The sequence below is a fragment of the Mesomycoplasma ovipneumoniae SC01 genome, assembly GCF_000218525.1.
GTDB classification, from domain to species: domain Bacteria; phylum Bacillota_I; class Bacilli_A; order Mycoplasmatales; family Metamycoplasmataceae; genus Mesomycoplasma; species Mesomycoplasma ovipneumoniae_A.
The window spans coordinates 1-56,438 of sequence record NZ_AFHO01000002.1; the positions used below are offsets into that span (position 1 = coordinate 1).

Sequence of the window (56,438 nt, forward strand, 5' to 3'; positions counted from 1 at the left end):
TGGCCAAAGATAAAGTACCAAAACTTAAAAAGATTTTGAATGCTTTTGAAAAATCAGGTTTGGAGATATTTTTTTTCAATATTTTACCCCACTTCTTTTTGTTATTCCAGATTTTTTTAATACAAATCGATATTAGATTGGTCCAATTAGATTAGGAGCAAACTAGAAAAATTAAATTAAATTATACACTAAATTAATGTAAAAACGCAGATAATTATCATTTTTCTATATTTTATTTTGAATTTCACTGTTATTTTTTCATAATATGTTAATTTTTTTCAGAAAGATCCTTAATTGTGTATTTTTTGTTTGTACGGAGATTTATTTTCCCGCAGTGCTTGTCAAACTTTTTATCCATTTTATAAGGTTTTTTTGTGAATTTCTTATTAAATTATTATCATATACGTCTTAAATTCATCTAAATTCCTTGCAAAATGCAAAATTGGGATTTTAAGCCTTAAATTCAGCAATTTTGATCTATTTAGTTTTTTTAACTGTCAATTTCTATTATTTGATTTTAACACAGCTTTTTGATTGTGTCTGAAATTAATATATTAATTTATCAAATATTTTAATTATTATTTTATATGAAAAAACTCCGCGGTTAACGGAGTTTTTTCATATGGTGGAGGTGCGGGGATTCGAACCCCGATCCAATTAAAATAATTTATTGGAGTCGACAGTTTAAATTTCATTATAAAAAGGTATTTATAAAGGTATAAAAATATAATAATTTATAAAAAAGAATAAGAATATGTTAATAAAAAAGAATAAGAATAATAAGAATTAAGAATAAAGAATAAGTTAAGAATAAGAATTAAGAATTAATAAATCAAAGGAGTTAAATAGTCCTGTATTTTAAAAATGTATTTGAAAACCAAAAACATATATTTACTAACTATTTTAGTACTTACAGGGAAAACTTAATATATTGAATTAAGGAAGATATATTATCGAAATAAAAAACTTATAGGTTTTATTATGAATTAAAGTGTTGCAAAATTTAATTGGGTATTCATTAATGAGTGATTAAATGTTGCATCATCATTAGCTTTAATTGAATCTTTTGCGTTTAGATTTACATTAGTATTATGGTCTACCAAACCACTGCATCCAAAAAATTTTTTTAATTGTCAAAACCAGAGTCACCCCCATTTATGTTATAGCTATTTCAAAGTATTTATAGAAATAGCTATGACACATTATAACATATTTTTTAATTGGTATTAAAAAAAAAAAAAAAAAATATTTTAACTACATGGATTCGAAATTAATATCAATAATCGGTTTTTAAATTATAAATTGGGATTATTTTTATTAATTTTGTCAATTTTTTCAGTTATTTTAGTAATTTTAAATGCATCAATTTTTTGTGTTAAATTATTTAAATAGCCTTCGACAATTTTATTAAGGTTCTCTTGAATTTCGCCAGCATCCTTGATAATTCTTTCTGCTAATGATCTACTTTTTTCTGCTTTAGTGTTAATTTTGTTTATTGATGCTTTTAGTGTTTTTTCTTTTCAGTCATCAAACTTTTGAATGATTTTACTTGCATCTTCAAGACTTTGACTTTGAATCTCTAATTTATTTTCTTTTAGAATTATTGATTTTAAAAGCATTAAAAGCGCTAAATAAAAATGTGGACGGCAAATGAAAATTTTTTCATAATTAGGGGCGACATCAATTGTAAAGTATTTTTCAGGTTCAAGTTCTGTTACTAAAATAGCATAGCTAGCATTTTTCTTTTTACGGTCTTCCTCAATTTTTTTGAAGAAATCTTTGTTTTTTTGTTTTCCAGATTTTTCTTTTGATTCAGATTTTGCTTCTAAAATGATTTTTGTTTCAACATTTCGACTTTGATCATTAATTGTAAAAATAAAGTCGGATTTTGTTGCTTTTTCTCCTGGTTCACCCTTAATATTTACGGTATCTTTTTTTAGTTCAACAACAACTGAATCATTGTCATCTTTACCAAAAGGAAAAACATCTCTATACCTTTCTAAAATTCAGTTTTCTAGATTTTCTCCTATTTGTTTTGAACTAATATTTTTATATTTATATTTATTTAATTCCTCTTCTAGGTCATTTATTTTGGTATCTTTTTCGTTAAGAGAATGTTCAAATCCTGCTTTTACATCAGCGGTTGTTTTTTCACGCACTTCAGCTATTTGTTCCAGCCATTTTTTCTCGGTATCTTGCTTAAATTGCTCGTATTCTTTAGATTGAACAGATAAAAATTTCGCTTCCTTTTCTTTAATAGCGCTATTAATTGTGCTATCTTGGTATTTTTCCATACCATTAATTTTTTCTTGCAGTTCTTTAATTGTTCCTTGCATTTCAGCGATTGTAATATCTTTTTGACCAATTTCTTCCGAATGTTTTAAACTTAAGTCTGATTTTACCTTATCATTTTGGCCTTTTAATTTTCCAATTTCCTCTCTAAGATTTTTATTTTCCTCTTTTATTTTTTTAATTTCAACATCATTTGCATAAATATCGTTGCGAATTTGGATAGTATATTCACTTAATTTATTTTTTGTTTGATCGTCTATATAATTTTGTACTTCACTTACAAGGGAAAATCAATCACCTTTCTTGGCATCCTCTAGAAGTTGGTATGTTAGTGTTTCTTTATTAATTAATTTGACTTTTATTTCATTGTTTTTCTTTATTTCCATAGCATAATTAATTTTAACACATATTTAAAAATAGGCAAATTTTTCAAATTAGATAAAAAAATTAAAAATGTGGTATAATTAAATCTTAGTTAATTTAAGAACGACCTTAAATTAAAACAGTCAAGCTAATTATCTTAAAATGAAAAATAAAAAGAAATCAAAAGAAATTCACTTTGGTGAATGAGATCAAATATTAAATTTAACTCAGAGTCAAAAAAATAATATTTTTTCAAATTTTGATTTTGATGATAAAATAAGTTTTGACTTTCATGGTTTAGACACTCAAAAAACAGTAGCAATTGTTGAAAATTTAATGTTTGAATTTAGAAAATCCAATAAAAAATGTATAAATCTAATTTCTGGTGTTGGTTTAGGACATGTTCGTGAGCAAATTTTGGATAGTTTATCATTTTATTCTAACGAATTTGTAATTGGGTTTGAAAATCAAGGTCTAATTCGTGTTTGCAAAAAGTAAATTTTCGAAAAAACTAAAATTTTGTTAAAATTTGTTTTTATTTAAATTCAAATGAAAGCAATCTAATTTTTAGTCTAGCAGTTGTCACTAAAAATTATTGTTAGTTTGAAAATCATTTTTATAATAAATAATTCATTTTTATAAATTTAGAATTTATTATCTTTTAAAAAATATAATATTTGATAATTATGACAGGAAAAATATGCCACTAACTACTAACCCAACCCGTTTTTTTGGTCTTGGCGGAATGCAAGAAATTGGGAAATCAACGCTTATAATTGAAGATAATTATGATATTGTAATTATTGATGCTGGTATTAAGTTTGCTAACCTTTTTTCGACAGGAATCAAAGGAATGGTTCCAAATTACCAATATCTTTTAAAAAATCAAGCAAAAATTCGCGGTATTTTTATCACCCATGGTCATGAAGATCATATTGGCGGAATTGTTTATCTTGTTCAAGAAGTTCAAATTAAAAAAATTTTTGCCCCAAAAATTGCAATTGAATATTTAAAAGCCAAATTTGTTGACCATAAAATTAAAAAGGAAATTGAGTTTGTTGAAATAAAAAAGGACGATGTCTATTATTTTGAAAGTTTTAAAGTCGACTTTTGAACCGCTCAGCACTCAATTCCTGATGCCTTTGGTGTTCGAGTAACTTCAAAACATGGCTCAATTATGTGTACTGGTGATTTCCGTTTTGACTATACACCAATTGGAAATTACACTGATTTTGATAAGTTAAAACAAATCGGGAAAAACAATCTCACAGTACTTTTTTCAGATTCAACAAATGCAATGCGGCCAAACCACTCACCCTCTGAGCGTGACATTCTTGCTGATATTGAAATGCATATGCGTGCGGCAACAAGAAAAATTATCATTACCGCATTTGCCTCAAATTTAACAAGAATTAAGGCACTAATTGAAATTGGAATTAAATTAGATAAGAAAATTCTTGTCTTTGGGAGATCAATGGTAAATGGGATTAATATTGGTCGGCGTTCTGGCTATATTAATGCTCCTGATGAGGCTTTTCTTGGTAAAAATTTATCAGGTGTTGAAGAAAATCAAATGCTAATTTTAACAACCGGTTCTCAAGGTGAACAACTAGCTGCTCTTGATCGAATGTCAAACAAAAAACACCCTAAAATCAGTATTGAACCTCGTGATATGGTTATTTTTTCTTCATCGCCAATTCCAGGAAACAAAATTAAAATTGAGCATTTAATTAACCGACTTTATAAATTAGGCGCAATTATTAAAGAAAACGGGCCTGATGGTTATCTTCATACTTCAGGGCATGCTTATAAATCTGAACATGAAAAAATTTTCCAACTAACAAAACCAAAATATTTTTTCCCTTATCATGGCGAATACCGAATGGCTCTTGCTCACTCTCAGACGGCAATTGAATCTGGGGTTAATCCAAAAAATGTAATAATCCCGGATAATGGTGAAGTTTTTGAAATTGTTAATCAAGAAGTTCGTAAAACCAAGAGAAAAATTCCGTGCGAGCCTATTTACATTGATGGAGATACAATTTCACGTGATAATTCGCGGATTATAAATGAACGTCAATACATGCGTGAAAACGGTGTTGTTTTTATTTTTGTCCCTTTTGATAAAAAAAATAATGAAATTAAAGGTAGAATCTCGATTATTACAAAAGGTGTCTTTTCAATTCGAACAGGAAGTCCAATTATTGCCGACATTAGGCGAATTAGCTATTCATCAATTCGCTTTTTTGTGCAAAAAGATCCAAACTGATCAATGCCACAATTAAAGCAACTCTTAAAAAATCGATTGGGTTCATATTTCCATCGGTCAAAACGTTGAAATCCAGTTGTTTTGTCAAAATTTATTTTTGTTGATGAAAAATTTGATTTTTTAGCCAACTATGAACAAAAAGAAGCAGAAAAATTTGTTGATTATAAATCAGTGCAGACAAAATTAGCAAACCCAGTTAATAAAAAAGTTAACAAACCAAGTTTAAATAATAAGTCTTCTAACACAAATCAGCAAAAAAATGGCAATTCAAGCGAAAATGTAGCTGTTAAGCCGAACAATTTAGACAAAAAAAATCTAAATTATTATAATAAGCAAGAAAGTACAAATGAAAAATTAGCCAAATCAAGTAAAAAAAATATTCCAAATAAAATAGCAAAAAAATCACTAAATTCGCAAAATATTCTAAAAAATGAGGCTCAAGCTAACTCAAACCACGAAAAAACTTTTGCTAATAGTGAGTCTTCTCTAAATAAAAGAACACGGATTCAATCAAAAAAACCTGATTATTTGACAACAAATTCAGCCAGTTCTGGGGATAATTTAAATAGTAAAAATATTCATCCAAAATCTAGAAAAAATCAAAATACAGCAAATTTTAAACAACTTTTTCCAAAAAATATAAAGCAAAATCCTGTTGCTTTTTCAAAAAATGCTGATAATGATAATTTTGAAAACTTAAATTATCGTAATAAAAAATATAATAAAAACAGTAAAAATTTAAATCCAAATTTTGTTAAAAAGCAAGCGTCTCACCTTAAAAACACTAAAATATGCCCGGTTTTTTACCCTAAAAGCCCTGATTCTACGCATGTAACTTTTCATAAAAAGCCAATAACAAGCAAAAAAAATTATAAAAGCCAAAATTTGAATGATAAAATTGGCAAATCTGAAAATTCAAAACCTAAACAAACAACAGAAAGCAATTAAGAAATGTTAAAAAATAAAGACACGCATAATTTTATTTACATCAAAGGTGCAAGTGAGAACAATTTAAAGAATTTTGACCTTGTAATTCCTAAAAATAAATTAGTTGTCTTTACTGGGGTTTCAGGATCAGGAAAGTCATCTTTAGCATTTAATACGATTTATGAAGAAGGAAAACGACGTTATATAGACTCTTTAAGTTCATATGCGCGACAATTTTTAGGCGGGACTAAAAAACCAAAAGTTGAAGCTATTTACGGACTTTTGCCAACAATTTCTGTTGAGCAAAAAACAAGTCATAACAATCCCCGCTCAACTGTTGGAACAATTACCGAAATTTATGACTATTTTCGGCTTTTATTTGCCAAAATTGGTAAACCTTTTTGTCCTAATCATAAAGCTGAAATTGTTCCTCAAAAAATTGTTAACATTTTGAATTCAATTTTGTCACGGCCAAAAGGTACTAGAATTGTGATTATGGCTCCTGTTGTTCAATCTGAGCGCGGATCTCACCGAAATTTAATTGAAAATCTTAAAAATCAAGGTTTTTTACGGCTTAAAATTAATGATGTTACATATTATCTCGCAGATGAAATTAACCTTGATCCAAAGCAAAGACACACAATTTCTGTTATTATTGATAGATTTATTCTTGATGATGATGAAGAAACTAGACTTCAATCTTCACTTGAATTAGCATTTCAAATGGGAAAAGGAATTGCTCTTTGTGAGTTTGACAATTCTGAAGTAGTTAGATTTTCAAAATTACAGGCTTGTCCTTTTGGAGATTTTGAAATGCCAAGTCTAGAAAATCGACTTTTTTCATTTAATTCACCTTATGGAATGTGCAAAACTTGTAAAGGATTAGGGACAAATTTAGAGGCTGATTTTGATCTTGTTGTTCCTGATAAAAATTTATCTATTAATCAAGGTGCCATTAAATATTTTGGAAAATCAATAAATACAAAATCATTAGAATGGCAAGAGCTGCAAATTTTGCTTGAGTATTTTGAAATTTCGCCTGATAAAAAAATCAACGAGCTTACTAAAAAAGAGCTTGAAATTATCAATTATGGCTCAAAAGAATCAATAAATTACTCGTTAGTTTCCGAAAGTGGAAAAAGATATGATTATTTTCGGCCAATTGAAGGTATTTTAAGTCGAATCCAGCGTAAATTTTGGGACACAACTAGCGAAGATCTTCGTCTCTGATTTAAAAAAATGATGTCCGAATTTTTGTGTAGCACATGTCAAGGCGCTAGATTAAATAATTATGCTCTTGCAGTAAAAATTGAAAATTATAATATTTTTGAATTATCGCAGCTGTCTATTAAAAATCTTATTGAGTTTTTTAAGAATTTAAATTTATCTGACTTTGATCAACAAGTTTCTAAATTGATTCTTTCAGAAATTCGCGATCGACTTTCTTTTTTAGACAATGTTGGACTTTCATATTTGAATTTAAGCAGATCAGCAGCAACACTTTCTGGAGGAGAATCGCAAAGAATTCGGCTTGCAAGTCAAGTAGGATCGCAATTAACTGGGGTACTTTATGTTCTTGATGAACCTTCAATTGGATTACATCAAAAGGATAATGACAGATTAATTGCAACTTTGAAAAAAATGGTTGAAATTGGTAACAGTTTAATAGTTGTAGAGCATGATCTTGAGACTATTTTAGCTGCTGATTATTTAGTTGATATAGGCGCTAATGCTGGTGAAAACGGTGGGTATTTAGTTGCTGCCGGAAAAATTGAGGACATTGAAAACGAACCAAAATCGATTACAGGGCAATTTTTAACTAATAAATTAGCAATTCCAGTCCCTAAAAAACGTCGCAGTGGTAATGGTAAATTTATAATTATCGAAAAAGCAAGAGAAAATAATTTAAAAAAAATCAGTATAAACATTCCTTTAGGTAAATTTGTCGTTATAACAGGGGTATCAGGTTCGGGTAAATCAACATTGGTAAATCAAATTTTGGTTAATGGGATTGCAAAACACCTGGGCGGAACAAATATTCGTGTTGGGAAATGTGATGAAATTAGGGGACTTTTTAATATTGACAAATTAGTTGCGGTCAATCAAAGCCCAATTGGAAGGACGCCTCGCTCAAATCCAGCGACATATACATCTGTTTTTGACGATATTCGCGAGATTTTTGCAAACACCGAGCAAGCAAGATCGCTTGGATTTTCTAAGTCAAAATTCTCATTTAACTTGCAATCTGGAAGGTGTGATAAATGTCAAGGCGATGGGCAAATAAAAATTGAAATGCATTTTATGCCCGATATATATGTTTTATGTGATAACTGTCAAGGGAAAAGGTATAAGCCTGATGTTCTGCAAATTCGTTTTCACGGTAAAACTATCGCAGATATTCTCGAATTAACAGTCTCAGCGGCACTTGAGTTTTTTCATAACTGGCCAAAAATTGTTACAAAATTGCAAACTTTGGTTGACGTTGGTCTTGGATATATAAAATTAGGTCAATCAGCAACAACACTTTCAGGTGGTGAAGCTCAAAGAATTAAATTAGCGACATTTTTACAAAAAAAACCAACAGGAAAGTCACTTTTTGTTCTCGATGAGCCAACAACAGGGCTGCATAATTATGACGTTGCAAATTTAATTAAAGTGCTTGATAGAATAGTGGATAATGGCGATAGTGTCGTGATTATAGAGCACAACTTGGATGTAATTAAAGTTGCAGATTATATTATTGACCTAGGACCTGAAGGCGGACAAGAGGGAGGAAATATTGTTGCAAAAGGAACTCCGGAGGCTGTTGCAAAGGTAGAAAAATCCTACACTGGCGCTTATTTGAAAAAGATTTTAAACGTTAAATAAGCTCCTTAATAGAAAAACCACCAAAAAAAGTTTTGGTGGTACAGTTTTTTGCTTTAACTACAACTGCAAAGTCAGAGAAGTTCATTTGAGCGGTTTGAACATAACCAAAGCATAACATACCTAAAAGGTAGCTCAAAGGTAATTATACATTATTTCTTAAATTTCAAAAATAATTTTTTTTTTTTTTTTTACAGCAATTTTGCGGGTTAATGAATAAAGGCTTCTAAAACAAATAAAAACCCGCAAATTTGTGGGTTTTTGAATAAAAAATAATCAAATTGAATTGCTAATTGCTGAAAAATAACGGTCATGATTTGGCAAAAATTCAAATTTTTGCAACAACAACATTTTTACAAACCCAAATTAGTAAAATCCAGTCAAAATTCCTTAAGTAACCTTTATTAATTAGCGGCTGTTCTTTTTTAATTGTAACTAAAAAAAATTATGATCAAATTGATAAGGCAACTATCAAATTTTTATCGTGGATTTAGATAGAGAAGATTCTTGCAGGTGATAAAAAAATCTCTACTTGAGAGTATATAATATTAAAAAGTGATTATTTTTTACTTTTTGGTTAACAAAATGAAATTTTAATAGAAAAATATAGTAATACTTGCATAATTATTTTGCTATAATTTTATTTGCTTACTACTTACTCTAATAAAAAATAGGAGAATATTTGAAAGTAAAATTAAAAATTTTCATAGGCTCTAGCATGAGACTAGCTCCTATGTCTTTTTTGGTTGACTGTGGATTTCAAAGTAATGATGATGAAATCCTTTTTAGAACTTCTCAAGGTTTGCCAGGACCACTTATGCAAGCTTTGACGGGAGAAAATCAATTGGTAACATATTATAATAAAATCTTGAAAAATAATCAAGATTTTGTTCGACTTAAATCTCAAGTTAACCAAGAAAATCTTAACAAACTAAAACAATTAGAGCAAAAATACTTGCAAGAAATTAATCATCAAGAAAACAAAAAAGGAATCAGTGTAAAACAAACAGACAGTAGTAAGATTCACTGAGATCCTTATTTAAAAGCGCTGAATTTAGCAAATTCAGTAATTATTTGGCTGAAATCAATGTTGAATTTTCTTAAATCACAAAATACTAGGCTTGTTTGGAAAACTAAAAACAAAAGTATAGCACAAATTTCTAAAAAAATTAAAGATGTATTAGTTCAAAATACTGCTCTTAAAAATCCAATGATTACTGAAGCCAATAAAATTCTAGAACAATTGACGGTAGCATAAAATCTACTAATTAGTCAAAAAAGTCTATAAAAATAGACACTTTTTATAAAAATGATTAACTTATAAGGTTAGCTAATGACAAAATTTGAAATCCTTTCTGTCTTTTGAGATACTAGAGTTGCCTTTATTGAGTTTTTAGGATCAGTGCTTTTAATATTTTTCTTTTTGACATCAAAACATATTGTACATCAACTAAAGTCAAATATTTTTGTTTCAAGTTTTCTCTATACTCTTTCATTTTTTTCAGCACTTTTTATTGCTCAGGCAGCTTCTGGATTTTTATCAAATTCAGATATCAAACCGTTTTTAATACCACAAATTGTCATATTTGAATCAATTATCAAAGGTCTGACAAATTCATTTACAGGAACATTACTTTATCAAGGTTATTTTTACATTTTTGGCAGTCAAATTTTAGGTGTTATTTTTGGTTATTTGACCTTCTTCTTGTATACAAAAATGGTAAAAAATATCACAAAATATAAAGAAGATTTTCACAAAATAGTTATGGTTAAAAAGGCCCCTAAAATTAGCACTTATTTGCAAAAAGAAATCTTTTTTGGTTCATTATTTGTCTTTATTTTAATGAGTATTCCAAGAATTCCTTTTAGTGCAAATTTAACTTTATTTGATCATCAGATTGTTTTATTTATTTTGTTGGTCTTTTTCTTTATTATTAACACTAATACCGGTTTTATCAATTTTAATTTATGGTCAACTTTAGTGATCATACCTTATTTAGCAATAAGAAAAATTAATAATTTTAGTATTAGACTTTATTTGTGGCAAATCATTATTAACATACTCACAACTATTTTAATACCCGCGATTTTAAGTCTAATCTTTTTAGGTATTGCCAGTTCTTCAAACTTAAGTTTTAATTTATAAAATCTAACAAAGGAAAGAAAATGTTTAGAAAAAAATACAAAAAACTATTTTTAGGTGTACTGACTTCTGCTTTGTCCGTCTCTGTGGTGGTTTCTTGCGGAATAACTAACAGCGCTAATTTATTTACAAGTTCTACTAATTTAGAATTAAATAAAAGCCACCCTTACTATTCAATTTATGAACCACAATTTAATATTGATTTATTTAAAACTAATAATTTAGAACAATTTTTAACAGCAGAGTTTGCTAAAGTACCTTATCAAGTCCAAAATTCTAACTCCAAATTAATTAACATTAATCAAGACTTTCAAGTATCACATATTGCAGACTTACAACAAATTAATTCTAACAATCAAATAGTTCAACCAACAGTTGAAAATAATACTTTAACTTTAGATCAACCTAAAGTTGAAATCAAAAATTTCAAGCAAAATAAATTGGCAAATCGCTTCATCAAATTAAATTTAGATGCACAAGGCTTAGAATCCAAAGCTAAACAAATCAACTTGAACCTAAATAATTTCTATTATGAAATAAACTATAATCAAATTCAGGAAAATAATGATGACACAAGAATTTTAGATGTTCCAATTACTATTAGATATTATAATGCTGATGACAAACAAAACCCTTACAAGCGAGAAAATTTTATTACAATTTATAAACAAATTAGCGGTTTTGCCCCAAATAAAGCAAAGCAAGATAATATTAACAAAACCAAAATGATTAGCAAAATTGACTATAAAAATAAGACTAATGTTTCTATTTATGGTGCTCTAGAAAATTTAAATTCTAAAGAAGAAATCAATGGTGAGACTGATACTTTAATTAGAACTAAATATCTTGATAAACAACTAAAAGATATTGATTTGTTTACAGTAGAAATTCCTCAAGATAGCAAAAGTCAATATTATTTAAAAGATGCTAGGCTAGGCGGTGATCTAAAATCTATTTTAGTGACTGTTGTCACAACCACAGGTAGTGGACAAAATGCTTACAGTACAGAAAAAGTCTATAAAATTGAAGGCTTTAAGCAACTAGAACAACAGGAAGTCCAGCAACTATTTAAAAAATATTTAAAAGTTCAAGTTAAAGGTGGAATTAGTTTTTTTAACTATGATTTTGCCAATGTCAATAAAGATGATTTTGTAACTAACTTTGATCAAAATAGCTTTTTTGATATTAAAATTAATATTTCAGAAAAAACTAACGATACTAGTTTAGCTCCATACACAACTAAGGCTAAAATTAGCTTTAAATCAAAAAGTTCTATTTTCAAAGATTTTGAAATTGAGGATTTTGAAATTGGAGTACCAAAATTTGTTTCTTTATTTGATTCTTCAACCTCATTATTAAATAAAAACCAAATTTTTTCACCTTATAATGCTTCAGTTTATATACCAGAATTAGAAAGAAGAAATATTGGCGAAATTAGCAATAGTGTTAATGAAGAGAGCAAATCTTTTGTGACTTCTGGTGGTTACAAAGAATTTCGTACTTTCTACACTGATAATAAATTAACTCAGGCCGTTCACTATGGTGAAGATGTCTTAGTGCCAAGCGGTCTACCACTAAAAACTTTTTCTAAATCAAAATTACTAGGGGCTTACTACTTACCAAATCAAGGGGCCGCTGAAGGAATTGGAACTACCGTTGCATTACAAGTTGATATTAAGGACTTAGAAATTAGCCAAGAAACTAAAGACAAATATTTGCGTAATGTAGATGCTGTTGTTTTCTTTTTTATCCACTTAGACAATAATACACTTTCACTTTTAGGCCAAACAGCGCAAGTTGAACAAGGTAATAAAAATAGCTCAAGAATAGCAACCTATCTAAAAGATGCTAGTCCGATTAATCCAAAAGAATTAGAAAAAAATACTACTTTTGGTACAATTGGACAGATGACTAACAATGGTGGTTGATCACCACACGTTCACATCGAAGCTTATCCAATTCGATATGAAATCAAAAATGGTAAAAAAGTATTTGCGGAAAAATTTTTAAATCAGAAATATTTGCTTGAACAACAAAGAAATATTAGAATAGCACCAAACCGTATTAATAAATATATCAATGTAGACGAACAAAATAAGCAAATTATAAACTTAACCAGTCTTAAAGCTGCGGGTGTACAAATTGATCAAAGCAAAGACATTAACTTAGTTGATAATAGCGGGAAAGATACTAAAAAGCTTGACACACAATTTAAGGGTTATAAAAACAGAGATTACACAAAATCAGTCGAGGATTTATTTATTAGAAATCAGGCATTAGATCCAAATATATTTTTCCAATTTCGTGATGATAAATCCTCGCGAGTAAGACTGGATAACTTATTTACAAAAGCTAAACAAAATAGTTAAAAACCAAAAGATAAAAAAACACAAAGTTCGCTGTTGAATTTTTATCCCGAGTTTCCAAGTTTAATGATAAAATCTTAAAAAGTGTCCGGTTTAAACTTTTTTTGGCAAACTCGGAAAAAATAACTATTAAAGCAAAAACTAATTATTAATCAAATAAAGAAAACTAAAAAAGCTAAAATTTTAGCTTAAAAAGCAAAATTATAAAATATCTAAACTACCTTTTTTAGTTAAAACACTGACAAAGATCATAAAAATATACAACTACTATTTAAACTCAATGTAAAAAGAAAACTCGTTTTTATTTAAATTGAGCCTAAAAAAATATATGAAGTTTTGAAAGAACAGTAATTAAAAGCCTTAAATTTATAGATTTCTAAACGGTTAAATTTAAGGCATTCCATTATATTTAAAGCCATAATGGAAAAAATGGCATTATCTGAGTTTATTGCACCAAAAACATAATCAAGTCCTCCTTAATTCTAATATCAAAAAAATTTATTCTTTTATTCTTAGCGTGAGTTTTATTATAACTCAAAATTTTTTTAAACCAAGCATTTTTTTTTTTTTTTTTTCAAAAGGTTAATTTTAAAATAATAAAAAACCCCTCTGGCTAAAACTCAAAGGGGTTTTTTACCTAAAAACCAACAAATTTATCAGTTTTTAGGTTCAAATTTTAAAGAAAAAGTTATGAATTAAGGTATTTTGAAAAATCAACTTTTTCCAAAACGGCGATTATTTCTTCTTTTGATGTAGCTTTAATAATTTTGTCAATATTTTCAGAATTTTCAAAAGCGGCAACTATTTGGGGCAAGGCAACTGCGGTGTGAATATCTGCACTTGTTGCACCAAGAGTTATTAAAATTTGAACTGGACGGCTATCTTGGTCAAAATAAAAAGGTTTATCAAAGACAACAAGTGAAAAACAGTCTTTAAATACGTCTTTTCCAGCTTCAGCATGAGGCATTGCAAGAAAAGGTCCAAGTATATAATAAGGTCCGTGTTCAATTGTTGAGTTGATTATCGAGTCAATGTAATTTGGGCTTATTAATTTTTTTTCAACAAGCGGTTTACATGAGACTTCAATTGCTTCTTGCCAGGTTTGGGCTCTTTGATTAATTAAAATTGAGTCATTTTCAATTAAATTTGTGAGTAAATTAACTGACATAAGATTTTCTCCTAAATCAAAAAAAGATAAATCTAAACAAGTTGCTCAAGAACTGGACTTAATGCGGTTTTAATTTCATTTTCGTCCATTAAATTAGTTACGCCAACAATTTTAGCTTTTTGGTTTTGATTAAACTCGCTAACAAGGTGTTTTGAGGCGATAATTATATCTACTGAATTTGTAAGTCCTTTTGACTGACCCATTGAAAGGGCTTCTACAGAAGCATCAACCCCTAATTCTTTTACTATTTTTTGAACTTTCAACTTAATTATCATTGAAGTTCCCATTCCATTTCCACATGCAGCGACAATTTTTAATGACATAATTACTCCTTTATTTAATGCAGCAAACAAAAATAATTTTTACTATAATTTTAAAATTATATAACAATTTTGCAAAAAACAAATAAAAAAATCCTGGTTTTTGCAAGAACCAAGATTTTTTATACTAAAAATATAAAAATTTGAAAAACTTAATAAATTAGGCTTCTTTTTGCACTAAATCAACATTAACTTTGAGTAATTTTTGTAGTCATGTTTTTTTAGTTTGTTTTGTTGAATCAACTCCTTGACCTAAAAGAATTAGACCAATCATTCCAACAAAAACAGTAATTCAACCTAAAATATAGTGGAATTGACCAATAATTAGACTAAGTCCGAAGAAGAGGTTTCAGTCACCCATTCCTAAAAATCCGGTTGTAACTGGATTTTGACCAACTGGAATTCCAACATCAGCAATATTTTGGATTAATTTTAGACCAAATGAAATTACAATAATTTCAAAGAATCCAATTATTGCTGGAACAATAAATGCAGCTTTTCAACCTCCTGAGGCATTAGCATAAACTCCCATTGCTCCTGAGTTGAAAAAGAGTGTAATAAAGAGTGGAATTGCGACCAAAGAATAATTGTTTCCAGGGATTGCAGCAAGTCCAACTGCGATAAAGACAGCCAAAAATTGCCCGAAAACTCCACCAAGGAATCCGTAAGTAACGGCATTAATTGAAAATCCATAAGTTGCGGCAATGTCAACAGCAACAACAGCACCAGGAATTACTTTTTCAGAAATTCCGTGGAATGACTGTTGTAATTCAGTAACAAACATTCTAACACCAGTCATAATTGCAATTAAGGAAGCAATTATGTTGAGTGTTCCTCCTAAAATTAGGAAGACAAAGTTTGCCCCACCAAATGTTCCATTTCAGGTAGCACCGATTTTTTCGGCTTCCCCAGTAAATCCACTGTATGTATCATTAACAGTTTTTTCTAATCCATGGTAACCAATAATTATCGCAAATAAAACTACAAAGAGAATGAGAATAATTATTGTTTGGGTAAAAATGTTGTCTTCAAAAATTTTGAGTGATTGAGGTAATTTACGATTTTCAGCACTATGTTCTTTATTTCCAAAAAAGCGACCCATTTTGTAGCTAGTAAATAAAGTAAGCATTTGTTGGTGCCCAACGGCAAAACCAGCATTTTGGGTAACTAGGTTAGTTATTTTCAAGGTTGCAACCGATGAAGTTGCTCAGTAAATTCCTAAAAATAGACCCGAAATTATCACAAGTCCGGCTTGAGATCCAGCAGAAATTGCCCCATCATCAAGCAATGGAATTGAACGGAATAAAATTACATATAAAAGTGCAGTTACAACTGTTGATTGCTGAAGCATAATATGTCCAGTAATAACAATTGAATTTGTGTTAGTGAACCTTTTTGCTAAAACCATTAAAATATTAACAATAAAGGCAGCAATAAAGGTGAATGATGCTAAGGAAAGAAAGTCATTTGCCTTTCCAAAGCTTGTTTGAAGAAAATTGCTTGCAGAAGTCCACCCTAAATAAGGATCAAGCGGAACAACACCACCGGATTTAATACCACTAATTGCGCCAAAAACTGGAGCAGCTAGTCGAATTAGAGCACTAGCTCCAATTGATAAAAGGAAAATTCCGATAGCTGTTTTTAGCGCCCCAAGAATTGCATCTCTGGCACCCCGACCTAAAACAAGATAACCAACAAGCACTAATGAGCCAAGCAAAAGTGCATTTTGTCTTAAATAGTTATCAAGATAAACTCTTCGAACAAGAAAAACAAGGGCGTCTGAAAAACTCTCGCGGTTATGTCCCATTCGCACACCGAGCGTGATCCCGATAATTAAAAGGTTAACTGCCAAGAAAATAAGCAGGCCAAAAAGTAATTTATTTTTTTTACTAAGTGACATTTTATTTCCTTTCTTAAAATTTTTTAAAGTTTAAACTAATAAATAGTAATTAGAATTTAAAATCGCTAGATTTTAAAAGTTTTTTTGAGTTCTAGTACGTACTCAGGAAGAATTGACGGGTCAAATTTTCGCGGCTCATCAAAGGTCAATATTTCAGCAGGATTGTTAACTAGAATATCATCAATTGCTTCTTGACTAACACCAACTTGTCTTAAAAGTGGAATAAATCGATCAAAAAGATAGGTAAATCCAAAGCTCATTTTCCCTTTTAGCATCCCGTAGTTTCTCTGGTATAAAACCCGACCTGCATCAAGTGATAAAGTAATATGTTTTTGGAGTCCAAGATCAACTAGATATTTAATATTTTCAGCTAAGGTTGCATCAGTATAATATTTAACACGATCAGGACCATCAAAACATAAAGTTACACCTAATTCCTTAATTATTTTTGCATAATAATATTTATCAGGATTTTTATTTAAGTGTGAAAGTTGAATTTTTCGAGGATTAGCACCAAAATCAATTAAATATTTAGCAGCCTCATAAGCCATTGTTCCTAGTTGGGTGTGAACCAAAATTGGTGCACCGGTTTCAATTGAGGCTCTTGCGGCAACTTCAAGTGATTTTAATTCGAGGCGATCAATTGCACCATAACCTGTTCCGGCTTTAATTATTCCCGCTTTTGCCTTTGAACGTTTAACAACTGGGCCAGAATAATTATACTCATCCATTCCTTGGGTTATTTCAGCAACGACCATTTTTGTAATTTCATCAGTTGGAACAAGAGCAAGTCAAGAAGCGCCTTTGTCATAAAAAGCGGCCTTGTGGAAACCGGTGGACATAATAATATGCACTTTACCAGCTAATTCCTGGGCGATTTCGAGCATGCGATAAACATCTCTACCAACATTTGGCGGATCCATTGTTACCAATGTTTTTCCGCCGCGAGCTGCAAATTCGAGCGATTCAGCAATTGCAGCTTCGTTTGAAAGCATCACAAAATCAGGGTGTTCGTGAGCTTCAGGACCATAATTTTTAATTAAATGATCATGACAATCAACAATACCTAACTCTGAGGGGTGAATATCACCTAAGACAGTTCTTGAAAATTTTTCCGTTTTTTGCATTAAAAATTTTTTTTCCTTTCTTTAGTTTTAAAGTCAAACACTTAACAAATAAAATTTGTTTTTAATAATTTAATTATGATTTAATTATACCATTTTTTTAAATGAATGTGAAAAAAGCAAAACAAAAAATGTTTTGCGATTATAAATAACTATATTAAGCTTCGTTAAGCTTCTTTGAAAAGATATAAATTCCGTATTATTTTAACAAAAAAATAAAAAATAAAAAATAAAAATTTTGCGAATTTTTTCTGAGTTTCCCAGTTTGATGCCAAAAATTCACTTTTAGTGAATATAAATACGTAAAAATACCGGTAAATCCGGGTTTTTTGACGTTAAAATCTTAATTTTTATTATTTTAAAATAAGCTTTTGCAAAAAAAAAAAAAAAATGCTTGGTCTAAGAAAAAATTATGTTATAATGGATCTCACTTAAGAATAATTAATAAATTTTGATATTGAATTAAGGGGGAATTAGTTATGTTTTTTTGTCTAAAAAAATCAGAAAATGCGAATTTTCCATTATGTTTTTAATATAATGGAATGCCTTAAATTTAACCGTTTAGAAATCTATAAATTTATGGCTTTTAATTATTGTTCTTTCAAAACTTCATATTTTTTTTAGGCTCAATGCAAATAAAAACGAGTTTTCTATTTGCATTGAGTTTAAATAGTAGTTGTTTTTTTATCCATAAATTGATTTTGTCAGTGTTTTATAATAGGTAATTAACTTTTGCCAAAAAAGTTAAAAAGCACGAAAAACCGGACAATTTTTAAGATTATCTCGGCAAATTGAGAAACTCGGAAAAATATATAAAGTGCGTATTATTTAAAGAAAAAAATAAAAACTAAAAATTTTGCGAATTTTTAGTTTTTACAAACAGCAGAATTTTTAATTTTTTAAAATTACCGCTAATTTAAGTTTTTATTCGTTAATTAATTTTAGTAAATTATCAGAACTTTTGGTTTCACTGTTTTCAAATCTTGTTGATTGAATTAGTGAATCTGTAATTATTGCCGAAATTTTTGCTTCTTTAAAATTACCATTATCACTTAGAATTTTAACTTTGGATGCATCTTCTTTAAAAGCATTAAGCATTGATTCCATTGAAATTATAACTGATCTGAGGTTTGCCATTTTTTCATACAAACTTCAGTCGATTTTTTTGGCATCTTCACCAACTAGTTCAATACTTTTTTTGTTTTTAGATTCAAAGTCAACAATTTTATCATAGTATTCTTGATATTTTTTCTTTACTTGTTCCAATTTTTCTTGAGTTACAACCGCTTTTGTAGGAAGGAAATAACCAGTATTTTCCATTAAATAATCAACATTATCGACCATTTTTCCGGGTGTGTCAATATCGTTTTGACCAGTAAAGAGTCATTCTAAAAATTTAACTGCCGCTTTATTGATTTTCTCTGTATCAGTTTTAATTGGAATTAATGACGATCCACCTGAGTTATAAACAAAAAATGGAGAATCTTTGCGTGACTTTAATGGTTGGTTTGTTGTAAAGACGTCATTAAATGTTGCAAAACCTTTGGCAAGTTCAGGGTTTTTATCTGCAAATAAATTACGGGTTGTTGCTGTATCAATTGATTGCTTAATTCCAACTCCAGGAACGTATCCAAAAACGGTACGGTATTGAAGAATATCATGACTTCCTCATTCACCAATGCTGTTTTTTGCTTTAAAGTTTTTAAATTGAAATGCTTGCAAAATTTTGGTTGCTTGACCTACTTTTTGTTCGATTTTTTTGTTAGTTTTTGTAAGTTTATCGTAAGTTTTTTTAAATTCATCTTGTAAGGATGTATCTGTAGCAATATTAAAAGTTAAATCTTTACCTTTTGGCTCTCAGAATTTTTTACCTGATTTTGAAATAATATTTTTGTGGAAAATTAGACCTGAATAATCAATATCAAAAATAGACGCATTTTCTGTATTTTCATCAAGTTTTGCATCTGCTTTTAATTTGGCACCGTCAATAAATTTAGTTGAAAATTCAAGCGCTTCTTCAATATTGGAAAAAGTATCATAATTTACGTTCAAATCTTTGAAAACATCGGCAGATTTTACTTCAAGATTGCTAAAAAAACTGTTTTCAGGAGTCGAATTTCCTTTCTGAGCTGATTCTTGTGCTTTTTTGTAAATTTCGGTCGACTCATCAACTTTTCCGCCACCTTTTTTTACTAAATCAAAAATAATTCGTAAATTATCAAGGTTAAATCCAAGTGCATCAACATCATTTACGTTAAAAGGAATGTTATAAAACTTATTTTCACCAAAATTAAATGAATTGTATTTTTCTACAATTTGATCAGTGAATATTCCTGGCTTCAATTTATCGCTTTTTATTTCTAAAAGTCGATTACGTTCTTGTAAAACACTCGCTGTTGAAGAGTCACCTAAAACAATTGAAGGAAGTTGATCTGAATTTGTGTCCAGTAATTTTTTAATATTTTCGGTTGTTTCTTGTTGAGTATTTGCTTTTGCTTCATCACTCAAAACAAGTCTAACTGGCGCAAAATCAGGGTCATTTTTAAACTTTTGGTTGTAATAAGGGATTAATCCCTTTTCATTTTTACCATAAACATTAAGTCCAAAAATTAATGGTCAAAAAGGACCTTGACTTGTTGTCATAACAACTTGAGTTTTTGGATCAATTGTATTTTCACTTACTCCACAAGCGGTCGCAATTAAGAAAAGGCTTGGTGAGAGAACTAAAAAAGGTTTAAAAAATTTTTTAAAATTCATATATTTCTCACTTTTTCTAATTTTATGAAATTTTTTTCAGAAATATTAATAATTAAATATTAGTTATTTATAATTTTAATAAAAATAACTATACAACATTTAGAAAAAAATTTTTAAAAAAAGGTAAAATTTTTTAATATGAACCACTTAACAATTGCTATAAGTATTAAAAACCTAGTATTTTCCTACGAGAAAAAGGCTTTTATTAAAATTAATGAGCTTGAAATACCAGCAAATAATATTATTACAATTTTGGGGCCTTCGGGTGCGGGAAAGTCCACTTTCCTTAACATTTTAGCCGGTTTTTTGCCAGTAAAGTCAGGTATTGAATATCATGAAAAATTCAAAAACTTTGGCTATATAATGCAAAAAAACAACTTATATGAAGAAATTTCGGTAAAAAAAAATCTTTGGATTAGTGCTAAAAATTCGCCTGAATGAACTTCTAAAGTATGAAAATTGAGCTCGGAAAATTTCAAAAAAGATAAAAATAGTCAAGATTTTAGCGGCTCTATTGGAAATTTACTTTCAAACAAATCTACTTTAGGCGTAGAAAAGGTTATAAAAAAATTCAAATTTTACTTTTATATATTGAAAAATATAAAATTTTATATTTTTTTCCTTAAATTTAGAAAAAAATATTTCGAAAAAGAAGTCCTAAATGTCTTAAAAGCACTAGAAATTGACGATATTTTCTTAAAAAAAGCCAAAAATATTAGTGGGGGTCAACAACAGCGCGTGGCTTTTGCCAAATCAATTATAAAAGGGGATAATTTAGTTTTAATGGATGAACCTTTTTCATCACTTGATGCTAAAATTAAGGAATCAACTATTAAATTATTACTTAAAATCAAACAAGAATTTAACATGACAATAGTTTTAGTAACTCACGACCAAACTGATGCAATGAAAATTAGCGACAAAATTATTCTTTTAAATAAAGGGGAAATTTTGCAATACTCTAATCCAGAAGAACTTTTTGAAAACCCTCAGTCTATTTTTGCCGCAAAATTTATTGGAATGCCTGAAATCAATTTTATTGAAAAAAAGGGAGAAATTGAATATTATATCCGTTCTAAATACATTAAAATTTCAAGCCCAACTGAAACAGCAAATGGAAAAGTTTTTTATAAAAAAAATATTGCCGATAATTTTTATTACCAAATTCGTGATACAGAAAAAAATATTGACCTTGAAATTATAAGTCCTATTGATATTCAAGGTGAAAATGTAGAAATAGAATATAATAAAGATAAAATTTTTGCTTTTGATAAAGGCGGAAATCGTGTTAAAGGTTAATAAAGAATCCATAACAACAGTGTTTTTTCACAGAAATACAAAAGCAATCTTGCTTATAAGTCCACTTTTTATTTTTCTTTTTGTTTTTTCAATCTACCCAATTCTGGATTCCTTATTTAACTCTTTTAATGTTGGGAATGGCGCAAACAAACATACTGGATTTGACAATTTTAGAGAACTGTTTGCAAAATCAAATTTTAATGATGCACTAAGAAACAGCACTTTATTATTTTTTATTAGCTCTCCGATTGCACTTTTTCTAGGATTTGTTATTGCAATTTTGCTCTCAAAACTTAAAAGTAAATTTCTTAGAATGTTAATAATAAGTGGACTTTATTCCCAGTTTTTTATTTCATCTTTTGCAATTGGAACTGCTTTTTCGTTCCTTTTTGGTAATAAAAATGTTTTTGCAAAAATGCTTAATCTAAATTTTTCATTTGTCGGTGGAGACAATAAAATTGATTTAATTTGACTATATTTAATTTATCAACTTTGAAGGGCAATCCCTTTTAATTCAGTGCTTTTCTTTTTTGCAATTTCTAGCATTCATACAAAATATAAAAAAAATTTACAAATTGACAGAATTAACCTAAAAGATAAAATTTTTAACCTTTATTTTAAAGAAATTGGTAATCAATTTTTAGTTATTTCATACACAAACTTCATTTTTGCAACAATGCTATACCCAAATGTTATTACAGGCGACATAAATTTAGATCTAAATAAAGGCCACACTCTTGCTTCATATATTTTATCTTCAAGTGATAATTCAGGACTCCAATCTGCCGTGAGTTTAATTACTTTCTTTTATCTTTCAGCGGTTTTTTCAACCTTTATTATTTTTAGACCAAAAACATGGAAAAAAATATCAAAACTTATTAAAAATAAAAGGGGTAAAAATGTCATTAAAATTTAATTTAAATAGTTTTTTTCTACAATTTTTGCTATTTTCCTTTTTAATAATAGTGCTTATTTTTTTCCTGTTTCCTTTATATTATTTAATTGTAAATGCTTCCTTGCCTAATGAATTACAAGATAATCCTAATTTGACTTTGAAAATAGGCTCAAATTTACTTGAAAACTTTCAAAATTCCATTAATGATAATTTTTGAATTGGAATTACCACTTCAATTTTTGTAATTATGCTCATTAATTTTTTTAGAATTATCCTGTATTCACTAGCATCTTTTGGACTTTGAATGGCAAAAAAAAGACTGAAATTAACGTTTATTTCTCTTTTTGTGGCAATTTCTTTTATTCCAGAAATTAGCATTTATATTCCACTTGCAAGAATTTTAAATAACAATCAATTAATAACAAATTCGCCGGTTTTTGCCCTCACAGTTAACCAAATTTTTTCCTTTTTTAACTTTTTCTATCTTTATAAAAGTATTAACAAAATTGATAAAAAGCAGCTTTTACTTGCAAGAATTGATAATTTATCAACTTTTTCAAAGATTAAATTGATAATTTTTCCAAAAATAAAAATTTCCTATTATTTATTAATTATTTTTACAACAATTCAAGCTTGAAACGACTTTTTATGACCAAATTACATTTTTTCAAACCGATCATACCAGACAATTTCAACTTGATTTCAGTATTCAGGCCAAACTAGCCTTGGATTTTTGCAAAACATACAAGCTGCAGGCTCACTTTTTACAATAGCTGTTCCATTGTTTTTTTACATAATTTTTTCCAAATTTATTAATAATGCAACGGCAAACAATATTAAATAATTTTGAAAAATGCAAAAAATTATCACAAAAGAAGCTGTTTTTGAATTAGAAATCAAAAAATCTAAATTTATTTCTTATAGTTTCATAATAAAATCAAAGGAACATTCAGAAGCGCTACTGACAAAAATTCAACAAGAAAACAAGCATGCAAGTCATATTGTTTATGCCGTTTGTTTTGATTTATATAATTGTAAATTCAGTGATGCAAATGAGCCAAAAGGTTCAGCAGGATGGCAAATTTTTAACATTTTGCGAACAAAAAAAATTACTAATTCATTAATTATTGTTGTCAGGCACATGTACGGATCCAAATTAGGGCTAGGTTTATTGCAAAATAGTTACAAAAAAGCAGCAATTGAAGTATTAAATCTTAGTTTGGTTAGCGATTTTAAAATTTCTTATCGTTATTTATGTGAAATTGACTTGGAAAAAATGAACTGGGTACTTCAATTAATAAAGAAAAATGGATGTACAATTGAAAAAAAAGAATTTGGGCTAAAATTAAAAATTGAATTTAAGTGTCCTTTAAAATTAGAAGAAAATTTTGAGCTAAATTTTAAGGAAATAATAAAATAATTTAGTTGAAAAAAATTATTTCCTGATTTTACCAGTTCGATGGCAAAAATTCACTTTTTTGTGAATATAAATATGTAAAAATACCGGTAAATCCGTGTTTTTTGACTTAAAGTCTTAATTTTAATTGTTTTAAAATTAACTTTTTACAAAAAAAAAAAAAAAAATGCTTGGCTTGAAATAAAATTGTGTTATAATAAGACTCACTTAAGAATAATTAATAAATTTTGATATTGAATTAAGGGGGAATTAGTTATGTTTTTGTCATAAAAAAATCAGAAAATGCGAATTTTCCTTATATTTTTAAATATGATGGAATGCCTTAAATTTAACCGTTTAGAAATCTACAAATTTAAGGCTTTTAATTATGGCTCTTTCAAAACTTCATATATTTTTTTAGGCTCAATTTAAATCGAAATGAGTTTTCTATTTGCATTGAGTTTAAATAGTAGTTGTATTTTTTATGATTTTTGTTGTTTTACCATAAATTGATTTTCGCCAGTGTTTTAACTAAAAAAGGTTGTTTAAATATTTTATAATTTTACTTTTTAAGTTAAAATTTTAGCTTTTTTAGTTTGCTTTATTTGATTGATAAGTAGATTTTTCTTTCGGAGTGTTAGATTTAAAATTTAGTGTTTTTGGTTTGATAGTTATTTCTCCTGAGTTTACCAAAAAAGTTAAAAAAGTACCTAAAACCCGACGCTTTGTTAGGATTATCTCATCAAACTGCAAAACTCGGAAAAAAAGGGAATTTGGACTAAAATTAAAAATTGAATTCAACTGTACTTTAAAATTAGAAGAAAATTTTGAACTAAATTTTAAGAAAATAGTAAAATAATTTGATTGAAAAAAATATTTTATATTAAAATATACACAATATTAAAAAAGCTATTTAGGTGCAAAAATGATTCAAATTCGTAACATCACAAAAAGGCTCGGAACAAAAATAATTTTAAATAACATTAGTTTTGATATTCCAACTAATAAATTAACGTTTATTTCTGGTCAATCAGGTGTTGGAAAAACGACACTTTTGCATATAATTGCCAAAATTGCCAAAGCTGACAGCGGGCAAATTTCCTTTTTTGATAAAAAACAACAAGTCTTAAAAAACCCAAATGTTGATATTTTTTTTCAAGATGTGAATCTTATTGAAAATATTTCAGCTATTGATAATGTTCGAATTGGGACAAGCATTTTAGGTTATAAATTTAAGCAAGATGAATTTAGTAAAAATGCAAATTTTTTAAATCTTGATCAAAGTGTTTTTAAAACAAAAATGGAAAATCTCTCTGGTGGTGAGAAACAAAGAATTGCAATTCTTCGTTCTCTAAATCGAGGTTCAGAATTTATTTTGTTTGATGAGCCAACTGCCGCCCTTGATAAAGAAAATGAGCAAATTATCTTTGAAAAAATTAAGCAAATGTCAAAAAATCACACAGTTGTGGTCATTAGCCATAATACTGAAATGGTTCACAAATATGCTGATCAAATAATTTTTTTACAAAAAGACAAACCACCAATTATTAAAATTAATGATACTAATATATTAGAAGACAAAAATTCTGAACAAACTAGCGAAACTAAACATAAAAAAGTTGCAAAAGTAGTTCAATTTAAGAACAAATTAAATATTTCACCGATTTTCGTCATTGCTGATATTAGTAAAAAATTAACCCTTACTATTTTAATTATAATTGCTTTTTTAGCGGCCGTATTTTCAATCAGTTTTGCTTTTGAATTAAATCTTGGAACAGCAAAAGTCGAACGGCAGCAAAAATATACGCTCTCACTCGATAGAAATTCAATTGAAAAAAAATCAAAAGTAGCTTTTAACCAAGATGAAATTAAAAAAATTAGTGAGTTTGAATCAATCAACTCGCTTGTTGCAAACAGACCAACCACAAATATAAACTTGCACTATGAAAATCGAAAAATTAATCTTAGTCAAGTTGATGTTGATCAAATTGAAATTAATACCTTTTTCAAAGACAGAATCGAAAATGATCTTGTTAATTTTGAAGGAAAATTCATTGAAAATCCTCAGGAAATTATTCTTTCAAAATCAACAATTGAAAAACTTAAAATTGAAAATCCATTAGACAAGACAATTTATCTTGCTTATGATTCTAATAAAGAAATTGAAAAAAATCAAAATAAAATTCCGCTAAAAATTGTCGGAATTAATAATGGAATTAAAAGTTCTGTTACCAGATTAGATACTTTTAATTTAATTGATTTTCCATCATTTATTAGCACACAATCAATTAAAGATCTTGAAAATTTAGTTAAGCAAAATTCTGTTGATAAAACAAAAGACAAGAACTTTCAACTGTTCAAGGAAATTAATTCTTATATTCCTAGCGAAAATCCTCAAAGCTCCGCGCTTGAACCATTTAAAATTCCGCTAAAAAATACAAAAGTTTTCCCGCAAAACAATTTAGAATTAATAACTGGAACATTTCCAAGAAAAGTCGATGAAATTCTACTTTCAACAACAGCAATTGATTTAAATGCTAAATATAAATTAAAAGTAGGCGATATAATTCAAACAAACTCGCCTTTAAATCAAAAATTCAATTTACTTGTTGTTGGAATTTTTGACTCACCAGATTCAGAATTATTTTATCACGAAGATGCCCAAGAATTTTATACCAACTTCCAGCCAACCAAACTTACTGCTTATTTAACGACAACTGACGAACAAAACAATCTTGATTTAGATGCAAAAAATGCTAAATTTGATCTCAAAATAACTCCGCCTTCAAGCTTAATTCGTGTAGTAACTAGCCAATCTTTAGCGATCATTTCGATAGTTAACAAGGTTACTTTTGCAGTGTTTATAATTTTTGTTATTATATTGATTTCATTCATTTTAGTTTATGCCAAAACGATTTCTGAATCAAAACAGAGAATGATTGGAATTCTAAAATCGCTTGGTGGTTCGACTTTATTAACGCTTTTTTATCATACCTTAAATATTGTTTTGATATCGATTGTTGTTCTAATTTTAAGTTTTGTAATTATTTTCCCGTCAATGGAATCGATTCATATTTTAATAGTTGGCAATGAATTTCCTGCCGCATCTCAAGAAAATTTAGCCCTAATTTTATTATCGTCCTGAGCCGGACTTTCAGTTGCATTTATTCTAATTTATGTTTTGATGTCCTTAATTACTTACAAAAAAACCACTCAACAGTTATTAAAATAAAAATGAAAGGTAATGTAAACTAGGACAAAAAAAATTAACAGTTTAATATTATTATAACATCATAGCATATTGCTGTGGTGTTTTTCAATTTAAAATCGATTGAATTCTATAGTTGTTGTATCAAAATATATAATCTGCAATTATTTTTTTCAGATCTTCTAAAGTTATTTTACTGTAGTCTAGCTCGTTTAAGCATTCACTTTTTATAATTGAAAATCAGTATTCAGCCTCCCTATTATCTAATGAATTTCCTATACGAGACAACGAAACAGTTCCTCCCATTTTATTTATTTTGTCAATATAGATTTTTGAAGTGTATTGAAATCCATGGTCTGAATGAATAACAAAATCTTTATCAATAGAACTAAATGTCTTTATATTATCCATAACTAAATCAAGATCATTGTTTACTGATAATTTAAAATCTCTGATTTTTTTAGTTTTATGCTCAATTATTACAGACAAAAATACATGGTTTTCCTTAACATCTCTGGGAGCTTTTATATATGAAACATCAGTAGCAAAAATATTTCTATTTAATTTATCATTGTAGTCGCGTTTAACAATATCCGGCAGTGCGAATTTGGTGTTCTTAATTTCGCTCTTTCTTCTTTTTTTCCTAATTTTGCACACTAAATTCAATCTTTTTAAATGTCTTCCAAGACTTCGAGGGTGAATGTAAATATTATGTTTCATAGAAATATAAGCGCTCAACCTTAAGCGACCATATCTACCTTTGTTATCAAGAAAGGATTGTTTAATTATTGCATCATTTTTGTGCTCCTTTACTTTTATAACTTTAGTTTTAGATTTTGCCACTGATTGTCTGCATACATTAAAAATTTTTGCAGATTTGCTATAGGGAATGCTTAGTGTTTTGGCTTCACTAATTTTTCCTGATTTTAATTTATTTTTATTGATTTCGTAATATCTCTTAGCTATTACTATTAATTCTTCTTTTGTAAATTCGTTTCAATCAGGTTCAATTTGTTTTTTAGGTTTTTTGCCACTACCTGGCTTTCTGTTCGCACCCTTTTTATCTAATAATTGATCTTGCATACCATTATTATAATACCGAATAATTTTTTCGATTCTTCGAAGTAGTTGTCTTCTGGTTATAAAATTTGTATCTGGTGAAATATTATTTATATAATTTATTGTTTGTTTTAATCCAAATTCATTGTAAATTTTATAAATCATATCAAACTCGTCTTTTATAAAGTGTCTTGACATTAGTATTCTCCGTTTTGTTACATTTGAAAATTTAAAAAAAGCTAACACTTTGGGTGTTAGCTTTCTCCCTAAACTCGGACAAAAAAAGCCAACACCTTAGTGTTAATTTTTTTGTCCTAGTTTAATGCACCTTTCATTTTTATTTCTTCTTTAAGTTTTTAAGACCATAAATTATTGAAATATCTTCTTCTCAAAGCATAAATTTACTTTTTTTGGCAGATTCTTGGGCTTTTAAAATTTGGTCAATTAAATTTTTATATTCAGGATAATAATAGGTTTTTTTAGGATTTTGATATTGGCCATAACGATGAATTGCAAGACCTTCGCTAACCATTTTAATATTAATTATCTCACCCATTTCATTTTTTAGAACAACAATAATCCGCTCATACGGGTCATGGCCGACAATTTCAAATGAAATTCAACGATTTAAAATTAGCTGTTCTAGACGTTTTTTAGCTCTTAAACCGTGAAATTTCATAGTTTTTACATTAATCAAACGATTTGGCCGGCTAAGTTCAAGTTCGGGAGTATCAATACCAAAAATCCGAAAACGAATACCGTTTTTATCAGTAAAAGTGTCGCCATCATAGACACTTTTTATAAATGTTGTATAAGTTAAACCTTGTTTAATTCGTGAATTTTTAAGAAAAATAGGTAGTTTTTCTATTGGATTTAAGCCATCAGTTGGAACTATTTTTTCTGAAACAATTTCTGAAAGATAATCATAACAACTTGTCAGTGAAAAAAGTGGCAAAAATCCGGGAACTAATAGTAATTTTTTAAAAATTTTTGTGCCTCCCTTTTTTGATCTCGTTCTTTTATAGCATTTCTTTTGTCAACCTTAGTTTTTCCTTTTGCAAGGGCAATTTCTATTTTGATTCTACGATTTTTCAGACCAACAAAAAGTGGAATAATAGTTAATTTTTTTGTAACTTTTTCTTTAAAAATTTTTTTTAACTCGTGTTTGTGTAATAAAAGTTTTCTTGAGCGATCAGTTTGACCTCGGGATCCTTTATAGGCGCTAATTGTTGCATTTGACAAATAAAGTTCTAAACCCTTAAAATAACAAAACGAACCTACAAGCGATATATTTTTTGCCTGAACAGATTTAACTTCTCATCCTTCTAAGACAATTCCCGCTGTAAATTTGCTAATTATTTCATAGTCAAAATAAGCTCTTTTATTTTCAATTAAAATTTTCATTTTTGAACCTAAAAAATTATATAATTATATTCAAAAATAATTTTATATAAAAAAGGGCGAAAATGATTAAAAAAGAAAAAAAAGAGAAAAATGACTATAAAAATACTGATAAAATTGCATTTTTAGAGGAAATTGACAAACAAAGGGGGCTGAATCAAGAACAGATTGAAAAATCAAAAAATTTTTTTGGCGAAAATAGACTACCAAAAACTCCGGAAAAATCAATATTTTTCCGTATTTTGTTACAACTAAAAGAGCCGCTTACCTTAGTTTTAATTTTTGTTATTATTATTTCAGTTATCATTAGTTCAGTTTTTGAACATGATTTGCCTTTTTGAGCTAAATTAATTTCTTATCTTGAGCCAGCAGTTATTGCTTTAATTATTGCAATTAATGTTTTTTTCTCTTTAGTCCAAGAAACTAAATCAAAAAAAGCAATAGATGCAATTTCAGATCTTAACTCGCCAGTTTCGACAATAATTCGTGATGGGAAAAAAATAAGCCTAAAATCTGATGAGATTTTAGTAGGAGATATTCTTGAAGTTAGTTCTGGCGATTTAATTAGCGCCGATGGATTTGTCATTGAAAATAAAGAATTATCCGTATCTGAAGCAATTCTTACTGGTGAGTCAACATCAGTTTTTAAAGATGAATTTAAAAATTGAGACGATAAAGCCTCAAAAGTTTACAGCGGAACAAGCGTCTTAAATGGACAGGCAAAAATTTTGGTCTCAGATGTTGGTCAGAATACTGAACTTGGAAAAATTGCTTCACTTGTAACAAAAACAGCCGAATTAGAATCCCCACTTCAGAAAAAAATTGCTAAATTTTCAAAAATTATCACTTTTATTGCCGCATTTTTAGCAATTTTTTTCTTTTTTATTTATATATTTTTAGTTGAAAATGGCGATTTTAACCAATCAAAACACGCTGTTATAATATCACTTTCACTAGCAATTGGCTTTATTCCCGAGGGTTTGATACCGCTTGTTACTATAAATTTAATTATTGGTGTTAAAAAATTAGCAAAAAATAATGCAATTGTCAAAGATTTAAAAACAATTGAAACTCTTGGAGCAGTTTCAATTGTCTGTTCAGATAAAACTGGGACAATAACTGAAAATAAAATGCAAATTAAGGAAATTTATTATCACCAAATTGAGTCAAAAAATTTCTGGACACAAGCTGTTTTAAACACAACCGCATATAGTTTTTTTGATAAGTCAGTTGAAAAATATTACGGTGATCCTGAGGAAATTTTAATTTTACAAAAGGCAAAAACTTTTGAAATTCAAAAAGAAGTAATTGAAAAACAACACAAATTTTTAGACAAAATTGTGTTTAATTCCAAACTCAAATTTTCAGCAACTTTTTATGAAATTGATAACAAAAAGTTTCTTTTTATCAAAGGGGCTCCTGAAATTATTTTTAAAAAGGCAGACAATTTAGACCCTATTTTAGAAGAGAAATTAACCCAAATGCAAAATTTAGGATATCGTATTTTTGCATTTGGATATCGTGAAATTGAAAATGAACTTCAACCTAATGAAAATCTAGAAAATTATGTAAAAAACATAATGATTTCAGGACTTGTATGTTTTCAAGACCCACCACGAAAAGAAATTAAACCGATTGTTAAAGATCTTTTAGATGCAGAAATTAAAACGATAATGATAACAGGGGATAATTTTCACACTGCCGCAACAATTGCAAAAAATGTTGAAATTTTAGGTCCAGAATCACTTGCAACAGGCAACCCTGATTGAAAAAAAGATGACTTTTGACGTGAAAATGTTGAAAAATTTCACCTTTATTCACGTGTTCAACCTGAAGATAAATTAGAAATTGTCGGCGCACTACAATCAAAAAAACATGTTGTTGCTATGTTAGGTGACGGAGTTAACGATGCTCCATCATTAAAAAAAGCCGATGTTGGTTTTGCAATGGGAATAACTGGTTCACAAGTTTCAAAACAAGTTGCAAATGTTGTTTTAGCTGATGATAATTTTAAAACTCTTTATCAAGCAATACAAATTGGCCGTAATATTGTTGCAAATATTAAAAAACTGTTTGTTTTTTTACTTGTAGCTAATTTTTCAATGCTTATATCAGTTATTTTTGCAACCTTACTTTTTAAGGAACAAATTTTTACATCACTACAAATACTTTGAATAAATGTTGTTTCTGAAACTTTCGGTGGGATCGCCCTTGGTCTTACAAATATTTCAAAAAATGTTATGAATAAAGGCTTTTTAAACGAAAATAAATCACTTTTTAATAAAAAACTGATTTTTAGCATAATGTTTTGAGCAATTTTCATCTCATTTTTAGCATTGCTAAGTTTTTGAATCACAAATTCACAAACTTTTTCCTTTTTAATTATCAGCATTAGTCTTTCAAGTCTTTCTTATATACTTGCGGCCGATGAGAATATTTTTAAATATAAATTTGCAGATTTAAAATTTTTACATCTAGGTTTCTTAGCTAGTTTTATTTCAATTGTAATTGTTTCCTTTATCCCCGGAATAAATTTTGTTTTTTCCCAAAATGATTTTAGTAACTCAAACTTTCTTATTTTAAAGAATAATTATAATTATTTATTACTTTTAACAATTTTTGCGCCGTTTGTATTAGACCAAATTTTAAAATTTTTTAAAACGTACTTTAAAAAATTTTAATTAATTTTGGTTTTTTCAACAATCAAGATCAACTGTGGTTTCATCAAATTCAGATGGATTTTCAATATTAAACAAAATATACAACATTGTTCGTTTTATACGTGAATTAGTATAACGTTTTGAATTAGTGGCGCTCAAAAAACTATCTAAGTCTGGTTGATCAATATGTTTTTTGAATAAATTTTCAATTCCTTCTTTTACTAGTCAAATTTTTCTTAGTGATTCAGGCGACTTTTGTCGAATAATTTCCTGAAATTTTGGATATAACGAGGCTAACGAACAAACTGGTTGTCTAAATTCCATTGGTGAAAACTGGGAAATTGACTTATTTTGGCTAATTAATTTTCGCAAGTATGTTGCTGAAGCAAACTTTCCAGTTGGTGTTGTTTCATTATAATCAATAGTTCTTTTAAGACTATAAGCCTGAATTGGGTAATTATTTAGCACAATTTGCTTAACATATTCAAATCCAAGAATATCATTAGGGTAAATAATTTTTTGCGAGCTAATTTTTTCAAGGGCAATGGCTGCTGCATTTGGAAAAGAATTGCCTAATTTTAATGCTTTTTTAAGATGAATATTATATTCATCAATGTTATTTTTTCACAAGTTTGCTAAATTATATAGATTTTGAACATCATTTGATTCTGATCCAAAAATAATTTTGTCAATTTTATGGTCAAAAATTAATTTTAGCGCGCCTTGGGCAAAAATATGGGCAGCTTGACTTGTATATTCAAAAGGTAATCTAATTACAAAATCAGCTCCATATTTTAGTGCTATTTTCTTTTTTGTTTCAAAATTAGCAAGACTAATCTCACCTCGTTGGGTGAAATTTCCCCCTAAAATTATGTAAATTTTATCATTAGGAAAGTTTTTTTTAACATATTCAAGCTGATAAATATGACCATTATGAAAAGGATTGTACTCAGCGATAATTGCAATTGCCATTTTTCCTCTTTTTTAAAAATAGTATTACTTTTAAATTTAAAAAAACCTATGAACTTATAGGTTAATTTTTTTCTTGATTAATTATTTGGTGAATTTTATCTAAATTTGTACCAGTTTTTGCCGAAACATTTAAACAATCAAGTGATAAATTTTTACACACTTTTAACAGTTTTGAGCGCTGTGATTGATTTGTTTTATCAATTTTATTAGCTAAAATTTGCACCTTTATATTTAATGAAACCAAAAACTCAATCATACTAAAATCAAGATCAGTAAAACCGATTTGACTATCAATTAGCAAAAAAACTAGTAAAATATTGCTATTTTTACTAAAATAATTAAAAATCATCGATTCTATTTGATCTTTTTTCGCATGAGAAAGGCGCGCATAGCCATAACCTGGAAGGTCAACGATTAACTTATTTTGACTAGTTTGGTAATAATTTAAAAGCTGTGTTTTTCCAGGAGTTGAAGAAATACGGGCAATTTTTTGCCTTGCAAGCGCATTAATAAGTGAGGATTTGCCGACATTTGAACGACCAATAAAAGCAAATTGATTTTCAAAATAACATTGTTCCGGGCATGATTTAAGAAATTTTCACATTGTAAAACTCTAAAAATTAAAAATTGTTATAAAATTTTATCCAAAACGACCGCCAGTTTGACTAATAACACTAATATTTTGATTATTTGCCGTTGTTTTTAATTGTAATTTTTTAATTATCTCATTTCTTCACATCTAGCGAAACAAAATAAAGAGTTGTTCCTACAGAACCGGCGGCGATAGTAACAAGACTCAGAACTACTTTGATAGATTTTTTCATTATTTGGGTAAATAAACCTATGATTTTTTAGGGGTTGGAGTATTAGGCTGAGCCTCAATTCACTTATCGCTATTTATGTTTGTTTCATCGATAATAAACACATGACCGCCTGTTGTTCTATTAAAAGCGCCTATTTCTGGAGTTTTAATAATAGTCAAAACTTTTTGAAGCTCTTTTCTTCAATTTTGGCGAGCAGTATGGGATCTTGCACGCGATGGATAAAAATGAGCGTAATTATTTTCCCAAAAGATATATAAAAATCCTGCTTCTTCTTCAGTTATTGGTGTTTTTGGGAATCTTTCTTTAAAAAGTCTCATTTGGTAGTTCTTTTTAAAAACATATTTATAAAGATTCTTTTTTGCTTCACGATATTTCTGAGCATTATCGCCTACTGAAGATTTCAATAATATTTTTAAATCTTCTTGTAATTTATCAATGATTTCATCAACTTCACGCTCTGATTCGGTTGTTGCAAGAGAAATTGAACCGGATGATGTTGACTTGGAAATATCACTTTGACTTTGGGTTTTAGGTTTAGGTTTATCTTCTTTGCGTTCAACTTCTGGAGTTTCACTAATAACGATAACTTCAGGAGTTTCTACAATTTTTGGTGCTAAAACCGGTTTTACATCTTCATTAGAAACTACAGGAGAACTTAATGGGGTTGAATCTTCAATTTTTTCTTCAGTTTGAGTCGGTTTTTGATTAATTATGACAACTTTTTCAACAATTTTAGAAGATTTTGATGGGGACTTTTCTAAATTTGTTTCCTTTTGGGGTTCTAAAACTGAAATAGAAGAATCTTTACTTTCGCTAGTTTGAATTTTACTAACTGAAACAGCTTTTTTTGTTTCACTGACTGGTTTTTTGACAGGTTGGGGCAATAAAATTTTTGGTTGTGTGTTTGATGAATTTTTTGGTAGTTCAATTTGATTATTAGAAAAAATTATTTTTGGTTTTTTCGTGTTTTTAGTAACTTTAATAGGCTCAGATTTTTGAGAATCTTCTAAGACCTCCGGACTTTTTAGAATAATCGTTTCATCATTTTTTACAGTTTCTTGGGTTGATAATTCTTCAGAATTTTGGTTGAATTCATTATCTTGTGAATCAGAAAGTGGTGAAAGACGGGTTTCAACTTGAAGTGTTTGACGCGCTAAAGTTGTATTATCCAAATTAGAAATAGCATTACTAGAAGTCAAATAAATAGCTGTTCCTGCTGAGCCTGCAACAACTGGAACTAATCCAAAAACCAATTTTAAAGATCTTCTCATATTTCACCCCTAGAAACTAAAACCAACACCAATAATTATAATAATACCAAGAATATAAAATTATTTGAAAAATAAAACAAGAATGATCTAGCTCATCCTGTTTGTTTGATTTACTATATTTATTAATTATAAACAAAAAATTTTAAAAGACAAGCAAAACCTGGGAATTTATTTATATCAATTCTTCAAAGTATTAAAATATTGCTAACCTGAAAAATAAAACAAAATTATGATAATGCAATATTTCAACTTCTTTTAGTCACAATTTAAGGATATTTTAGCTATTTTTAGATATAACTTATTTGTTAGCAAAAAATTTTGTTTTTTTACCATGAGGGCAATAATTTTAGCTAGATTAAAAAATTGGCTATTTTTGTGTTATAATTTAATGTAACTTGTGAGGTGAATTATGAAAAAAATATATCCAAAAAAATGATTTTTAGGGGTCTCTTTGAGTTTAATGCCAATTTTTTTTATTGCCGCTGCTTGTGGGCAAAACAACGGTAGTAAAAACATTAATCCAAATAAAGAGAAAGATAATGATCCAGGTTCAGGTTCAATAATTAAACAAAATCCTAATCCGCCAGAAGAATTAGGTGGAAATAAAACTAAAGGGCAAGGAGATTCTACGCCTTTTCTTGAAACACAAAAAGGCAAAATTGAATCAGATACTTTTAAAATAATCCAAGAAACAGAAAAACAAAAAGAAAAAATCAAAGAAACAGAAGAACAAACAAAACAAATTGAGGAAAAACAAGCAGAAATAAACAAAGAACTTGATAAAATTGAACAAAATCAACCTTCAACTGATGAACAAGAAAGTGCTAAAATTTCAGAAAATATCAAGAAAGAAAAAGAAAAACTAGAAATTGAGAAAGCAAAATTAGAAAAACAAAAACAAGAACAAGAACAAAAACTACTTAAAGAAAAAGAGCGGCTTTCAAAACTTGAGGAAGAAAAAAGACAAAAAGAACTAGAAAAACAAAAAATAATACTTGAAGAAAATAGACTTCATATTCAAACAGTCAATGATTTAAACGCTGTTTTAGCAAAAATTCCAAATTCTTTAGAAATAACTGAACAAGAAAAAAAATCATCAAATAATGTTGCAACCGTACTTTATCATTACAAGTCAAAACCTTCAACTTTTCATTATGAAAATTTTGTAAAAAAAATTGATAACTTTGACGACCAAAATTATACAATTAACTTTAGTTTTCCTTTTGAGGTTAAAACTGTTGAAAATAACAGCGATGTTAATCAAAGAAGGCTAGAAAATGTTGAACTTTCAGTGTCCAAAAAGGGTTCGAACACAAAAGTAACAAAACGAGTGAACCTTCTTTGAAATTTAGAACAATCAAAGCAAATTCAACAAAATGAACAACCAGAATTATACCAAAAAGAATTACGACCTGTTTTTAGCAAAATAAGCCCTTCAATTTTGGCATACGCCTTAGTTAATTCTGATAATGAGGCCGTTTTAAATTCAGTACTTTTTGGTGATTTTAATGCTGCATTTAGCGAAGTTTCACTTTCAGTTGGTCTTAAAGATGAATTTTTAGGGATAAAATCACTTAATGATGAGGAAAAATTTTCCTTTGATATTATAAGTGCAACCCCTGATGATGAAAATGGGACTTTAAAAATTCAAGTGAAAAAAACAAAATTTAAAGAACAAAAAGAACAAATTGGCGATGTTGAAAACTTTACTTTTTCCAATTTAAAGAAAAATAATAAAAATACAGCTGAATTTGAATTTGAGGTTGATCAACATAAAGTTTGGCCTCAAATAAGAGAAAAAGGAATTTTCAAGAACAATAGACATAATAAGGGCCAACTATCAGAGGTTCAAAAAGGGTTAATAGCTAAAATAATTTTTGAGAGCCTCTATTTTAAAATAAAAAACCCCGATCCTGAGGTTCTTTTAAAGGAATTTTTAGTCAAAGATCATATTAAAAATAACCACTTTTTCCCTTATCCGCAAATTATTTCCCTAGAATGAGATGACATGATAAATGAACCCCACAAAAAAATGACACTCAAACTAGAAGGTAAAAAGTTAATTTATAGTTTTAAACTAAAATACGCAAATCTTTTACCAAATTCAACGATTAGTCCTCAAGATCAGACACTCCAATTTTCAGATTACAAAAGCACTGAAATTAAAGGTGAAATTCCCCTTGATCAATTTTTAATTTAAATAAAATTTTGTAATTTTACCAACAAAATTATCCTTTTATTTTAGAGCAACTACTAATAAACTAGATGTTAAAACCCTTTGATTTAGATGATAATTTGTATTCTAGGCACATTTTTTAATAATTTTGGTTAAAAAATGTGTGGTCATCGTGATTATAAATTTTGTTGGCAAAAAACCACCGTTGGATTTAGTTGCAAAAAAACCTTAATTTTTTGACTTTCCCAGTTTGATGGCAAAAATTAACTTTTTATTTAATACGAATATACAAAAATACCCGTAAATTCGGGTTTTTTACGCTATAATCTTAATTTTTATTATTTTAAAAATTAACCTTTGCAAAAAAAAAAAAAAAATGCTTGGTCTAAGAAAAAATTATGTTATAATAAACAACACTAAGAATAGTTAATAAATTTTTGATATTGAATTAAGGGGGAATTAGTTATGCTTTTTGTCTAAAAAATTAGATAGCGCGAATTTTCCATTATATTTTTAAATATGATGGAATGCCTTAAATTTAACCGTTTAAAAATCTATATAAATTTAGGGCTTTTAGTTATTGTTCTTTCAAAACTTCATATATTTTTTTAGGCTCAATGTACGTAAAAACGAGTTTTCTATTTACATTGAGTTTAAATAGTAGTTGTATTTTTTTATTTTAACTTTTTAAGTATTAAGGACCATCTGGAAATAGTAAAGTTTTGCGAAAATCTTTAAATTCGCCTTCATTTTCAGATAATTTTTTTAAGTTTTGCCGATATGATTTTTCTTGTTTGGGAAACAGTTTTTTATTTGTACCATCAATTAAGTTGTGTGCTAGTCCATAAGAGTCAAAATCAGCAATTTGGACAAAAGGAGTATAACCAGCTTTGCCACTAATGTCTAAATTACCACCTCTGGTTTGAACAGCAGAATAAATACCAACAGGTAAGCCATAATCGTTAATGACGAGCGACCCAGAGGCTCCATAATACAATCCACTATTTTCAATAAAGGTTATAAAGCCAAAAGAGGAATAACTTCTGTTAGGGCTGAGAATGTCATTTAGCGCTAAACCATTGCTAAAACTATCGTTGGAAATTGCAAAAGCCTTGTTAGTTAAGTTTTTTGGATAATTTCTCATCAAAAATTGTTGTCCATCAAGGCTTGGATAACCTAATAAATAAAGTTTTGTGGTATTAGGAGATAAAATGGCAGATTCGCTAATTCCTAATTTTTCTGGCTCAACAATACCTTTTTGATAAATTGAGGTATAATCATAACTTATATAAGGGACTGCATTTTTGTCATGATTTGGATACTGTTGTGTCTGAAACTTAGCAATATCTTGCTCGATGTCTACAATTGCCTTTTCGATATGCTCTTTGAATAATTGAAGATTTTCCTTGTTTGCATCATTTTTTGAAATGAGCTCATCTAATTTTGCTAAATTAACTTTTAGGCCAAAAACGGCAAAATCTTTACCAATTCCATTGTTTATTTTTTGACTACCAGGAGATGTGGTCGATGTTTGTTTTAGTTGCTCATTTGTTTGATTATCAAAAATATTTAAAGCCACAAAGACAGTTTTGGGATTATCAAAAATTCCATCGATACGAATCTCTCTCTCTCTCTCTCTCTCTTAATTGCTTGTTAATAAAGTAAACGGGAGTATTGTTTGCATCTGGTCTTGAGTTATTATCAATTGCTTGGATGTTAGCTTCTTTTTTTGGCACACCAATAATAAAGCTATCTACTTTTTCGCCTTTGTTTGGCTCAGTAAAATATTCAGGGAAAGTGTCTTTATATTTTGAATCTAAAGTGTTAAAAGATCTAGCAAAAACATGAGCATTTGTAGCAATATACAACATTACTTCCGTCTTGTTTTCATTGTAAGCAGCATCTAATAATCAACCTGTTCCTGTCGGCTCATATTTGACAACATCATCAGGATTTTTCTCATCTGTTTTGTCAACGCTATTGAAAGCGATTGCAAAAGTTCTGTTTTTTAGCTTTTCATATGCTTGCGCATCTGTTAGTTTTGCTAAATTAGATGCTAATTCTTGTTTTTGTTGTTCTCTTAAGCGTTTAGCATTTTCTATTCCTCTTTGTATAAAATTCGGATTGAAATGAGGAACAAAATCCTGTTGGCCATTTTGCGGGTTATTTTGTGATGGAGTAGTTATTGTTTCTTTTGTACTATCTGATGAAGTGTTTGGTTTTTGTTCTATCTCTTTTTTTGGTTTGTTTGGTTCTGTTACTTTTGGTTGTTCTTTTTCATGGCAAGCAACTAGAAAGGCCACTATACTTAAAGGTGTAACAATTGAACCGGAAGTGATTAAAAATGTTTTAAATTTTTTTATTTGATTATTATTTTTTTTCATAAGTTTGTGCCCTTAAAATAAAAGTTTGATTAAATTAGTATAAAAAATTCAGACAACTAGTTTTTTATCTATGGTTTTAATTACACCACTTTTGTTAATTTTTTCTACTAACTTAGGTGCAAAGATTTTATCTTAAATATGCATTAATAAAGGAACGTTTGATTTCTTCGCGAGCTGATTTTCCTAAAGGGCTGGTCAATTGAGAATTGTTGTAAACAGCAAGACCTTTAAGAATTATAGAAGCATTTGAATTTTGACTTTGAGTTGAAGTTGATCCATTTGAGCTAGTATCGGTTGTCATTTTTTCAGGGTTAGGACCGATTTGTGTTCAATCAAGATTGAAAAAATTAGGGAATGGAGTTCACACGCCAGTTAAATGGTTGGTATTAAAAATTGTTTTAGCGTTTAAACTAACTGAGGATGGCGAATTTAGTTGATTATTTGACGAAGAATAAGCTGTAATTTCAAAAGATCAAGGGGTTTTGATAATTTCAAGGAGAATATCCTGGTCTTGTTCAATTATTGGATTAATTTTTTGACCTACAAGTGGTGAAGAATTTCGCAATTCTTGTGAAAAAAAACGGCTTTCATCGATACGATTTGCAATTTCTATTGATGGCCGATATTCAGAATTAGGCGGAAATCCAGTAGGATTTTCGTTTATATCTGCCGATAACATCCTATCTTTTATATTTCAAGAACTAGGTCCAAGAACAACAGCTTGTTTTTCTTTTAAAGAAGTTAAAAATGTATCTATTTCTAAATGTAGTGAATCTTGATCCTTACGTAAATAAGTATTAGAAGATTGAAAGTTTTCAACTTGTTTAAAATCAAAACCAATAACATATTCGTCAATTTTTGCATCAGTCTGTTTGATGTCTATTGAAGAATTGGGAATAATTTCTACTTGTTTATTTTCAATTTTTGCCTTAACTGGTTTTGATTTTTCAACATATTTAGATCTTGCAACTTTTTGAATGAAAAGTCCACTACCATTTGAATCTGAAAGTAAATAATGTTTTTTATAATCATTAATATTTTTTGGTCTAAAGGCAAAATAAACAACTCCTGAATTGACTCGTGAAAATGGGGCAGGATTTGTTTTTGGCGCTTCAGATGAACTAGAAGTATTCACGGTTTTTAGTGAATTATCTATAAATTTGAACGCTTTTTTGATTTCAAAACCATTGTGGGTTGACTTATTTTCTATAGAGCTACTATTCTGGAAATTAATGTCATTATCAGATAAGTCTTGAATTTTTTCTGATGCCATTGATAAAGTTTTTGAAAAACTAGCTTTTCCATCAAGGAAAAAGGTTGGATAAAATTTGGAGGCAACATCAAAGGCGCTTTCTTGCGAACTTAAAACATTATTTATTTGGATTTTTGAAGAGGCTAATTTTTCGTTATTTTTTGTAGAAATCAGTGAAAATTCAATGACAAAATTATCGCTTTGTTTTTCAAAGTTTATTTCTGGTTTGACATCAAGCGAAATAAAATTATGCTGTAAATTTAAAGCTTTTCAGATAGATTTTCCTAAAGTTAATGATTCATTTTCACTTTTATTTTCATTTGAATCTGAAAAAGTTTGGGTTTGAATTGCTTGGGATTTTGAACTTTCTGCAATTTGAATTAACTCATTTTTATACTTTTCAAGTAAATCTTTAGTTGGATTTTTACCAAAATCAAGCAAATAAAGCTGACTAACTAATTTTTCATTAGGATTTCTGGTGTCAATGTGATTAGAAGATAATGCCTTAATTTCATTAAATATTTGAACCAATCTATCCGAACTAAGTGCTGGCGTATTTAAAGCCTTTGGCAAAGAAAAATCTTGTAATTCAGTTTGAGGTAAATTCCTTGCAAAAATACGTGAAAATTCGTTTAGATCAGGCTTGATATCACTGTCAAATTTAAAATCTAAAACTTTTATATATTTTTGTTGGTCTCTTTTTGTTAAGCTTCCGTTTAAATTTAAACGAACTTTTCCATCTTTAATTAAATTTTGGCGATCTTGTTCACTAATTTCAGACAAATCCTTAAGAATAACATCTATATTTACAATATAATTTTTTAATTTATTAGTATTTAAACTAAACTCATTGCTAGTGTAATTAAATAATTCTGAAAAATTTTTTGGAAGTGAGCTGTTTTCTTTATCGTCTTGAGTCGAATACAAATATGAACCAAGTGATAAATTTTTGCTAACAAGATTTTGCTGGATTTCAGGTTTTAATTCTATTTCAGGAATTAACTCATCATTTAGTCAAGATTTTATTTCCGCTTCAATTTCTTGATTAGTAGCAATTCCTTTTATTTCTAGCTGGATTGGAGTTTTTTTATCGCCGTCAATTAAATCAAAATTAAGGTAATTTTTGCCATTTTCAGAAAAAAAACTAAGATTATTGTCAACAATTGTCGGTTCAAGAGTCAGTCCATTACGAATAAAGGACGGATTTCCTAAATTATTTATAAAATTATAACTTCCCTTGAACGCTAAAAGTGCTTTTTCAAATGCAATAAATTTTTGGCTTTCTGTCTCTTGAGCAGCGCTAAAATTAGCTTGAATTTTAGATTTAAATTCAGCAAAGCTAATTAAATTTTTTGAATCTATATTAATTGATGATTTTTTTTCATCAATTTCAAATTTAGAAAAATCATCAGCAACTTTAGTTTCCTCAGCAAAATTTTTAATATCAATTGCTTTTGAAAAAATTTGGTTATTACTTTTTGACTTTAAAAATAAAACAATATTTTTTATCGAATTTCCACTAACTTGCGCATTTATCAAATCATAACTAATTTGAAATTCATTTTCATATAATTTATTAAGATCTATTAATGATAAAAGGTCAAAATTATAAATTTTGCTTTTTGCTAAATTTAGTGCAGTGAATGCGGTTAAATTTTTAAAATTATCTTTAACTGTCAAATTATCAAACAAACCTGCTAGTCCATTTTTAAAAGGATTTTGTTCTTGTTCTAAACTCAATGTTTGAATTTCTTCGTTTAATTGTTGATAGTAGGAACGATTATAAGAATAAATTCCTAAGGGAATTGAAATAGCAAGCCCACTAACTAATGTTAAAGATGAAATTCCAATAACTATATTTGATGTTTTTTTTGTAAAATTCTTAAAATTGAAAAACTTTTTCATTTTGACCTCGCTAGTTTGCTTGTTGATTTTGATTAGATGGCTGCGAATTAATTGATTTTTTTACTGAAATTTTTAAACTGCGTGAGGCTAAAACTTCGGCTTGATTTGCATTATTTTGCCCAGAATTTTGAGGCTGAGAATTTTTGTTAGAATCAAGAATAGAAACTGTTAGTAAAAAATTTATTGTGTCTGTTTTTATTGAATTTTCAAAGCTAGGAAATATATCAAATTTTAGTTGGGCATTTCCTAATGATTTTGAAAAATAATTTTTAGTATTGTTCAAATTTTTAAGATCGTTTTCTAATGATGAAGTTTGATCAGTTCCCTGTCCAGTTGTGCTAGTTTGAGCCTGACTAATTTTGTTAAATGTTTCGTCATTTACTTCAAAATTCAATAATTCAGAAGGAATTGAGTCTGCTAGTGAATTAAGTTTTTCTCGATTTGAAATTTTTGGATCAATTTTTTCGGTAGATAAATTAATCAAAATTTTTCTAACAGGTGTTTGAAGGGAGAATTTATTAGACCTTTCATCCCCGATATTGTAATAAAAATTTAGCGTTAAATATTCATAATTTGCGCTATTTGTTAAGTTTTGTGGAGCTTCTACAGGTTGTTCAGATTGTTGAGGTTGTCCAGATTGCTCAGTCTGTCCTTCACTTTGTTGTTCAGATTTAGGCTGCTCTGTTATTTTTTTAATTTCTTGATCAAGAGTTTGCTTTGAAATTTCATTGCCTTTTCTAAAAACTATTTGATAATGTAGATTTGAATCTATTTTTTCTCATGCCAAAAAATTACTCAACTGGGCTGATTTTAAATAAAAAGCTAATAAAACATCAGCAAGTGTAGAAAACTTAACACTTTGTTTGTAATTTTCCTTTATTTGATTAAGATCAAAATTAGTATTAGATTCCTTAAAAATTTCTTGATCTTTCAATGCGACTAAAACCTCTGATGCTGATTTATTTTTCAAATCACCGATTTTAGTTTGTATCGATTGGGGTAAAAATAATGTTGAAAAAAAGCCTTGATTAAAAACATCTTCAAAATGATTATTAAAACTTAAAACTTGAATGTTTTTGTTATCAAGATTAATTTTTGCTGCTTTTTTAAAGATATCTTCCTGCAAATCATCATCAAAAAGTTGCAAAGAAGAACGATTTTGATTAAGAAGTCCAAAATATTTAGCTAATTCAAAAAAAGTTTTAGCAATTTTATTAGGATCTTGCTGAATATAGTTTGCAAAAAAAGCAGCTACATCAGATGGATTTTGAAAAAAATTATTTGAAACTAAAGAACTAACTGCTAAATTTTGAGATGAATTTGTCGAATTTATACTAGTTGTTGTTTGCAGGTTTTTAAAATGGGAAATATCGCCTAAGCTAGGAACTAAAGTTTTACCTGATCAAGACTTAACTTTTGCCTCAAAATTATCAAAATTATAATTATAAGATGAAGGCAAACTCAATTTATCGGCCAAGGCTTTATAATCCCGTTTTAATATTAAATTGTCTAATTCTTCTTTGTTTAGTGGTACTTTTGCAAAAACAGGTTCACCAAAAGTTGAGATAAATTGCGATAAATTGGCGCTTTTATTGTCAAAAAGTTGATCTTGTTGATAAATTATCCCTTTTTGTGTTCCAGGAACAAAAAAATTACCAAAACCACTAGAAGCAAGATTAGAATTTATAGGCAAACCAAAGCCTTCAATTCTTAAAATTAATTCCTTTTCATTAATAATTTCATTTGAATTATCATTAAAAAAAGACTCATTTAAGACAATTTTATACGGTAATTCGACAATATATTTTCCGTTGTCATTTATTAGTTTTGTTTTTGATGTGTCAAAAATAAAATCAATACCTTGCTTATCTGAAGGGATTGATTTATTAAAATTACCAAAATCTAAAGATAAATCTTGAACTAGCAACGAATTTATCAGGTCTTTAATACTTGAATTTTTTAAAAAAGGGTTGGATTCAAGTTTTATTTTTGCAAAAAAATCAAAAGGATTTTGTTTGCTTATAACAAGTTTTGTATCTTTTTCCTCTGTATTATAAATTAATGGTTTTAATTTGACATTTGCAAAAAACTCATTAACATCCAAAAATATTGATTTTTTATCCTTGGATTCTAGGTTTATATTGATAATTTTATTTCCATTAATTTCAAAATTATCACCTAATTGATTAAGTGCCGATTGAGTCAAATTGGTCTGCAAAAACATTGTCGCAATATTGTTTTGGACACTAACAAATTGATTGGTTGCGGCATCTTTTGCAAAATTTATATCGAAAATTCGCTCATTTTTATCAGGAATTAAATTTTCTTTTGAATTTCTAACGGAAGAAATTAAATCAGTAAATTTTGGAAAAATTTGAGCTAAATTTTTTTCAACTTGCGAAGAATTTTGATTAGAATTAATTTTAGCCGCAAAATCTAAAACTCGGTATAAATTGTTTTTAGCTAAATCCGAATTTTCTTCAGAAAAATTTGATACTATAGTATTAAAATTAGAGACTGCTTCTTCTATTTTTTCTGTAATTTTTTGTAATGCAAAGTTAAAATCTGCTTTCAAAAACTTTCTAGAATCATAAAAAGAAACAGGAGATAAAACAAAATCTGAATATGCAAATTCTTGGTCAGTAATTTGGTGTCTTGCTCTAAATTTAATAACAAAATTTTGATTTAAATCATCAAAATTTAAATCAACAAAGTCAAAAACTGGCGAATTAGTTTTTTGATTTTGCTGTGCAAATTTAACAAGTTGTTTTGAGTCTTGGCTAAAATAATAAGGAATCAAGTAATCATCAAGTTTAATAGTATTTTTAAGAGTATTTCCGTCAAATAATAAACTTTTGATTGCCAAAAAATCGCTATTTTCGCTTATTTTTTCAGGATTAAATGCGACATATTTTACTTTCTTTACAAATTGTTGGACTTCTTCGCGTGGATGTTTTCCGTTATATTTAAATGTAAAGCTAATTCCGGCTGCTATTCCAACAAAAGCTAATCCTGTGAGAAATGAAGACAAAATTAATACTTTTCTTTTATTTTTTTTAACTTGGGCTACAAAACTTGATGAATTCATACACCACTCCTAAATTTTAATAAATTATAGCATATTTTACCTTTTTGGGCTAGAACTGCTGCTATTATTAATTTTATGATTAAAAATAAAAGCAAATTTATTTTTCAAACATAAAATAAGAAAATTAGCAACTTTTTTGCTTAATTTGCTAAAAAAGTAAATAAAATTTTGTTTTTGCTTTAGTAAGTTATGCTATAATTTTACCTTATTTAATTTAAATCTCTTTTTTATTTTAATATTTTAAAACATAAAAACTCTTAGATCATGCCAAACTCACTTAATTTAATATCACTTTTAACTAAAAGAATTGTTGATTTTTTATCTATCTACGGTTTTGAACACATTAAATCTGATGAACTGACAACTTTTGAGAAAAATTTTGTAAAGCTAAATATTGACAAATCACACCCTGCTTTTGACCCAACACAAAGTCTTGTTTTTGATAGTCAAAATTTGTTGGCCACTCATAAAACTGGCGTTTCAATTGAAGCAATTGCAAAATATCCTAATCAAGAACGAGCTTTTTTTTCTTTTGGAAAAGTTTTTCGAAACGACGAAGAAGACTCAACTCATTCTCATCAATTTAATCAATTAGATTTAGTTGCAACCGGAAAATACACTGTCTCACATCTCAAAGGATTGCTTAGTGATTTGCTTGAATTTGTTTTTGAAACAAAATTAGAAACCCGTTTTCGCCCGTCATATTTCCCATTTACGCAACCTTCTTTTGAAGTAGATATTTTTTATCAAGGGCGTTGAATTGAGGTTTTAGGATGTGGACTTTTACACCCAAAAGTTATGAAAAATGCCGGATTTACTGATAAAAATATTTACGGAATTGCCGCTGGAATTGGAATTGAAAGGCTAGCTGCTATTAAATTCGGAATAAGTGATATTCGTGAATTTTACAAAAATGATTTACGTTTTTTAAAACAATTTTGATAGGTAAAAAAAATGCTTTTTTCATTAAGAAGATTAAAAAAAATAGCTAATATTGATCATATTAGCGACGAAAAAGTGATTGATGCTTTGATTAGTCTTAGTTTTGAAGTTGATAAAATTTCAAAACTAAACGAAATCTCCGGCATAAAATTCGGAAATATTCTTGAAGTTAAAAAAAATGAAAATGCTGACAATTTACTGATTTGTCAAGTTGAGTTTGACGACAAAATAAGACAAATTCAAACTGCAGCAAAAAATGTCCAAAAAGACAAGCAAGTTTTAGCTTTTGTGCCTGGTTCAACAAATGGAAAAATAACTTTTGAAGCTAAAAAATTGCGCGGTCACATTTCTGAAGGAATGCTAGTTTCAGCTAGTGAATTAGGTTTTAGTTCTAAACTTTTAAGTCCAGAACTAGACCAAGGAGTTCTTGTTTTTGATCCAATTTTTGATCTAAAACAAAATCCACTTGAAATTTTAGAATTATCTGACCTAATTTTAGATATCAAACTTTTATGAAACCGTCCTGATGCAAATTCTTATTTAGTAATAGCAATTGAACTTGCTGCTTTTTTTGGCACAAAATTAGATCTTGAGTTTGATAAGCTAAATTTTGATAGCAAAAACAAATCAAATTTAGAAATTATTGTTGAAAAAAATGAGTCAAAAGTTGCTGCTATTGAGATTGAAAAAGTCCCTAATCTTGCCCTAGTTGATATTTTTTTACTTTTAAAATCTGGGATTAAAATTACTGATTTTAGCCAAAATTTTGCAAATTTTGTCTTAATTTACACCGGTCAGCCATCTTATTTTTTACAAACAAATAAAGATCAAAACCAAATTAAATTAATTTATCAAGATACAAAATTACCTGAAATTCAAAATTCATTTGCTACTTTTCAATTTTGAAACAATGATGAATTAATATTAATTCCTGAAATATTTCAAAAACCAATAGAAAAAGATCAAAATTTATACTTAATAATGCCTAAATTTGACTCAGCAAAAATTAGGCAAATTAATCATAATTTTAATTTAAGCAGTCTCTCAGCAAGACAATTGGCAAAAAATTACAGTCAAGGAACAACACTTTTAAGCTTGATTTTTTTAGAATTTTTCCTTGAAAAATTAGGAATTAATTTTTCTGCGCCAGTTAATTTTGACAAAAATCAATTTGACCAAACACCTAGCATTAATTTTGGACTTGAAGAAGTCCAAAATATTTTAGGAATCGAACTTGAGCAAAAAGATTTTGAAAAAATTAACCTAATTCTCAAAAAAATCTATTATAATTTTAATTCTGACAGTTTTTTAGCACCATTTTATCGTGTTGACATTGAATTTTTTGCCGATTATGCTGCCGATTTTCTTAGATTTTATGGACTTGAAAAATTAGGAAACAAAAAATTAGCTAAAGTAGAGAGATCGATTTCTGTTATTGATCCAAAACCAATTCAGCTAAAAACTTTAGGTTATTTTGAAGCTAATTCATTCCTTTTAATTTCCCAATCAGAAAATTTTAATCCATTAAATTTAAAAACTCAAACCTTATCAACTTATACATCTCAAGAACATACAACAATTAGATATTCACTTGCCTGACAATTAGCAAAAATTGTAAAATATAATGTTAAGCGAAAAATGAATGATATTAGTCTTTATGAAACAGGTACTGTCTCTGAGAAATATCAAGTTTTTGCCATGGCTTCGACAGTTTATAATCTTGAAACTCTAAAAGATCATTTAAAAATTTTATACAGTGATAAGTTTAGTTTTAAGCCTGCCAAATCTGAATTTCTAAATCCATCAATGTCACAATTTATTTATTGAAATAATGTTTTAGTTGGCTGAGTTGGACAAATAAGTGAAAAATATGATTACCAAAACATCAATTTTCTTGAAATAATTGTTTCAAAAATTGATTTTGAACATAAAAATGAACTTGTTAAGTTCGAGCCATATGATAATTCGCAACTTAAATATCGAGATATTACGCTATCTTTAGGAAAAAATGATATTCCTGACACTTATTTAGATGTTATTAAAAAAATTCCAGAAATTTTTTCAATAAAATTAAAAGATTATGTTATAATTAATAATCGCCAGAAAATTACTTACAGAGTAACTGGAACTGACAAGGTTTGTCAGGAAATAGATAAATTTTATAAATAATTTCTTCTATTTTTAAAGGAAAAAAATGGCTATAGTTCCGAAGCGAAAAACCTCAAAACAAAGAAAACATAAACGAAATTCTCATTCAGCATTAACATTGCCAAACCTTGTGAATTGCAGCAATTGTTCTAATAAACAATTACAACATCATGTTTGTCAATTTTGTGGATTTTATAAGAATCGTAAAGTTATAAATTTCCGCGCAATCAATGATAAACATTAACAAGAAAATTTTTTAAAAATTTTCTTGTTAAAATAAAATTTTATAGTATAATTACTTTTGGTTTTATTTTGCCGATTTAGCTCAGCGGTAGAGCAGCTGGCTGTTAACCAGTTGGTCGCAGGTTCGATCCCCGCAATCGGCGCCATTGGCCCGTTGGTGAAGCGGTTAACACACATGGTTTTCATCCATGGATTCACGGGTTCGAGTCCCGTACGGGTCACCAAAGTTTGGAAGATTAGCTCAGCTGGGAGAGCAACGCCCTTACAAGGCGAAGGTCAGGGGTTCAAGTCCCTTATCTTCCACCATTAGCCACTTTAGCTCAGCAGGCAGAGCAGTCGCCTTGTAAGCGAAAGGTCGTAGGTTCGATTCCTATAAGTGGCACCAACTTTTTAGATAGAGTTTCTAAGTTATGCGCGCAAGTGGTGAAATGGCAGACACGCTAGATTTAGGCTCTAGTGCCTTCGGGCGTAAGGGTTCAAGTCCCTTCTTGCGCACCAACTTAAGATCAACTTTTAGTTGATTTTTTTATTTTTATAGCAATGGTTACATTCCTTTATAAGCCAAAAAATATTAGTTCTGCGACTTTTTTAAGAAAATGAGCAAAAATAAACTCAATCAAAAAAGCAGGTCACTCAGGAACTCTAGATCCTTTTGCATCTGGTTTGTTGTTAGTCGCTACTGATGATGATACAAAATTATTGCCTTATTTAGATCAAGAAAACAAAACTTACATTGCGCAAGTTAATTTCGGTTTTTATTCAACAACTTTTGATATAGATGGGGAAATTTTTGCCTGTAAATCCACAACTTGAGTCACTAAAACAGCGCTCGAGTCCAAATTGTTAGAATTAGAGCAACAAAAATTACAGGTGCCGCCAATTTATTCAAGTAAAAAAATTAGCGGGAAACGCGCTTATGAATATGCTCGAAATGGTAAAGATATAGAATTAGCACCTATTAAAATAAAAATATCTAAAACCATTTTATTAGAATTTAATGAAAAAAAACAAATCGCAACAATACTCTGAGAAGTTTCAAAAGGTTGTTATATTCGTTCACTGGCTAATGATTTAGGTAAAATGCTAAAAACCGGTGGATATTTGTCCGAATTAGAGCGTGTTAAAATCGGTAATTTTGATTTTTCATTTGTTAATTTGGCTTTGAAAATACAGAATTTTCTTGATTTTCCGCAAATTTTGCTCAATTCAGATCAACTTATTGAACTTTTTCAAGGTAAAAAAATTAATTATTTTACCAAAGACAGCGAATTTATTCAGCTTGTTTTTGATGAACATTTGGTTGGTTTTGGCAAAATAATTAACAATGAACTAATACCAACAAAAATTTTTGGTAACAAAGTTAAAAACTTAATAAAAATTTAGGCTTATAATGAATAAATTTAAAATTTTTGCAACAGATATTGATGATACAATTGTGCCCCATGGTGGTCAAGAAATTCCCGAAAAAATAAACTTGCTTTTTTCAAAATTAAAAGAAAAAAATATTATCACAACTTTTGTAACTGGGCGTGATTTTGTGACAATTGGGGAATTAATTAATGCAAAAAATGTTGATTACTTCATTGGAGCCAACGGTGCTTTCATTTTTGATTTCAAAAAAAAGCAAATGATTTATGAAAACCCTATTAAAATCAGTGATTTTTTAAAAATTGTTGAGTTTTTTGATCAACACAAAATTCGTTACATAATTATGGACTCTGAGTGAATTTATACCTCAAACTACTTTCCGCAACATTCTTCAAAGTTTTTAAGTCCGTATTTTGATAAAATGAAACCATTAAAAATGTGTAATTTTAAGAATAATTTCCACATTTTTACAGTTGTTGATGATCAGGATACAACTTCTGAAATACAGTTAAAATTTGAAGAATTTGCCGAAAAAAATAATCTAAATGTTAGTGTCAGTTCAAGGTGATCATGAGGATTTTTCATTGGCGCAAAAAACGTTGACAAAATGCAGACTTTAGAAATTCTTGCAAAAATGAATAATGTTGAAATTCACGAAATTATAGCCTTTGGTGATTCACGAAATGACACTAAAATGTTAAAAAATGTTGGCTTTGGTGTTGCAATGGAAAACTCAACAGTTCCAGAGGTAAAAGAAGCTGCAAAAGATATTGCCCCACCTGTAGATTCTTTTGGTGTTTATCTTAAAGCAATAGAATTAAACATAATTGATTAAAATGACAAAAGTCTTTTATTATCCAAGCTCAAAATTTGATTTTGCTGATCCTATTTTTGTTCTGGGTGGATTTGAATCATTTCATTTAGGTCATCTTGAACTTCTTAAAAATGCAACAATTTTAGGGCAAAATGTTATCTTAATGCTGATTAGAGATCCATCAAAACTACCAAAAAATACAGGCAAAAATTTCACTGATCTTAATGCTCGCATTCAAATGATGGCTAATTCAGGAGTTGAAAATATTTTAATTTTTGACTTTGATTCCAAAATGCAAGAACTTGAGGGACAAGAATTTATTGAAATTTTTTTAAATTATGGTGCTAAATTTTTTGTTGTTGGCAAAAATTTTAGTTTTGGCAAAAACGCTAGTTGAAATTCGAAGAAATTACAAAATTTCTTCCCCAAAACTAAAATTATTGATCATTTAGCCGAAAACAATAAAAAAATTTCAACAAAAAATTTAAAACTTTTCCTTGAATTTGGTGATTTTGAAAATTTAAATAAGTTTTTGGCTTCAAATTTTTTAGTTAGCACGTACATTAATCCAGAAGGAAAATTTGTCTGAGACTCAGCATTAATCTGTCCTGCTTCAGGTATTTATCTTGGCTATTTTGTTAATATAAGTGAAAATATAAAATTTCCGGTCATTATTCATATAGAATTTGATAGCACAACCGGAAAAGTTCATTTTTTTGAACAGCCAAATACACATTCAGGTTTTCTTGAGATTATCAAGCAGATTCGCCTTATTTATTCACAAAAAAACAATGTCTTGAAAGATCAAGACATTGAAAATGCAAAGCACTTATTCAAAGAACAGCATACAAAAATTAGTCAAATTTAGTTTTTCTATGTCAAACACGCATAAATTCGGTATATAAATCTGAGCGGTTAACATTTAGTTCTCTTTGAAGTTTTGTAGTTAATAAGTCTGCCACAAAAAGTTGGGATATTTTTGCACCAATCGAAAAAAGACTATTATTTTGCTCTAAATTATCAACATAAACAACTTCTGAATATTGAGTTGGCTCGATTGAAATATTAGAAGTAATAAAAGTAGTATAAATTTGTTGTTGTTTTAATAATTTAGAAATCGTAAGTGCACTTTTTGAAGTCATAGAAGTTGAAAAAATAAATAAACAAGTATTCATAGGTGAATCAACTCAGGCAGCTATATCTGTGATTGAATTAGCCCTAAAAGCATTTAAGTGTAAATTTCTTAAATTATTTGTAAATTCAGTTGCAGCTATTACGGATGCGCCAGCACCAAAAATAATAATTTTATCCATTTTTAACATCATATTAGCAATTCGATTAATTTGATTAACATCTAAAATTGCCAAAGTTTTTTCAATGCTGTGAGCATAAAGTAGGTTTATGTTCTCAATTTCATCATTTTCATTATATAAATTGTTTTCTTTATCGATTTTTAGTCATTCAATTACGAATTTTTTTAGTTCTTTAAAGTTATTAAAACCAAGTTTTTTAGTTAATTGAGTAATTGTTCCGACGCTAATAAATAAAATTGCAGCAAGTTCGTTAATTGTAAGTTCCACAAACTTTTGTGGTTTTGTTTCTATGAAACGAATTATTAGTTTTTCAATATGTGTTAATTTAAAATTTTTCGAAATAGTAAGTACACTCATAATAATTTAATTATACTAAAAAAATAAAAAAAATTATATAAATTTTATAAATTTTTATACTATTAAAAAAATTTATAAAATCAAGGGGTAAAACTCCGAAAAAATTATTTTTAAACACAATTATAAAGTAAATTTAGCACATTTATTTATATTTCATTAAAAAATTTTTCTCACATTTTATGATTCAACCTTAATTTTTATAAATTTAATATTAGCAAACCATTTTCCACCAAAATTCTCTGAGCTAAATTCACTTTTGATATGATCTTCAGCCTAAATTCGGAAAACTTTTACTCTTTTGGTGCCGCTTTTACTTTCCTTTTATAAGCTGATGATTTTATTCCTAAAAATTCGTAGTGTTTTTGAAATACGTACGTGGATACAAAATTTCCCTCATTTTTGTAAATCTTATATAGGGCGTCGCGACCTTTTGCTTTTCGATTTAAAATGAAAGTTTTACTAATTCACTCAAGTAGTTTTTCATCATAAACTATTTCCTTTGGTGGTTTTTTCACCCTTATTTTTTCATAAATCGAACTGCGATTAACATTTAAAATACTAGAAATTCTAGTGCTATTTTCGATTTTATCTTTATATTTTTCTTGTTCTTGTTTTCGTTTTTTAAGCTCCTCAACAACAATTGCGTGCTTAATCCCTGATCTTCTAAGAACATTTTCCACTATTTCTTGATAAATTACACGATCATTTTCAGAAAGATCGTTAATTGTATATTTCCTTTTTGGTTTGCGTGGAGATTTGTTTTTCCCACTAGCACTTATTGGAGTTTTCATACCATTATTATAATACTTTTTTGCCATTTTGCTATCAAATTATTGCCATATATATGCAAATTTCATTCTTTATTCACATTTTTATTTTTCGATTTATTTTGTAAATTTGTCTAAATTCTTCTTAAAAAGGTAAAATTTAATTTTTAATCCTTTAGTTTCAGCAATTTTAATGTATTTAAGTTTCTCCTCAACTGCGAATTTGTATTGTTTCGTTTTGACACACCTTTTTTCGAATGCGTCTAAAATTAGTATTCTAACTTACTTACTTTTTTTTTTTTTTTATTGTACAATTTATTATTAGAATGAAACAAAATAATATTGACGTTACATTTTAACCCTTATAGATTTAAGCTATAAATTAGTAAAAAAATGAACAATTTCATAATTTGGAGGACTTAACTAAATAATGAAAACATTTAAAATAAACGAGGAAAAATTTCTTAAACCTACAGACTCATATCAAGTTGCTTATGAACAAATGTATTCACTCGATAAAAAAGTTATTGTATTAAAACCTTACAACCTTACTTATCAACAATTACAAAGTACACCTATTAGAATAGTACTTTGCAGCACTTATTTTTATGGAGTTATTGCTGAATTTAGAATTACCCGGCAAACCCAAATTATTGAACTTTTTAAAATACTTCAACGCTTAGATTTTACTGAAAATTGAATTGCTAATATTTTAAACACAATACTAAACAATTGAGAAGATCAATTTAAAAATAAGGACCTAGAACTTTGAACTTTCCCAAATACACCAGAGAAATTTTACAAATCAGTATTTAACGACAAACAAGAACCCTACTGAAAAAATGGTTTTAGGGTTAGGGAAGTCAAATTCTAACAAGTTAATTATTGCATGCAATTTTGAAACCCAGACTATAATAAATAATAAGCAATAAGTAGGAAAAAAGTTATTTAGTAGACGTTGCATGTAAAGAGCATATAAGTAAAGCCGAACTTACAAAATAGAAATAGACCACATCCATCCACCTATTAATAACAAAATATTTACTTTAATAGTACTAATTTTGACCTAAGTACTATTAAAGTATGTTTTGAGTATCTAGTTAATTTAAGAGCTACACAAAAATAAATATATTTTTTCATAATTTAAAGAATTTTAATGATTTTTCGTGAGTGTTTATAATTTTGTGTTTTAAATTTTTATGGATTTTTCAAATAGAAATCTAATTTAATTTTACATTATTTAATCGATTAGGGAAAATAATTTCTAATTGTTTTTTAATTGTATGTCAATTTCTTACCTGCCTTTGTCATTTTTTAGATGCATTTTGGAGCGCTAAATAAGTTATTTTTGAAAGGTAATTCACACTTTGAATTGCGTCTTCTATTTTTGTATTTTTCCTAATTAATTTATTCACTGATTCAATTGAATTTGTCGTATAAATTGCTTTTCTTAATTCATATGGATATTTGAAAAATGTCGTTAATTCAACGAAATTTGTATACTAAAACCTGATAATTGAAGGATACTTTTAGCATCATTTTTTCACAAATTAATCAAGATTTTGCATTGCTGATTCTTGATTAATCGCTTGATAAATCTTTTTCATATCAGAGAGAAAGTCTTTTTTGTGTTTGTTAGAAACTTTTAAAAGCGAGTTTCTAATTTGGTGAACAACATATTTTAACATCTGCTTCCGGGAAAACCGCTTCAATTGCTTGACTAATTCCGCTTAGATTATCGCAAGAAATTATTGTAACATCTTGCAGCCCGCCAGTTTTTAGTTCGCCAAAAACATCAACTCAATTACTTGCTGATTCGCTATTTTTAATCCAAAATCCTAGTACTTTTTTATTCCCCTGCCAATCAATTGCGAGAATAAAATAAAGTGATTTTTTGACAAAAACACCGTTTTCTTTGACATTAAAAAACATCCCATCAATGTACAAAATTGGATAGGAATTCTCAACTTTTTTCGATTTTCACTTTTCAATTTCAGGTAATAATTTGTCAGTAATTGAAGAAATTCAGGCCTTACTTATTTCGTTTTTATAGATATTTTTTATTGTGTTAGTAATATTTTCATATGACATCCCTGATGCAAAAAGCGAAAACACTTGCTCTTCAATATCCCCTAAATTTTTTTCGTATTTACCGAGTAATTTGTTCTCAAAAGTGCCATTTCGATCTCTTGGTATTTTTAG

The 56,438-nt window shown here is 28.3% G+C and carries 39 protein-coding genes, 5 tRNA genes and 1 pseudogene; 25 read left to right on the plus strand and 20 right to left on the minus strand.

The window, feature by feature from the left end; translation table 4 throughout:
• Nucleotides 1-1,295: 1,295 nt before the first annotated feature.
• The gene (locus tag MOSC01_RS0100215; RefSeq protein WP_010320821.1) at nt 1,296-2,678 is read right to left on the minus strand and encodes a DUF2130 domain-containing protein; all 1,383 of its coding nucleotides are present in this window, start codon (nt 2,676-2,678) and stop codon (nt 1,296-1,298) included.
• 139 nt (nt 2,679-2,817) lie between these two features.
• Between MOSC01_RS0100215 and MOSC01_RS0100220 the strand changes: the two genes are divergently transcribed.
• The 6 genes from MOSC01_RS0100220 (at nt 2,818) to MOSC01_RS0100255 (ending at nt 13,228) form a co-directional block, all read left to right on the plus strand.
• The gene (locus MOSC01_RS0100220) at nt 2,818-3,153 is read left to right on the plus strand and encodes a hypothetical protein (RefSeq protein ID WP_010320822.1); all 336 of its coding nucleotides are present in this window, start codon (nt 2,818-2,820) and stop codon (nt 3,151-3,153) included.
• Between the two features lie 202 nt (nt 3,154-3,355).
• On the plus strand, nt 3,356-5,872 hold the full coding sequence (locus tag MOSC01_RS0100225) for a ribonuclease J (protein WP_010320823.1): 2,517 nt from the start codon (nt 3,356-3,358) through the stop codon (nt 5,870-5,872).
• 3 nt (nt 5,873-5,875) lie between these two features.
• Complete coding sequence (gene uvrA, locus MOSC01_RS0100230) at nt 5,876-8,719, plus strand: excinuclease ABC subunit UvrA (RefSeq protein WP_010320824.1); 2,844 nt, start codon at nt 5,876-5,878, stop codon at nt 8,717-8,719.
• Between the two features lie 679 nt (nt 8,720-9,398).
• Nucleotides 9,399-9,974, plus strand: a complete 576-nt coding sequence (locus tag MOSC01_RS0100245; protein WP_010320827.1) for a hypothetical protein — start codon at nt 9,399-9,401, stop codon at nt 9,972-9,974.
• 75 nt (nt 9,975-10,049) lie between these two features.
• Nucleotides 10,050-10,862: an MAG4940 family membrane protein gene (locus tag MOSC01_RS0100250; protein ID WP_010320829.1), complete on the plus strand. Its 813-nt coding sequence runs from the start codon at nt 10,050-10,052 to the stop codon at nt 10,860-10,862.
• 20 nt (nt 10,863-10,882) lie between these two features.
• Nucleotides 10,883-13,228, plus strand: a complete 2,346-nt coding sequence (locus tag MOSC01_RS0100255; protein ID WP_010320830.1) for an MSC_0775 family lipoprotein — start codon at nt 10,883-10,885, stop codon at nt 13,226-13,228.
• A 685-nt stretch (nt 13,229-13,913) separates the two neighbouring features.
• Here the strand turns inward: MOSC01_RS0100255 and MOSC01_RS0100260 are convergent.
• From MOSC01_RS0100260 to MOSC01_RS0100280, 5 genes are all read right to left on the minus strand, one after another.
• Entirely contained in the window at nt 13,914-14,393 is a 480-nt protein-coding gene (locus MOSC01_RS0100260; RefSeq protein ID WP_010320831.1) for a PTS sugar transporter subunit IIA, read from the minus strand.
• Between the two features lie 32 nt (nt 14,394-14,425).
• On the minus strand, nt 14,426-14,716 hold the full coding sequence (locus MOSC01_RS0100265) for a PTS sugar transporter subunit IIB (RefSeq protein WP_010320832.1): 291 nt from the start codon (nt 14,714-14,716) through the stop codon (nt 14,426-14,428).
• Nucleotides 14,717-14,873: 157 nt separating this feature from the next.
• Nucleotides 14,874-16,613, minus strand: a complete 1,740-nt coding sequence (locus MOSC01_RS0100270) for a PTS ascorbate transporter subunit IIC (protein ID WP_010320833.1) — start codon at nt 16,611-16,613, stop codon at nt 14,874-14,876.
• 65 nt (nt 16,614-16,678) lie between these two features.
• Nucleotides 16,679-17,740 (minus strand): phospho-furanose lactonase, encoded by a 1,062-nt coding sequence (locus tag MOSC01_RS0100275; protein WP_010320834.1) that lies wholly within the window; start codon nt 17,738-17,740, stop codon nt 16,679-16,681.
• A 921-nt stretch (nt 17,741-18,661) separates the two neighbouring features.
• Nucleotides 18,662-20,494: a P68 family surface lipoprotein gene (locus tag MOSC01_RS0100280; protein WP_010320835.1), complete on the minus strand. Its 1,833-nt coding sequence runs from the start codon at nt 20,492-20,494 to the stop codon at nt 18,662-18,664.
• A 138-nt stretch (nt 20,495-20,632) separates the two neighbouring features.
• Here MOSC01_RS0100280 and MOSC01_RS0100285 point away from each other — a divergent pair, with 138 nt between their 5' ends.
• From MOSC01_RS0100285 to MOSC01_RS0100310, 5 genes are all read left to right on the plus strand, one after another.
• Nucleotides 20,633-21,793, plus strand: coding sequence for an ABC transporter ATP-binding protein (locus MOSC01_RS0100285; RefSeq protein WP_010320836.1), 1,161 nt, complete (start codon nt 20,633-20,635; stop codon nt 21,791-21,793).
• The gene (locus tag MOSC01_RS0100290; protein ID WP_010320837.1) at nt 21,780-22,709 is read left to right on the plus strand and encodes a carbohydrate ABC transporter permease; all 930 of its coding nucleotides are present in this window, start codon (nt 21,780-21,782) and stop codon (nt 22,707-22,709) included. The genes MOSC01_RS0100285 and MOSC01_RS0100290 overlap by 14 nt, the downstream gene beginning before the upstream one ends.
• On the plus strand, nt 22,693-23,532 hold the full coding sequence (locus tag MOSC01_RS0100295) for an ABC transporter permease subunit (protein WP_010320838.1): 840 nt from the start codon (nt 22,693-22,695) through the stop codon (nt 23,530-23,532). The genes MOSC01_RS0100290 and MOSC01_RS0100295 overlap by 17 nt, the downstream gene beginning before the upstream one ends.
• 9 nt (nt 23,533-23,541) lie before the next feature.
• Complete coding sequence (locus tag MOSC01_RS0100300) at nt 23,542-24,108, plus strand: YigZ family protein (RefSeq protein ID WP_010320839.1); 567 nt, start codon at nt 23,542-23,544, stop codon at nt 24,106-24,108.
• Between the two features lie 901 nt (nt 24,109-25,009).
• Nucleotides 25,010-27,316 (plus strand): ABC transporter ATP-binding protein, encoded by a 2,307-nt coding sequence (locus MOSC01_RS0100310; protein WP_010320841.1) that lies wholly within the window; start codon nt 25,010-25,012, stop codon nt 27,314-27,316.
• A gap of 51 nt (nt 27,317-27,367) precedes the next feature.
• Here MOSC01_RS0100310 and MOSC01_RS0100315 read toward each other — a convergent pair whose 3' ends face one another.
• The 3 genes from MOSC01_RS0100315 to smpB all read right to left on the minus strand — a co-directional run bounded on the left by MOSC01_RS0100315 (nt 27,368) and on the right by smpB (nt 29,755).
• Nucleotides 27,368-28,549 (minus strand): IS3 family transposase, encoded by a 1,182-nt coding sequence (locus tag MOSC01_RS0100315; protein WP_010320842.1) that lies wholly within the window; start codon nt 28,547-28,549, stop codon nt 27,368-27,370.
• A gap of 139 nt (nt 28,550-28,688) precedes the next feature.
• Nucleotides 28,689-29,306, minus strand: a complete 618-nt coding sequence (locus MOSC01_RS04780) for a thermonuclease family protein (protein WP_010320843.1) — start codon at nt 29,304-29,306, stop codon at nt 28,689-28,691.
• Between the two features lie 11 nt (nt 29,307-29,317).
• On the minus strand, nt 29,318-29,755 hold the full coding sequence (gene smpB, locus MOSC01_RS0100325) for an SsrA-binding protein SmpB (protein ID WP_010320844.1): 438 nt from the start codon (nt 29,753-29,755) through the stop codon (nt 29,318-29,320).
• Nucleotides 29,756-29,817: 62 nt separating this feature from the next.
• On the opposite strand from smpB, the gene MOSC01_RS0100330 reads away from it, so the two are divergent.
• Nucleotides 29,818-32,433 (plus strand): cation-translocating P-type ATPase, encoded by a 2,616-nt coding sequence (locus MOSC01_RS0100330; RefSeq protein WP_010320845.1) that lies wholly within the window; start codon nt 29,818-29,820, stop codon nt 32,431-32,433.
• Here the strand turns inward: MOSC01_RS0100330 and MOSC01_RS0100335 are convergent, their stop codons facing one another.
• The 3 genes from MOSC01_RS0100335 to MOSC01_RS04395 all read right to left on the minus strand — a co-directional run bounded on the left by MOSC01_RS0100335 (nt 32,434) and on the right by MOSC01_RS04395 (nt 35,479).
• Nucleotides 32,434-33,384, minus strand: coding sequence for a nucleotidyltransferase (locus MOSC01_RS0100335; RefSeq protein WP_010320846.1), 951 nt, complete (start codon nt 33,382-33,384; stop codon nt 32,434-32,436).
• A gap of 61 nt (nt 33,385-33,445) precedes the next feature.
• Entirely contained in the window at nt 33,446-33,988 is a 543-nt protein-coding gene (gene yihA, locus MOSC01_RS0100340; RefSeq protein ID WP_010320847.1) for a ribosome biogenesis GTP-binding protein YihA/YsxC, read from the minus strand.
• Nucleotides 33,989-34,225: 237 nt separating this feature from the next.
• Nucleotides 34,226-35,479: a hypothetical protein gene (locus MOSC01_RS04395; RefSeq protein WP_010320848.1), complete on the minus strand. Its 1,254-nt coding sequence runs from the start codon at nt 35,477-35,479 to the stop codon at nt 34,226-34,228.
• Nucleotides 35,480-35,888: 409 nt separating this feature from the next.
• Between MOSC01_RS04395 and MOSC01_RS04690 the strand changes: the two genes are divergently transcribed.
• The gene (locus tag MOSC01_RS04690; protein ID WP_010320849.1) at nt 35,889-37,679 is read left to right on the plus strand and encodes a surface lipoprotein; all 1,791 of its coding nucleotides are present in this window, start codon (nt 35,889-35,891) and stop codon (nt 37,677-37,679) included.
• Between the two features lie 670 nt (nt 37,680-38,349).
• On the opposite strand, the gene MOSC01_RS04945 is transcribed toward MOSC01_RS04690, so the two are convergent.
• The 4 genes from MOSC01_RS04945 to MOSC01_RS0100375 all read right to left on the minus strand — a co-directional run bounded on the left by MOSC01_RS04945 (nt 38,350) and on the right by MOSC01_RS0100375 (nt 46,284).
• Entirely contained in the window at nt 38,350-39,234 is an 885-nt protein-coding gene (locus MOSC01_RS04945; protein WP_010320850.1) for a DUF31 family putative serine protease, read from the minus strand.
• Between the two features lie 16 nt (nt 39,235-39,250).
• Complete coding sequence (locus tag MOSC01_RS04950) at nt 39,251-40,039, minus strand: DUF31 family putative serine protease (protein WP_010320851.1); 789 nt, start codon at nt 40,037-40,039, stop codon at nt 39,251-39,253.
• A gap of 127 nt (nt 40,040-40,166) precedes the next feature.
• Nucleotides 40,167-43,196, minus strand: a complete 3,030-nt coding sequence (locus tag MOSC01_RS0100370) for a P110/LppT family adhesin N-terminal domain (protein ID WP_010320852.1) — start codon at nt 43,194-43,196, stop codon at nt 40,167-40,169.
• A 10-nt stretch (nt 43,197-43,206) separates the two neighbouring features.
• A complete protein-coding gene (locus MOSC01_RS0100375; RefSeq protein ID WP_010320853.1) occupies nt 43,207-46,284 on the minus strand; it encodes a P97 family adhesin in 3,078 nt (1,025 codons plus the stop codon).
• Between the two features lie 264 nt (nt 46,285-46,548).
• Between MOSC01_RS0100375 and MOSC01_RS0100380 the strand changes: the two genes are divergently transcribed.
• From MOSC01_RS0100380 to MOSC01_RS0100430, 11 genes are all read left to right on the plus strand, one after another.
• The gene (locus tag MOSC01_RS0100380) at nt 46,549-47,229 is read left to right on the plus strand and encodes a hypothetical protein (RefSeq protein WP_010320854.1); all 681 of its coding nucleotides are present in this window, start codon (nt 46,549-46,551) and stop codon (nt 47,227-47,229) included.
• 9 nt (nt 47,230-47,238) lie between these two features.
• Nucleotides 47,239-49,395, plus strand: coding sequence for a phenylalanine--tRNA ligase subunit beta (locus MOSC01_RS0100385; protein WP_010320855.1), 2,157 nt, complete (start codon nt 47,239-47,241; stop codon nt 49,393-49,395).
• A gap of 25 nt (nt 49,396-49,420) precedes the next feature.
• Entirely contained in the window at nt 49,421-49,618 is a 198-nt protein-coding gene (gene rpmF / locus MOSC01_RS0100390) for a 50S ribosomal protein L32 (protein ID WP_010320856.1), read from the plus strand.
• Nucleotides 49,619-49,688: 70 nt separating this feature from the next.
• A tRNA-Asn gene (locus tag MOSC01_RS0100395) sits at nt 49,689-49,763 on the plus strand.
• Nucleotides 49,764-49,765: 2 nt separating this feature from the next.
• Nucleotides 49,766-49,841: transfer RNA gene (locus tag MOSC01_RS0100400), tRNA-Glu, on the plus strand.
• A gap of 6 nt (nt 49,842-49,847) precedes the next feature.
• Nucleotides 49,848-49,923 (plus strand) — tRNA-Val (locus MOSC01_RS0100405).
• A 3-nt stretch (nt 49,924-49,926) separates the two neighbouring features.
• Nucleotides 49,927-50,002: transfer RNA gene (locus tag MOSC01_RS0100410), tRNA-Thr, on the plus strand.
• A 29-nt stretch (nt 50,003-50,031) separates the two neighbouring features.
• Nucleotides 50,032-50,115, plus strand: a tRNA-Leu gene (locus tag MOSC01_RS0100415).
• Between the two features lie 42 nt (nt 50,116-50,157).
• On the plus strand, nt 50,158-51,000 hold the full coding sequence (gene truB / locus MOSC01_RS0100420) for a tRNA pseudouridine(55) synthase TruB (protein ID WP_010320857.1): 843 nt from the start codon (nt 50,158-50,160) through the stop codon (nt 50,998-51,000).
• Nucleotides 51,001-51,007: 7 nt separating this feature from the next.
• Nucleotides 51,008-51,820, plus strand: coding sequence for a YcsE-related riboflavin metabolism phosphatase (locus tag MOSC01_RS0100425; RefSeq protein WP_010320858.1), 813 nt, complete (start codon nt 51,008-51,010; stop codon nt 51,818-51,820).
• A gap of 1 nt (nt 51,821) precedes the next feature.
• Nucleotides 51,822-52,667: an FAD synthase gene (locus MOSC01_RS0100430; RefSeq protein ID WP_029513057.1), complete on the plus strand. Its 846-nt coding sequence runs from the start codon at nt 51,822-51,824 to the stop codon at nt 52,665-52,667.
• On the opposite strand, the gene MOSC01_RS0100435 is transcribed toward MOSC01_RS0100430, so the two are convergent.
• A complete protein-coding gene (locus MOSC01_RS0100435; protein ID WP_010320860.1) occupies nt 52,654-53,469 on the minus strand; it encodes a MurR/RpiR family transcriptional regulator in 816 nt (271 codons plus the stop codon). The genes MOSC01_RS0100430 and MOSC01_RS0100435 overlap by 14 nt on opposite strands.
• Nucleotides 53,470-53,759: 290 nt before the next feature.
• Nucleotides 53,760-54,287 carry a hypothetical protein gene (locus MOSC01_RS04805; protein WP_010320861.1) on the minus strand — a complete coding sequence of 176 codons (528 nt, stop codon included), beginning with the start codon at nt 54,285-54,287 and terminating at the stop codon, nt 53,760-53,762.
• Nucleotides 54,288-54,666: 379 nt separating this feature from the next.
• Between MOSC01_RS04805 and MOSC01_RS0100445 the strand changes: the two genes are divergently transcribed.
• Entirely contained in the window at nt 54,667-55,110 is a 444-nt protein-coding gene (locus tag MOSC01_RS0100445) for a hypothetical protein (RefSeq protein ID WP_010320862.1), read from the plus strand.
• A gap of 346 nt (nt 55,111-55,456) precedes the next feature.
• On the opposite strand, the gene MOSC01_RS04810 is transcribed toward MOSC01_RS0100445, so the two are convergent.
• Together MOSC01_RS04810 and MOSC01_RS04820 are read right to left on the minus strand one after the other, a co-directional pair.
• Entirely contained in the window at nt 55,457-55,651 is a 195-nt protein-coding gene (locus tag MOSC01_RS04810; protein ID WP_010320863.1) for a hypothetical protein, read from the minus strand.
• Nucleotides 55,652-55,660: 9 nt separating this feature from the next.
• Nucleotides 55,661-56,432 (minus strand): annotated as a pseudogene (locus MOSC01_RS04820) (IS256 family transposase); the annotation flags it as partial.
• Nucleotides 56,433-56,438 lie beyond the last annotated feature (6 nt).